Source organism: Rhodopila globiformis, assembly GCF_002937115.1.
GTDB lineage: Bacteria > Pseudomonadota > Alphaproteobacteria > Acetobacterales > Acetobacteraceae > Rhodopila > Rhodopila globiformis.
Genome location: NZ_NHRY01000239.1, coordinates 1 through 57278, shown reverse-complemented (window position 1 = coordinate 57278; position 57278 = coordinate 1). Strand labels below are relative to the sequence as shown.

The following is a 57278-nucleotide window of genomic DNA, read 5'->3' as shown; positions in this document are numbered from 1 at the left end:
GCCAATCGACTTCGACGGCCGCCGCCGCGCCGGCGTGCAGATCGCGGTGGAGTTCCGCGACCCCGACGGCCACCGGCTGGAAATCTACTGGGGAATCGACCAGATCGTCCCCGGCGAGCAGGCCCGCCCGGCGCACGAATGGAAAGGCGCGCAGAGCCTGGAGGCGGCGATCGCCGATCCGGTGCGCGGCCAGGACACGCGGTTGCAGGACCCGGCGCTGCTGCGGCACTGAAACCCTGTCGCTTTTCCACCGTTCGTGCTTTGCTCCGGCAGGGTCCGGCATGGTAACGGCAGCGGATGAGTTTCTGGGGTAAGATCATCGGCGGCACCGCGGGTTTTTTTGTCGGCGGTCCGTATGGCGCGGTCATCGGCGCCGCACTCGGGCATGCGGCCGACACCGGCTCGGTGTCCACGGGCGCCCGCCGCTCGTTCGACTTCACGTCGACGCTCAATCCGGCGCGCTTCGCCGGCATGCTGGGACGGCGGGATGAGGTCTTCGCCATCACCGTCACCGTGCTGGCCGCCAAGCTGTGCAAGGTCGACGGGCCGGTGACGCGGCTGGAAATCGACGCGTTCAAACGGCATTTCCGCATCCCGCCCGCCTCGGCGCGCGGCATCGGCCGGCTGTTCGACCAGGCCCGCGACAGCCCTGAATCGTTTGAGCCGTTCGCCGCCCAGCTCGGCGAGGCCTTCAACGACAACCACGTGATGCTGGAGCAGGTGCTGAGCTCGCTGTTCGCCATCGCCCGCGCCGACGGCCCGCTGAACATGCGGGAGCAGGAGTACCTGCGCCGCGTGCACCGCCGCTTCGGCCTGGACCAGCGGGCATGGGAACGCGCCGGCGGCGAGCGGGCGCAGCAGCAGCGCTCCGTCCCGGTCGAGGAGAACGACCCGTACCTGGAGCTCGGCGTGTCCCGCTCCGCCACCGGGGAGCAGCTGCGCGCGGCCTGGAAGCGCCTGATGCGGGAGAATCATCCCGATACGCTCGTCTCCCGCGGCGTACCGCCGGATTTCATCGCCCGCGCCAGTGAGAAGGTGGCGCGCATCAACGCCGCGTGGGACCGCATCAAGCGGGAACGCGGGCTGTGACCCGCACGCCGCCCCGGTTGCGGGCGGTTCCACCGCTGCGGGCCGTGCGGCCTGCCCTGCTGGCCACCGGCCTACCGATGGTCGACCTGCCGAGCCCGAACCACGACGAGCGGGCCGAGCCGGTCGACATGCTGATCCTGCACTACACCGGCATGGAGACCGCCCGGGCGGCGATCGACCGCCTGCGCGACCCGCAGGCGCAGGTCTCGGCGCACTACGTGGTGGACGAGGACGGCACCATCCTGCGCCTGGTGCCCGAACAGCGCCGCGCCTGGCACGCCGGTGTCTCCCACTGGCGCGGCAGCAGCGCGCTGAACGGCCGCTCCATCGGCATCGAGATCGTCAACCCCGGGCATGAGTTCGGCTACCGGGACTTTCCGGTGCTGCAGCTGGCCGCGGTGTGCGACCTGTGCCTGTCGATCCTGGCGCGCCATGCCATCCCGCAGCGCAACGTCGTCGGCCACAGCGATGTCGCCCCCGATCGCAAGCAGGATCCCGGCGAGCGGTTCGACTGGCGCGCGCTGGCCGAGAACGGCGTCGGCCTGTGGCCCGCGGACGCGATCGACCTGGGCACCACCGGCGCGATTCGCGACGCCGTGACGCTGCGTCCGGTGCGCGCCGCCCTGGCGGACATCGGCTACAAGGTGGCACCGGAGGGGGCGCTCGATCCCGCCCTGTCCAGCGTGCTGCGGGCATTCCAGCGGCACTGGCGGCCGGAAGCGGTTACCGGCCAGGCGGACGACGGCACCCTGGTGCGGCTGCTGGGGGTTCAGACGTTGGCACGAGACGGTTGACGCCGGGCGATCAGGCGCGTATTTCGCCGTCCTCCCGTTGGATGGCGGCGTAGCTCAGCGGTAGAGCAGGGGAATCATAATCCCTTGGTCGGTGGTTCAAATCCGCCCGCCGCTACCATCCCGGCCGGCAGATCGGATGCGTCTTCCCGTGGCCTCGGCCATGCCCGCTCGCCCCGGAGCCGCCCAGTCGTGACCGTCAGAGCCACCCTGCGCCAGAGGGCCGACTATACGCACAAATTCAACGCGCAGAGCGGCCGCCACGGTTGGCTGCGCCTTACGCCGGCCTACTCGGTCAGGATCGTCGAGGAACTGATCGCCCGGTGCGACCATCCCATGCGGATCCTCGACCCGTTCTGCGGCACGGCCACCACGGCGCTGAGCGCCGCCTGCCACGGGCACCAGGCCGTTACCACCGATATCAATCCGTTCCTGGTGTGGTTCGGCCGGGCGAAGACAGACCGATATACTGGCGCAACGATAGCCGCCACGCGCGACGCCTGCGGCCGGGCCCTGCGGCTCGTCGCCCGCGATGCGCTGCCGCCGGTGCCGGCGCCGCCGATCCACCGTATCGAGCGCTGGTGGAATCCGCAGGAACTCGATTTCCTGCAGCTGCTGAAGGCCGCGATCGATCACGTCACGGAGCCGCAGTCCCAGCCGCGGACTCTGCTGCTGGTCGCGTTCTGCCGCACCCTGATCGCGCTGTCGAATGCCGCGTTCAATCACCAGTCGATGTCGTTCAGCCCGCCCGCGGCGTCCGCGCCGGGCCGCGATCGGGGGCAGGTGTTTGCCGAGGCCGTCGCGCTGGTCCTGCACGGCGCCGGCGAAAACCCGCCCGGCGCGGCCGAGGTCATCCTGGCCGATGCCCGCGCGCCGCTGCCGTATGACGGCCTGTTCGACCGCGTCGTCACCTCGCCACCCTATGTCAACCGCATGTCGTACATCCGGGAGCTTCGGCCGTACATGTACTGGCTCGGCTTCCTCGCCAACGGGCACGATGCCGGCGCGCTGGACTGGAGCGCCATTGGCGGCACCTGGGGCACGGCGACGAGCCGCCTGGCGGCCTGGAAGCGTCCGGCGGAGGCGTTCGAGCACGCGGAACTCGGCCGGGTCCTCGATCTTGTCGCCGATGCCGGCAACCGGAATGGCGGTATCCTTGCCAACTATATCGCGAAGTATTTCGGCGACATGTGGGTTCATTTGCAGAACGTCACGACAATGCTGTCGCGTGACGCGGAGATCCATTACATCGTTGGGAATTCGACGTTCTATCGCGTCCTGCTTCCGGTGGAGCGGCTGTATGCCGCCATGCTGGAGCGGATCGGCTTCCGCTCGATCGCCTGCCGGCCGATGCGCAAGCGTAACTCGAAGGTGGAGTTGATTGAGTTCGATGTCAGTGCGGTATGGCCTGGGGGGCGTGGTTGAGAGCCTGTTTGACTGGTGATGGCCTGTTTGATTGTGGCCCTTCATTCAGAGGCGGCCGATGGTTTGAGCGTCGGCGGTGTGGACGGGCTGTGCCTGCGTTTCAGCTGATTGAGGGTCATTGACGGCGGGCGTGCGGGTGGATCGTCCTGACATGTAACCACAGAGGAAAGCTGAGGGCCGTGGAGGGCCACTGAGAAGTGCCTGTTATAGGGCACCCAGGAAACTCTGGCGTCTTCCCGCGACAGTTGGCGCGGCCTGCGCTGGCCTGAAGCGTTGGCCTGAAGAGTGACGAAACCGACGATGTTTCCCGGGAACGGTATCATGCCATCGATCGCGGCAGGCGGCGGCCTGATGGCCATGAACCTGGCGTCTTGGCGCTTTAGCGGTGGAATCAACCCCACCGGCCTCCGGTGTTGCGCACCCATCACCGCCGGGAGCGGCTGCGCGGTTCCTGTCAACGCCAAGACGCCAAGCCGCCAAGATACCGAGGCACCCGCCGCCGTACGGCCGGGTGACAGCCTCTCATACCAACCCGCATAAAGAATTACTCACCGACGTTGCCTTCCGACCCCGGATGAAGAGTGCTTGGTGGCCGCGGATGGGTGATTTCTTATGCGGGTTGGTATCATACGGCACCTGGGAAACTCTCGCCGTCTTCCCGCGATAGTTGGCGCGGCCTGCGTTGGCCTGAAGAGCGACGAAACCGACAATGCTTCCCGGGAACCGTATTACAGCGCGCCGGAAATGCCGCCCCCGTTGGATGGGGCAGAAGGCGCTTCGCCTTTGGCCCTGGCCATCATCGGCATGGGATGGAGACTGGGGCTGAAGCCGTGGTGGGCGGCGGCAGTGCCTCCCCGGAACCGTTCGTACCTGCGCATTCTTACTTGATTTTCAACACGGAGAACGCGGAGGACCACGAAGTGCCACGGAGACCCGACCTTGCTGGCGACCCGGGAATCGGCCCACCGCACCCCTGGGTTGGCGATCAAAGCGTTTCGCAGCGTCGGCGGGCGTGCCCGAAGCGATTTATGCCTTGCACCTGACGTACGGCCTGCGCCGCATCATTGGCTCACTCGGCCATACCGTTCGTGATTGGCTGACTCTTTCACACCCTTCGCGGCCCTCGGTGATCCTCCGTCGTTCTCCGTGTTGAAAATCGGTCGCCAATCCAGACTCTGCCGCTGCCTTGACCCACTCGGGACAAGACTGCCGCTCGTCGCAAGAGCTGACGGAATGAGGGCGGACTCCTCGTCGGCCGCCACTATGGCGCTGCGCGCGGAGCGCACGGCAAGCGGCACGGCCGGACGATGCGACGCTGGCCCTCGCCCCCCCCGCCGGACCGGTGAAGCCGCCTGCCACGACGCCACCATCCGCACCGGCCCGCACGGCGTCCCCTGCCCCCTGTGGCCCTCCATGACCCTCGGCTTCTTCTCTGTGCGAACGGAAATGCGCCGTCGACCACGCTGTCCCTGCCGCGGACGCACCATCCCGGACCGCCCCTTACGGCCGGCCGCCCGCGGCAAGCCAGGCATCCCGCACCCTCGCGAGCTCTTCCGCGCGCCGCGCGTCATTCACCTGGAGCAGAAGACGATGTGCCTCATCACGCGCCTGTTGCGCGGCCTCTGCATGGGCTTTGGCCGCCTGCTCCTCCATGTAGATGCCATTGCGAAGTTCGGACAGAAAGCGGACCGTCTCCACCGGATGGCGCCGCCGCATGTGGAACAGGCTGACGTTCGCTGCCATGCCATGAGGTTGCTTGTGCAACCACTCTTCAAGCCGCATCAGTTCGTCGATCCGATCACGCGCCGCCGCGTCGGCGAACGACGTTTGCGCCAGCATCTCTCGCAGAGCCCGCGTGCGGATATTCGAGTAGGTCACCACGGTGTGCCTTTCCTACGGTTGGAAGGGCGACCACCCTTCCCGGTTCGTTGCTCGGAAACGCCTGTTCCCTGCCGCATGTCCAAATGGATGCCACCTTGCCCGGGTCGGCAGGTTGGCGGCGTCCGGATCACCCGGATGCCTCTTCATGACGACGCCAATCTATATGCGGCGAGAACGACTGCCAAGTGCCATCCGGCGAACGATTGGTTTTGTGAACGGTCCGGGCGTTGATGGCAGCCGGCACGGCCCGAACTGCACTGGGACACGGATGGGCGGCCCGGGCCGCACAGGCTTCAAGGGAACGGCGGCCGTTGCCATGGCGTCATGGTGACCGCCATGACGACAGCGCAGTGGCGCCGCCTGTGCCGCCGTTTCAACGCCGATGTGGCCCGGCCCGGATGACGCCAGGAAGACTTCCGAAGCGCCCGCCGATCGGCGGTGCCGGTGCCTCCCGGCCGCCATAGGTCACGCCGATGGCGGCACCGCGTGGTCCTCGGGCGGCTGCGCAATTGCTCCGGCCGGCGGCACCGGGCGGAACGGCAGGTCCGCTGATCGGTCCATGGCCGGGCTTCCGCGCGCCTGATCGCAGCGGTGCCACGCCGACCCGCTTTGCGGCTCGTCGGCCTATATCCACTTGCAACAGGCACCGCGGCGAACGATACATCCGCCTATGAACGATACGAGTACAGCCGCCCCACGGCAGGAGCCTGCAGCCCCGGACTCCGGCCCGCGCTACGATTTCGCCGCAGCCGAACCGCGCTGGCAGGCCGCCTGGGACGAACGCGGCTGCTTCCGCGTCGCCGATGTCCCCGCCGACGGCAAGCCGAAATACTATGTGCTTGAGATGTTCCCCTACCCCTCCGGCAAGATCCACATGGGGCACGTGCGCAATTACACGCTGGGGGATGTCGTCGCCCGCTACAAGCGCGCCCGCGGCTTCTCGGTGATGCACCCCATGGGCTGGGACGCGTTCGGCCTGCCCGCCGAGAACGCCGCCCGCGAGCGCGGCGTCCATCCGGCCAAATGGACCTATGAGAACATCGCCAACATGCGCGCCGAGCTCAAGCGCATGGGCCTGTCGCTGGAATGGGAGCGCGAATTCGCCACCTGCCAGCCGGAATACTACCGCCACCAGCAGAAGCTGTTCCTGGACTTCCTCAAGGCCGGCCTGGTCGAACGCAAGGAAAGCTGGGTCAACTGGGACCCGATCGACGGCACCGTGCTGGCGAACGAACAGGTGATCGACGGCCGCGGCTGGCGCTCCGGCGCCCTGGTGGAGAAAAAGCTGCTCAGCCAGTGGTTCCTCAGCATCACCAAATATGCGCCGGACCTGCTGGAGGCGCTGGACAGTCTCGACCGCTGGCCCGAGCGCGTCCGCCTGATGCAGGCCAACTGGATCGGCCGCAGCGAGGGCGCCCGCCTGACCTTCAGCCTGGCCGACAGCCAGGAGACGGTGGAGGTCTACACCACCCGTCCCGACACGCTCTACGGCATGTCGTTCCTGGCTATCGCCCCGGAACACCCGCTCGCCGCCGCCGTTGCCAGCCGGAACCCGGATGCCGAGGCGTTCGTCGCCGATTGCCGCCGCCGCGGCACCTCGGAAGCGGTCATCGAGACCGGGGAAAAGCTCGGCTTCGACACCGGCCTGCGGGTGAAGCATCCGTTCATCGAGGGCGCCACCTATCCGGTGTGGATCGCCAACTTCGTGCTGATGGAATACGGCACCGGCGCCATCTTCGGCTGCCCGGGCCATGACCAGCGCGACATGGACTTCGCCCGCAAGTACGGCCTGTCCGTCACCCCGGTGGTGCTGCCGCCCGGCGCCGATGCGGCCAGTTTCACCCTGGGCAAAGAGGCCTATGTCGGCCCGGGGACGATCATCAACTCCGGCTTTATGAACGGCCTGGACGTCGATGCCGCCAAGCGCGCCGCGATCGGGAAGCTGGAACAGCTCGGCATCGGCCAGGGCGTGACCAACTGGCGCCTGCGCGACTGGGGCGTCTCGCGCCAGCGCTACTGGGGCTGCCCGATCCCGGTCATCCACTGCAAGTCCTGCGGCGTGGTCCCGGTGCCGGACGACCAGTTGCCGGTCCGCCTGCCCGACGACGTCACCTTCGACAAGCCCGGCAACCCGCTGGACCACCACCCGACCTGGAAGCACGTCGATTGCCCGACATGCGGCAAGCCGGCGCGGCGGGAAACCGACACCTTCGACACGTTCGTCGACAGCTCCTGGTATTTCGCCCGCTACTGCAGCCCGCACGCCGGCGTGCCGCTGGTCCGGGACGCCGTGGACCACTGGATGCCGGTGGACCAGTACATCGGCGGCATCGAGCACGCCATCCTGCACCTGCTGTATTCGCGCTTCTTCACCCGCGCGATGAAGGACACCGGGCACGTCTCGGTCGAGGAGCCGTTCGCCGGCCTGTTCACCCAGGGCATGGTGAACCACGAATCCTACAGGACCGAGGACGGCCACTGGCTCTACCCCGACGAGGTGGAGAAGCGCCCGGACGGCACCGCGGTCCGCCGCGGCACCGACCAGCCCGTCGTCGTCGGCCGCGTCGAGGCGATGAGCAAGTCGAAGCGCAACACCATCGACCCCGGCGCCATCATCGCCCGCTACGGCGCCGACACCGCCCGCTGGTTCATCCTGTCCGACAACCCGCCCGAGCGGGACATGGAGTGGACCGAGTCCGGCGCCGCCGGCGCATTCCGCTTCACCCAGCGCGTGTTCCGCCTGGCCGAGGCGCTCGACGGCCTGCCCGCCGAAACCCGCCCCGACAGCTTCGGCGCCGCCGGCCGCACGCTCCGCCGCGCCACCCACCGCTGCATCGCCGCGGTGACCGAGGCGCTGGACAGCTTCGCGTTCAACGTCGCCGTCGCCCGGCTGTACGAACTGGCCAACGCAATCACCGAGGCCGAACGTGCCGCGGCCGAACCCGGGCTGAACTGGGCGCGGCGCGAGGCGGTGGAAATGCTGGCCCGCCTCGGCAGCCCGATGATGCCGCATTTGGCCGAGGACGTGTACGCCCGCCTGTATCCGGTGGCCGACAAGCTGGTCGCGCAACTGCCCTGGCCGGAGGCCGATCCGGCGCTGCTGGTGGCGGAAAGCGTCACCATCGCGGTGCAGGTGATGGGCAAGCTGCGCGGCACCGTCGAGGTCGCGCCGAACGCGGCCGCCGAGGTGGTGTTCGCCGCGGCCGAGGCCGACGCCAACGTCGCCAAGGCGCTGGAGGGCAAGCGCATCGTCAAGCGCGTGCACGTGCCGAACCGCATCGTCAACTACGTACTCGCAGGGTAACCGCTATGGTAACCGCCATGCCTGGTCGCCGCTGGTTTTGCCTTGGTGCCGTTGCCGCCCTGGGTGGCTGCGGCTTCCAGCCGGTCTACATGCCGACGGCCTCGGGTAAGACCGGCGCGGCCGCACGTGGATTGCAAACCGTTTTCGTCAGCAACATCCCGGAGCGCCCCGGCCAGGAACTGCGGCAGGCGTTGCAGGAGCGCTTCGGCAGCGACTCGGGAATCCCTCCCCGCTACGACCTACGGGTCAGCTTCGGCATCGGCGGCGAAGGCATCGGCATCCTGTCCGACACCATCGCCACCCGGGTACGGCTGACCGGGAACGCGACCTGGACGTTGTTCGCCCACGATGCCGCGCGCACCAGGCTGGCGTCGGGATCGGCGCGCTCGATCGACGGCTTCAACATCATCGATGCGCAGTATTTCGCCGCGGACCTGGAAACGGAATCGGTGCAGAAGCGGATTGCCGAGAACATCGCCGATCAGATCGCGATGCAGCTTGGCATCTGGTTCCGCCGGCAGGCCGCGCAGCAGGCGGCCAAGGCGGGATGAAGCTGCCGCCCGCGCGGCTCCAGGCGTTCCTGCGCGATCCGGGGACCTGCCGGGTGGTCCTGCTGCACGGCGACGACGCCGGCATGATCCGGGAGCGGGCCGAGGCCCTGGTGCGGGCCATCGCCGGATCGCTGGACGATCCGTTCCGGGTCACGGAACTGGCGCGCGAGGATATCCGCCGCCTGCCGGATGAAGCGGCGGGCCTGTCGCTGATGGGCGGGCGGCGCGTGGTGCGGGTGCGCGATGCCTCCGACGCCGCGGCTGATCCGGTCGCCCTGCTGCTGAAGGGCAGTGCTCCGGCGCTGGTGGTGCTGGAAGCCGGCGCGTTGCCGACGCGCTCCAAGCTGCGCAGCCTGCTCGAGGCCGCGCCGGACGGGGCGAGCATCGGCTGCTATCCCGAGGAAGGCCGCGCGCTGGAGGAAACCATCCGCGCGACGCTGAAGGCGGCCGGCGCCGGCGTCACGCCCGATGCGCTGTCCTGGCTGTCGCAGCAGCTTGGCGCCGACCGGGTCTCGACCCGGGCGGAACTGGAGAAGCTGGCGCTGTATGTGGGACCGGGCAACACCGTCGATCTCGATGCCGCGCTGACCTGCGTGGGCGACCTGGCGGGGCTGTCGCTGGACGACGCGCTGTTCGCCGCGACCACCGGCGACGTCGCCACCACCGACCGGGCGCTGGAACTGGCGGTCGCGGAGGGCGCGGCGCCGGTGCAGGTGCTGCGCGCGGCGCTGCTGCATCTACAGAAGCTGCACCGGGCCCGGCTGGCGATGGAGGAGCAGGGCCTGACCGCGTCGGACGCGACGAAGGCCGTCCGTCCGCCGGTGTTCTACCAGAAGGTCGGAGCGTTCGGCCGCTCGTTGGGGCTGTGGTCCACGGCGAACCTGACCGCTGCGCTGGCGGCGGTAGCGGAGGCGGAACGCGGCTGCAAGCGCACGGGCTGGCCCGATGACGTCCTGTCGCGCAACGCCATTCTCACCCTCGCCCGCCGATCGGCTGTGGCGGCCCGGTCGATGCGGCGGTGAGGGGTCATGGGGCGGCTGGTCGCATTTTTGATCCGAAAATCGACAAAAGATACTTTTCTTTGTTTGCTCCGTGTGCAACAAGAATGCACTTCTCGATTTGGCTTGGGCGCGACTCCAGCGCACATCCGGAGATTGCAATGTATTACAAGAGATCGAGCGACCAGACCAGCCAGGAACCGGCCGTCGCCGTGCCGCCACCGCCGCTCGGCATGGCGGACCAGGCCTTTTTCCAGTCGGTGATGACCGAGGTCGCGCCTGGATGGACCGTGGAGTTGCAGGGTTTCTGCGCGGATGAGGCGAACCTGATCCTGCTGCCGGACGGGGGCGAGGATCTGAATGGCCCAAGCTTCGTGGTCAACCGGGAAGGCTATGGCTTCCGTCTGGACCAGGTGCACTGGGACGAAATAACCGAGATCGGGATCTATGCGTCGCTGCGGGACGTCCTCGACGTCATTTGCCGCCAACCGGCGTTTTGCGCCGGCACCGCTCGCCCGGAGTCCGTGACGATCCACTGATCCATCCGGTTCTCGCGCACTGTCCCCACGAATCAGGTGCGGCGCAGGCGTGTGACCGGAGCGGCGGGGCATGCCGCGGTTGCGGCGGGAGCGGAGCCGTCGCGGTGCTATAGCCGGCGCAGAAAGATCCAGCATCCTCCGCCCGCGGCAGACTGCACCCGCACATCCAGTTCCCTGTCCGGATCGTTGAAGTCCCCGACGAAGCTGAAGGTGATGTCGAGCGTCCCCGCCGCCAGAGCCTTGTCGATCCGCCCGCGGAACTGGGCGTTGTCCATGCACGGGGCAATCTCGGTGAAGAACGACCGCGCGACCGTCGGCTGGTCGTAGCCGGACAACCGGCGCTCCGTTTCGCTGTAAAATGTGACCCGCCCTTCCCGGTCCAGCCGGATGGCCCCATACGGAAGCGCATCCACGACGGCGGGCGGCAGCGTCTCGACGATCGATGCGAGAGCGGGGTCGTGGAAATCAGGAGCCTTCGCTTCCATTGGGCCTTTTCTCCTGCTCGCTGAACAGCACGACGCCGATCAAATGGGTGATGCGTCCGTTCATGCCGGCGAGAGGCAGGATCAGGCGCTCGAAGGTTATCGGAGCGCCGTCGCCGAAATTGTAGTTCGCGTATTCATAGCTGGGCGTCAAAGTCCGGGCACATCTGCGATAGGCGCCTTCCAGCGACCCGACATAGTCGTTGCCTGGATGCGCGCCAGTCGGCAGGCCGGCAAGCCCGCGGCCGAGCCGCTGTTCGAGCGCGGAGCCGATCCGGGTATAGCGAAAACGGGGCGGCTGCAGGTCCGGATTTTCGACGGCGACGGTGAACATGTGTGGATCATCCAGTGCGCCCTGCCATTGGACGTCGGCAAGGCACGGCGGCCTGTTGCCGCGCCTGGCCGCCTTCCAGAACAGGTACGCCATCAGCAGCCTATGGCTCCGCAGCCGGGAAACCAGCCGGTGATCATCGGCGTTGTCGTTGCCCTCCGGGCCTGCCTGCCGCATCGGCGCTGTTGACGGTCTGGCACCGCCGGAGAACAGCAGCGCCAGAACAGCCAGCCACGACAGCACAAGGCAAAGCAAAATCAACGCCATCTTGTCTTCTGCACCACTGGCGGCAACGCTGCCCGGTTCTTTGGCGGAGAACCCCTCGGATCATAAGCTATCGGGAAACAGTCGTCTGCACTCTGCGCGCCGGTATGTCCCGCTCGGTTGGGAGCGGTCAACCGGGCGATCCTTGCGGAACGGAATTGCGGGCCGGCGACCATGGCGGTGCTGGCCGGCGCGGGCGTGGTGTTGGAGGATGGAGTCAGCATGCGGGGACGGATGCGATCGCTCATGCGGCCAGCCTGGCAGGTCCGGGCCTCACCGGCGGTGTCGTGTGCGCGTGAACTCTGGCCGCCGTGTGGCGTTCAGGCACGACCGGCATCCGCGCCGGATGAAAGGGATTGCCATGACCCGCGAGCGTTCGGATCGCGACCAGGACAAGAACCTGGAAGATACTTTCCCGGCCAGTGATCCGCCGGCCAATTCCGGCGTGACCGGAGCCGAGCCGCCGGCTCCGTTGCAGCAGAAGGACGGCGACAGGCCGACCGGCATGCCAACTTCTGATCGTCATGGCGCTGAGACGGCGCATCACGCCGAGCAGGAGCCGACGACGACGGACGAGGCGGATCGGTAAAGAACCCAGCGCCCGGCATTTCCTTGATGCATCGTCCTGGTTTCCTGGCGAATGTTTCCGAGGCCCGGGATCCGTGGATGCAAAGCTGGCCTTCAAGCTCGGATCCATCGTGAGGCGGCTCCTGGCGCGGCCGAAGCGACATACCATGTCGCCTCGGTAAGCACGAACATCGCCCGATGCCGCCAGGACAGGTCGGTCTTGGCGGCTTCAGCGGTCAGGTCCAGTGTGCGCCTTCTTCGGACGTGAACAGGCATGCCCTGCTCCGGTGGACACAGGTACTGGTCTGGAGGAGAAGACAGCGCATATCCGGGACGCTATCGACATGCGTGCAAACTGATAAGATTGCGGCATGTCAACGGCTGCCGGCGAGACTCTCCGCTACTACGACCAGAACGCAGATGTGTTTGTCGCCGGCACGGTCGGCGTCGACATGACGCCGCTGCACGACCGGTTCCTTGCCTGGGTTCCCCATGGTGGCCTGGTGCTGGATGCCGGGTGTGGCTCCGGACGGGATGCGAAAGCCTTCATAGGCCGCGGCTATCGCGTCCAGGCGTTCGATGCCTCGACTGAACTCGCCGCGCGGGCGTCCGCGTTGATCGGCCAGGCCGTCGCGGTGCTGCGCTTCGAGGACTTCCACCGGCCGCCGATGTTCGACGGCATCTGGGCTTGCGCCAGTCTGCTGCACCTGCCCGAGGTGGCGATTCCGGATTGCCTTGCGCGATTGTGGGCGGCGCTGAAGCCGGCCGGAGCGTTCTATCTCAGTTTCAAGCTCGGCGACGGCGAAAGGATCAAGGACGGCCGCCATTTCACCGATGCCACCGAGGAACGGCTGCGCACCTGGCTCCAGGCTCTCCCGGATATTGCCGCCATCGCGTGCTGGACGACCCAGGATGCGCGGCCGGATCGGCAGGAGGCCTGGCTCAACGCCATCATCCGGCGCAATCCGGCTGCGGCCGACAAAGTGGTCACCGGCGAACAGGCCAACCCGTTCCGGCCGCAGCTTTCCGCCGCCATGGCGCAGGCCGGCGAGATCGACTTCGCGGTTGCCTTCATCAAGACCACCGGGCTCCGCTTGCTGATCGACGATCTCCACGCAGCCCTCGGCCACGATGAGCAGCGCACGCGGCCGCCGGCGCGATTGCGCGTGCTGACCAGCGATTATCTCGATGTCACCGACCCGGATGCCTTGCGCCTGCTGCTCCTTCTGCAAGAGAAGGGCGCGCATGTTCGCGTCTTCGAGGCTGGGACCGGCAGCTTCCACCTGAAGGCTTACCTGTTTGCCGGGATCGACGAGCAAGGCGAATGGCGCGGCACGGCGTTCATCGGCTCCAGCAATATCAGCCGCATGGCGCTGACCGATGGATTGGAGTGGAATTACCGCATCGAATATCCGGGTGACCCTGGCTTCCTGGAGGCGCGTGCCCGCTTCGAGGACCTGTTCCATGATCGCCGGACCTGCCTGCTCACCGATGCCTGGATCGAAGCCTATGAGCGCCGTCGCGTACCGCCGGCGCGCGCCATCGCCCCCGGAACGAATGAGCTTGACCCACCGCCCGAGCCTTCCCCCATCCAGGCAGACGCGCTCAACGCTCTCGCGGCGACCCGTGCGCAGGGCTACCGGCGCGGCCTGGTCGTGCTGGCCACGGGCCTCGGCAAGACGTGGCTGGCCGCCTTCGACGCCGAGCAGATCGCCGCACGGCGCGTGCTGTTCATCGCGCACCGGGAGGAAATCCTGCATCAGGCGGCGGCGACGTTCCTGCGCATCCGCCCGCACAGCCGCGTCGGCTTCTACACCGGCAAGCTGCGGGACGGGGAAGTCGACGTGCTGTGCGCTTCAGTGCAGACGCTTGGGCGGAACCGGCATCTCGAACGCTTTCCGCCGCAGCATTTCGACTACATCGTCGTCGATGAATTCCACCACGCTGCCGCGCCGACTTACCGGCGCGTGCTGGCTCACTTCGCGCCGCATTTCCTCATCGGCCTGACCGCGACGCCGGATCGCACCGACCAGTCGGACATCCTCTCCCTGTGCGACGACAATCTCGTCTTCACCCGTACCCTGTTCGAAGGCGTCACCGCTGGGTTGCTGGCGCCGTTCCACTATTACGGCATCTGGGACGAGACGGTGGATTACCGCGAAATCCCCTGGCGCAGCGGACGGTTCGATCCGGAGCAGTTGACCAACAAGCTCGCCACGCTGGCACGTGCCCGGCACGCCCTCGCGCAGTGGCGGGACCATCGGCAGACGCGCACGCTGGCGTTCTGCGTCTCGGTCAGGCACGCCGAGTTCATGGCCGATCAGTTCCGCCGGCAGGGGGTGAGCGCCGAGGCGGTCTATGCCGGCTCCACGCTCGGGCGAAGCGAGGCGCTGGACCAGCTTTCGGCGGGGCGGCTGGCGGTGATCTTCTCGGTCGACCTGTTCAATGAAGGCGTCGACCTGCCGGCGATCGACACCGTGCTGATGCTGCGGCCGACCGAGTCGAAAATACTCTTCCTGCAACAGCTCGGCCGCGGCCTGCGTCGGGCCGAGGGCAAGGAACGGCTGGTGGTGCTCGACTTCATCGGCAACCATCACAGTTTCCTGCACAAGCCGCAGGCGTTGGCGCAGGCCGGCGACACCTATCGCCAGCTCGCCGCCTTCGCGCGCCGAGTGGAGGAGGGGCGGCTGGAGCTGCCGCCGGGCTGTTTCATCAACTTCGATCTGCGGCTGATCGACTTCCTCAAGGTGTTGGATTCCGATGGCACCAGGTCGGACTACGAGGCACTGAAGGCGGTGCTCGGCCGGCGGCCGACGCTGACGGAGTTCTACCGCTCCGGCGCCAACATGCCACGGATGCAGCAGCAATACGGTCACTGGTTCGCGCTGGTCGCCGAAATGGGAGACCTGTCCGGCGACGAGGCGGAGACTGCACGGGCACACGCCACGTTCCTGACCGAGCTGGAGAAGACCCGACTGGTGAAGTCGTTCAAGATGGTGCTGCTCGAAGCGTTCCAGGAACTCGACGGCTGGCGCACTGCGCCAAGGCTTGCCGACCTGGCACAACGCTCCTGGGAGGTGTTGCAGCGGCGGCGGCCTCTGCTCGGCGATCTCTCCGACGACTTCGCCACCAGCGAAGAGGACGGCGCGTCGTCGCAATGGCAGCGCTACTGGCGCGGCAATCCGGTCAACGCCTGGATTGGCGGCTTCGTGGACGGCACCGCGCCGCGCTTCTTCAGGTTGGAGGAGGACCGCTTCGTACCGGCCTTCGCCGTCCCTGCCGAGACCGCCGATACACTCGCCAGTCTGGTGCAGGAAATCGCCGACTACCGTCTCGCCACCTACGAAGCCCGCCAGCCGAAAGCGGCAGCGTCGGCCGAAATCATTCCGCTGTATCGCAACCGCCCGAACCGGGTGGAGCTTGCCTATTTCCCAAATCTCCCCATCGCCTGCGGGCACTTCAAGACCGGCTATGCCGACGCGGAGGAGCATCGCACTCTTGGCCCCGGCTACGGCAACCTGGACCCGGCGCGGCATTTCATTGCGCGGGCGTCGGGCAATTCGATGAACGGCGGCAAGACGCCAATCCGAGACGGCGACTATCTGCTGCTGGAGCTGGTCAGTTCCACGAGTGCCGGGTCGATCACAGGCAAAATCATGGCGGTCGAGCGGCAGGACGTGACCGGTGACAGCCAGTATCTGCTGCGGGTGGTCACCAAGACCCGCGACGGACGCTACATCCTGAAGGCCAACAATCCCGACTACGCCGATCTGGAAGCGACCGGAGAGATGCGCACCTTCGCCCGCTTCCGTGCGATCGTCGATCCGCTCGACCTCGCGGTGGGGCAGGCGTTCATGCGCGAGGACATCCCGCCGCTGTTCGGGGAAACATTCAACCCTGGCAGTTGGAATTCAGGCCACGTGGTATTGCGGGCGCCGAAGGCGCATGTCCTGCTGGTGACGTTGAACAAGCAAGGGAAGGCGGAGGCGCATCGCTATGTCGATCATTGGATCGACGAGACGACGTTCCACTGGCAGAGCCAGAATGCCACAACGCCGACGAGCAGCCGGGGGCGGGAAATCATCGGCCATGAGAAGCTCGGCATCACGCTGCATCTGTTCGTGCGCGATGGCAAGCTGGAAGGCGGCAAGGCCGCACCGTTCGTCTATCACGGCAGAGTGCGCTATCTCCGGCATGAGGGGCAGGCGCCGATGAGTGTCACCTTCGAGGTCTTTTGAAGCCATCTTTGCATGGAAGGTGTTGGTGCGTCACAGTGCGCCACTCGGGGGCACCACAGGAAGCGCGCCGGCAGTCCGGCGCCGCCCGGTCAGCACCGCCGAGGCTGCGGCGCGAACTCCTTCATCTTGGCGTCCATGACGAAGTCCCCGAAATCCATCTTCATGTCATCGGCGACCCCGTTCTCCCAGTAGCGCATGGTGACCTCATAGGTTGGCGTCACGCTGCCGGGCTTGCGGTCGAAGAACGACAGGTGCACCCGGGTGCTGGGAAGGGCCGACAGCGCCGGCCATTTCGTCTGCATCGGCGGCTTCCAGTCCAGGATCACGATGAAGCTGTCCTCCGCGCCGTTCTCGTCCGTGCCGTCGAACAGCGGCACGCTGAGAAAGTGCTTCTTCTCGCGCGCCGCGGCAATGATGGCGGCGGTATGGGCCATCGGGAACAGGGTGCCGGCCGGCAGCGGGATGGTGGTCTCATGCGGCGTGGTGTAGTGCGCCTCGCCGGTGCCACCGGTCCTGTGCAACGACGCCTCCCCGTCGGTCTGGCTGGTGACCGCGGTGTCGGTGGTCTGGCGCATGTGATAGCGGAACCTCAGGCCATCCTTGGATTCCCAGGTGGTGTAGTCCGACGCCATCTCGATGTCCTGGCCGTCGGCATTGGTGACGGTCATGCGCAGCCGCTGCCGCACCGCCCAGCCGTCGCAGGCGTCGGTCACCTCGTAGCCCATGGTGCCGCGCGCGGCGACGACATCCGTGCTCTTGGCGGTGGCGAGCGTCAGCGTGTACAGCGCCCGATGCCCGATCAGCCCGCTGGTGGTTGAAGGGGCCGCAGGCGGCGGGGAATTGGCGGCAACAGCAGGCTGAACCAGCCATCCCGACATCAGAAGCAGCGCTACGAGCGCGGCGTGAAAACGCATGAAGGACTCCGCAGAACGAGGGTCGCCGCGTTCGAAGTTTAAACATTAAGGATGGCGCGTCCACCGCGCCATTGCTCAACGGCAAGTTTGCCCGCGCCTCAGCTACCCGTGACCTTCGGCTTGGCGGGCGCCAGGTCGAGCTTCAGCGACAGTTCCTTCAGCCGCGCGGGCGGGATCTCGGCCGGCGCGCCCATCAGCAGGTCCTCGCCTTGCTGGTTGAGCGGGAACAGGATGACCTCGCGGATGTTCGGCTCGTCGGCCAGCAGCATCACCATGCGGTCGATGCCGGGGGCCGAGCCGCCATGCGGCGGAGCGCCGTAGCGGAAGGCGTTCAGCATGCCGCCGAACCGGGCTTCCACGTCGGCGGCGGTGTAGCCGGCGATCTCGAAGGCGCGGATCATGATGTCGGGCCGGTGGTTGCGGATGGCGCCCGAGGACAGCTCGATGCCGTTGCAGACGATGTCGTACTGGTAGGCCTTGATGGTCAGCGGGTCCTGGGTGTTCAGCGCCTCCAGCTCGCCCTGCGGCATGCTGAACGGGTTGTGGCTGAAGTCGATCAGGCCGGTTTCCTCGTTCAGTTCATACATCGGGAAGTCGGTGACCCAGCAGAAGCGGAACGTGCCGGTTTCCATCAGCCCGAGTTCCTCGGCCAGCCGCGTGCGCACCGTGCCGGCGAACTTCGGCGCGACGTCCTTCTTGCCGCCGGCGAAGAACACGGCATCGCCCGCCTTCAGGCCGCACGCCACCCGGATCGCCTCGGCCCGGTCCGGCTCCAGGTTGCGGGCGATCGGCCCCTTGGGGCCTTCGGCGTCATAGACGATGTAGCCCAGGCCGCCCTGGCCCTCGGCCTTGGCCCAGTCGTTCAGCTTGTCGAAGAAGCTGCGCGGCTGCGACCCGGCGCCGGGAGCGGGAATGGCGCGGATCACCCCGCCCGAGGCGGCGATGCGGGCGAACAGGCCGAAGCCGGAGCCGGCATACTGCTCGGTGACGTCGGCGATGCGGATCGGGTTGCGCAGGTCGGGCTTGTCGGAGCCGTATTCCAGCATCGCCTGCTCATACGGGATGCGCGGGAAGGGCGGCCTGGTCACCGTCCTACCCTCGGCGAACTCCTCGAACACGCCGGCGATCACCGGCTCGATGGTGGCGAACACGTCTTCCTGGGTAACGTAGCTCATCTCGAAATCGAGCTGGTAGAACTCGCCGGGCGAGCGGTCGGCGCGCGAGGCCTCGTCGCGGAAGCAGGGGGCGATCTGGAAATAGCGATCGAAGCCGGCGACCATCAGCAACTGCTTGAACTGCTGTGGCGCCTGCGGCAGGGCGTAGAACTTGCCCGGATGCAGCCGCGCCGGCACCAGGAAGTCGCGCGCGCCCTCGGGCGAGGATGCCGTTAGGATCGGCGTCTGGTACTCCAGGAAGCCCTGCTCGATCATCCGCCGGCGGATCGAGGTGATGACGTTGGATCGCAGCACCATGTTGCGGTGCAGCTTCTCGCGCCGCAGGTCGATGAAGCGGTATTTCAGGCGGATGTCCTCGGGGAACTTCTCGTCGCCGGAGACCTGCATCGGCAGCACCTCGGCGGTGGACTGCACCGCCAGGTCCGCGACCCGCAGCTCGATCTCGCCGGTTGGCAGCTTGGGGTTGACGGTGCCGGGCTCGCGCAGCACCACCTGGCCGGTGACGGTGATGACGCTTTCCGGCCGCACCGCGTCGGCGGCAGTGAAGGCCGGGGAGCCGGCGGCGAACACGCACTGGGTGATGCCGTAGTGGTCGCGCAGGTCGATGAACAGCAGGCCGCCATGGTCGCGCTTGGCGTGCACCCAGCCCGAGAGGCGGGCCTGCTGGCTGGCGTCGGCGGCGCGCAGGGCGCCACAGGTATGGGTGCGATAGGCGTGCATGTGCTTTCCGTGTCCTGGCTGCTCGTCAGGGGCGGCACACAAGCCTTGTGGGGTTGGCCAAGTCAAGCGGTTGTCACCTGTATGCCTGAGTGATGACCTCATTGATCGCGGCGATGACACGGCCAGCGTGATCGTCGGCTGCGAGGGAGGCGACGACCGGGTCAAGGGTGGAAATCGGCGTGGTGAATATCAGCAGCGGATTGAATCCCAACGGCTCGCCCTCGATGATGAATTTCGGTGCCGGGTGGATCGGTGTCACCCCGGTCGGGCAACCGCTTCAAAGGAACGACAACCGGGTCCCGGCGGAATAATGACGGCGCGGCTGAACATTCACCGCGGAATAATGACGGCGCGGCTGAACATTCACCAGATCAAAGGAATGACCGACCAATTTAGGCCCAAACCGTGCCCAATATTGGATCCGTGGCTATGTCGGCTCGCTACCAGAAAATGCGATTCTGCGGCACTTTGAGTCCGAACCTGCCAGACTGCGGTTCCAAACTGGATGCGGTTTAGAAGTCAGTCCGAAATCCGCCGCTTGATACGTTGATGATGCGCACTATCTGACGCTGGCCAGACAGGAGGCAGTATGAAAAATGTAAAGGATTATGACGCCGGCCTTACGACCGGGTGCCTCAACCCTGCGACAGGACGGATGTGCTATGGCGGCGCTGCGCGCAATCTACGCACCTTCCAGGCCGGTGGCTTGGCAAGTATCAAAGAGGATGAGAGGGCGGTCGGCGTCATCATCGGGCTCGAACTAGCAAAGCCCATGTTGGCGCAATACCAGAACCAACTTGCCCAAGCGACGATCGCACTACAACACGCACTACAACAACAACATGAACTACAACAATTGCTTGCACGCATTCCGATCGTGGCACAATCGTCGTCTACGAAATTCGAATAGCACCGATTCCGCTCACGGGTGCTCGCGAAATCGGCTTTAGGCCTCTGTTTTCGCGAGCATCTTCACCCGCTCGCGTGCTTAGACGTGAACGGCTGAAGACGGCCTAAACCTTATCCGCTTTGAAGCCCGTTGTGATCGCCGCCTATAGTCGGGAAATGCGCCCGTCACACGGCACCTTGGCTCCGGCTGTCGAGAGTGCGGTCTTCAAACTGAAGGCAGTGTAGTTTGGTTTGGGCGTCGACTTGGCCATCACACGGGCATATAGTCCTCTCCGGGCAACCCATGCTTAGCAACGTAGTCATTCGTAGCGGCAATCGCCGAGTCGGGTGCGTCCAACGGATGGGCTTCGAACCAGAGAGCATCCGCGCATAGGTCAAGTTCACCAGGCCATTCCAGGCTGCGTCCATGATCGCCGACACGGACCCGCGCGAAAAATGTCGGATCGCGGAGTGCTCGAAAGACGCCCTTGTCTGAGAGGTGCTGCAGGTTGTGCGTCGTCGTCTCGCCATTAGCCCAGGTCAGGAAAACACGACGCACGGATGGCTCGGGCACGGCGGATACGATGATATTCTCCAGTACCTGGGGCATTTCTAAATCCCTTGCGGTTCCTCGTTATTCTGGCACCTGATCCAGTTGAGCGCCAATGCGTCCCGATGGTCCCGAGCCCAGGCCAGGATATGGCTCAGTTTAGCCTGAGGTAGGGAACCTCGGACTACGCTCAGGTTGCCGATCGCCACCAGCGCCTCATCACCGCCCAATCTTGCATGAAAATGCGGCGGATTGTGGTCATTGTAAAACATCATGATCCTGACCCCGTCCACGATGGCAATTGTCGGCATGAATCGCGCTTCCGTGGCCGCAGCCGTTTCCAAGACGACAATATCATGGGCAATGGCGATCCGTAACAACTTCTCCGCTTGCATTCCGCGCCGCGACCCCCAAAGATTCTCCCATGCTCGGCTCCGACTCCGGTTTCGCGGCTCGCGTCAAGGCTGTCCTCGGCCCGACGAACACCGGCAAGACGCATCTCGCCATCGAGCGGATGCTGGCCCACGCCTCTGGAATCATCGGCTTCCCGCTGCGCCTGCTGGCGCGCGAAAACTACGACCGCATGGTGGCCAGGAAGGGTGCCCGCCACGTCGCCCTGATCACCGGCGAGGAAAAGATCATCCCGCCCGACGCGCGCTGGTTCTCCTGCACCGTCGAGGCGATGCCGCTCGACCGCCGCGCCGAATTCGTCGCCGTTGACGAAATACAACTGTGCGCCGACCCCGATCGCGGACACGTGTTCACCGACCGCCTGCTGCATGCCCGCGGCATGGTGGAGACCATGTTCCTCGGCGCCGAGACCATCGCCCCGCTGCTCCGCCGCCTGGTGCCCTCGGCGCAGATCGAAACCCGCCCGCGGCTGTCGCAACTGACCTACGCCGGTCCGGCCAAGCTGGTGCGCCTGCCGCCGCGCACCGCCGTCGTCGCCTTCAGTGCCGCCGAGATCTACGCCCTCGCCGAGCTGATCCGCCGCCGCAAGGGCGGCTGCGCCGTCGTCATGGGCCGCCTGTCACCGCGCACCCGCAACGCCCAGGTGGCACTGTACCAGGAGCGCGAGGTCGATTTCCTGGTCGCCACCGACGCCATCGGCATGGGCCTGAACATGAACGTGGACCATGTCGCCTTCGCCGGCCTGGGCAAGTTCGACGGCCACCGCCCCCGCCGCCTCTCCCCCGCCGAGATCGGCCAGATCGCCGGCCGCGCCGGCCGCGGCATGAAGGACGGCACCTTCGGCACCACCACCGAATGCCCGCCGATCCCGGACGACGTCGTCAACGCCGTCGAGAACCATAGCTTCGACGCCCTGGACCTGCTGTGCTGGCGCAACAGCGACCTGGACTTTTCCTCGCTGGAAGGCTTGCTCGACAGCCTGAACGCGCCGCCGCCGGGGGCCGGCTTGGTGCGCGGCAACGAGGCCTCGGACCTGGAGACGCTGACCACGCTGTCCCGCGACCCGGACATCCGCAAGCTGGCGCACGGCCGGCGGCGGATGCGGCTGCTGTGGGATGCCTGCCAGATCCCGGATTTCCGCAAGCTGGCCGACGACACCCATGCCCGGCTGTGTGCCCGGGTGTTCAACCACGTCGCCACCGACACCGTGCTGCCGACCGACTGGCTCGCGGGGCAGATCGCCGCGCTCGACCGCACCGAAGGCGACATCGATACGCTGATGCAGCGCCTCGCCGGCGTGCGCGTCTGGTCCTACATCGCCGCCCGCGCCGACTGGGTGAAGGACACCGCGCACTGGCAGGCGAAGGCGCGCGAGGTCGAGGACAAGCTGTCCGACGCCCTGCACGAAAGCCTGACCAGCCGCTTCGTCGATCGCCGCTCAGCCCACCTGCTGCGGCGGCTGGAGGCGGGCGAGGGCGACAGCCTGCTATCCGCCGTCACCCGCCGCGGCGAAGTCGTGGTGGAGGGCCACAACGTCGGCCATATCGAGGGGTTCACGTTCATCCCCGACCCCGAGGCCGTGGGCGACGAAAAGAAGCTTGTCCTTCGGGCCGCCCGCCGTGCCCTGCGTGCCGAGATGCCGCGCCGGGTCACGCTGCTGGAGGCCGAGCCCGAGTCGGTCTTCGCGCTGACCGCGGATCATCGGATCACCTGGAGCGATGCGCCGATTGCCCGCCTGGTCCGCGGCGCCACGCCGATCCGGCCGCGGGTGCAGGTGCTGGACAGCGAGTTCCTCGACGGCGCCGAGCGCGAGCGGATCCGGAAGCGGCTGCAAGCCTGGCTGGACGCCGAGATCCAGGCTGACCTGGCGCCGCTGTTCGCCGCCGAGGCGATGGCGCAGGAACATCCGGCGCTGCGCGGGCCGCTGCACCGGCTGATGGAATCGCTCGGCACGATTCCCGGTCCGGACGCGGAGACGCTGGCGGCGACGATCCGGCCGCAGTTGCGGGCACTGGGCGTGCGCTCCGGTCGTTTTGCCCTGTTCATGCCTGCCATGATGAAACCGCGGGCCGCGGCGATGCGGGCGCGGCTGTGGGCGCTGCAGCATGGCGTGGCGGTGCCGGATCTGCCGTCGTCGGCGCTGGTCTCGATTCCGGCGGACCAGGCTGCCTGGCCGCCCGGCTTTGCCGCCGCCCTGGGCTGGGTGGAGGCCGGGCCGATCCTGATACGGCTTGATATCGCGGAGAGAATTGCCGGCGAACTGGGTTACCGCTCGCGCCGCGTGCCGGCGGCGCTGCCGTCGGGACTGGCCTCCCGGCTTGCAATCAAGGCGGACCTGCTGCCCGCGGTGCTGCGTCACCTCGGGTTCCGGGTGCTGCCGGCTGTTGGCCTGGCGCCGGACCAGCAGGGACCGGTGGCGCCGCCCATGCTGACTCCGCTGCGCCGCCGTCCGGCGGCTCCGGCGCGATCGGCGCCGCCGCGAAACCCCAGCGGGCCGTTTGCCGCGCTGGCTGCCTTGCGACGATGATGACCCGGGGATTCAGGGAGGTTTCCGATCACCGACATCGAGGACCGTGACTGGCAGAGGCTGGACAAGTGGCTGTGGTGCGCCCGCGTCATGCGTGCTCGCAGCGATTGCGCCGCGCTGGTGGCGCAGGGCTCCGTCCGCATCAACCGCCAGCCGACCAGCAAGCCGCACGCCCGGCTGCGGGTGGGGGATGTCCTGACGATTCCGGTGCATGGCGCCGTGCGGGTGCTGCGCGTCGTGGCTTTGGCCGAGCGGCGTGGACCGGCCACACAGGCCAGGCTTTTGTACGCAGATGTCAGCGATGTGTTAGCAACATCTTGCACCACGACTGATTCGTCGGCATACGGCGGGGCCTGAACCGGCCTGTGCCGCCAATTTCCCATACCAGGGGTTTGCCAAATGACCTATGTGGTCACCGAGAATTGTATTCGCTGCAAGTACATGGACTGCGTCGAGGTCTGCCCCGTCGATTGCTTTTATGTTGGCGCGAACATGCTGGTCATCCACCCGGATGAATGCATCGACTGTGGCGTGTGTGAGCCGGAGTGCCCCGCCGAAGCGATCGTGCCGGACAGCGACGACCGGGCCGCGCCGTGGATGGAGCGCAATCGCACCTATGCCGGGGAATGGCCGAACATCACTCGCAAGGGCACGCCGCCGGACGACGCCGACGAGTGGAAGGACAAGCCCAACAAGGTCGAGCTGTTCTCCGCGGACCCCGGTGAGCCCTGACGGCAACGCTTAAGCACGCCTGAACGTTGAAAGCCCGCGCGTCGGCGGCTTTGCCGCTGACGCGCTGCCATTTTTATGGTATATAGTGTCTGTCGGTTACGCACGAGTCGTCCGACAAGGCAATGGCGTCGCATGAAGCGGTGGGTCAGGCTGTGCCTGATCGAGTTTTCTGGCGGCCGTCCGGTCTGACCGAGGCGGTCCAAAGCTGTTCCGTCGCCCCGACACAATCGCAGCTAGGGCTTGAGAGACAGGAAGTAGAATGGGTGAGCAGCAGGTAGTGGAAGACGTTTCGAATCCGGTGGCAGAACGGCCGGCAGCCGAGGCGCCGGCGACCAATCCAGAGCCCCGCGTGGCGCCGCGCCCGCTGCACAACGGACCGAACCTCACGCCGCGTGCCATCGCCAAAGCCGAAGTGTTCGCCGAGGGCGACCATGTCGTCTATCCCACCCACGGCGTCGGCCGGGTGGAGCGGATCGCGACCGAGGAGATCGCCGGCCACAAGCTGGAACTGATCCACATCACTTTCGAGGAAAACCGCATGACCTTGCGGGTGCCGGTCGCCAAGGCCCGCACCGCCGGCTTGCGCAAGCTGGCCAGCCGCAAGCAGTTCGACGAGGCGCTGGGCGTGCTGAAAGGCAAGGCCCGGGTCAAGCGCACCATGTGGTCCCGCCGGGCGCAGGAATACGAGGCGAAGATCAACTCCGGCGATCCGCTGGCCATTGCCGAGGTGGTGCGCGACCTGCACCGCAATTCCGGCCAGCCCGACCAGAGTTTCTCCGAGCGGCAGATCTATGAATCCGCCATGGATCGCCTCGCCGCCGAACTGGCCGCGCTGGACAAGACTGACAAGGTGACGGCAATCAACAAGCTGACGGACTTCCTCAAGACCGTCTGACGGCGATAGGCTGGAAGGGGAAGAGGACAACCGGAGCGGAGTCGTCCCTTGAACGACTGGAGCAGAGTTGTCGCTCTATCGTCATGGCCGGGCGTGTCCCGGCCATCCACCCTCCAACTGTCGAAGCGCAGATGGCCGGGACACGCCCTATCGCGTATACACATCTCTGAAACGACCTTCGGTTATCTAAAAAAGTATTTTGTTATCAGTGGGTTGGCCAAAAATTTCTGTATATACAAAAATTTGTAATAGGGGCAAAACCCCGGGCACGCATGTGCAGCATACGCTCGAAACTGGAACGACAGGCACGGAATTCCGCCATTTTTTGGCATCCAACTGCGGAACGATATGGACAATCACCAAATTCGCCCGGGGTTTTGCCCCTATTACAAAAATTTTCCCTAACCCATTGATAACAAGGGATATCGCCTAATCGTTTCAGAGATCTGTGCATCCCGTAGGGACACGCCCGGCCATGACGAGGGGTAACGGACCTGGGGCCAAATCCTTCTCCGTCCACCACCTTGTCCTTATAGGGATAGGGCATGTCCCGGCCATGACGGAGGGCGACAGGCCACGTCCTTAAACGGCCGCCGCCATCCGTCCCGCCGGAGCCCCGGTCGCGGCGGCCACGACCCCATACACCCCCCGTTCCGCCGGCAGCGGCGCAAAGCGCGTCGTCAGCCCGAGCACCGTCTCCGCGCCGCCCAGGTAAAGCAGTCCGTCCGCGGGCATGACGCCGGCAATGCCGCCCAGCACCCGCGACTTCGTCGGCTGGTCAAAATAAATCAGCACGTTGCGGCAGAACACCACGTCGAAGCGCCCAAGCGAGCGCGGGTCCGACAGCAGGTTGAATTCGCGGAACTGCGCCATCGACCGGATTGAGTCATTGATGCGCCAGGACGAGTCCTCCTTGCGGAAATAGCGCATCAGCATCTGCACTGGCAGCCCGCGCTGCACTTCGAATTGCGAATACAGGCCCTCGCGCGCCCGGATCAGTTGATCGCGGGCGATGTCGGTCCCGATGATTTCCACCTTGCGGTCGCCAAGGACGGCACGGGACTCGGCGATGATCATTGCGAGCGAGTATGCCTCCTGCCCCGACGACGACGCCGCCGACCAGATGCGGATCGTACTGCCGGGCGGGCGAGCGGCGACCAGCCGAGGCAGGGCGTGGGTGCGGAAATGCACGAACGGCTTGTCGTCACGGAAGAAGAAGCTCTCGTTCGTGGTCATCGCCTCGACCACGTCACGCGCCATCCGGTCATTCGCCGGCTGCCGCAGCTTTTCCGCCAATTGGTTCAGGTCATTCAGCTTTTCCCGCTTGAGCAGATTCCCCAGGCGGGTTTCCAGCAGGTAGATCTTGTCCGTCCCGATCACCAGGCCGGACTGGGTCTTCAGCAGCGTAGCGAAGGTCTCGAACGCCGCGGGGGACAGGCTGGCGCTCATGCCCGCCCGCCTTTCAGCATCTCCAGCAGCCGAGGCGCGATCTTCGGCAGCGGCAGCACGGCGTGGCACAGGCCGGCCTGGGCGATGGCGCCCGGCATGCCCCAGACCACGCTGCTGGCCTCGTCCTGAGCGACCGCCGCGCCGCCGGCCTCCACCACCCGCTTCGTACCCTCCAGCCCGTCACGGCCCATGCCGGTCAGCATCGCCACCAGGACCCGGCCCTCGCACGCCGCGGCAGCGCTGCGCAGCATCGGATCGACCGACGGGCGGCAGAAATTCTCCGGCGGGTCCTCCGACAACCGCGCGCGCAAAGCCGATCGGCTGCCTTCGACCAGAAGGTGCTTGTCGCCGGGAGCCAGGTAGATGCGGCCGGCCAGCAGCGACTCGCCGTCGCGCGCCTCCGCGCAGGGCATCACGCCAATGCGCGTCAGGTGCTCGGCCAGGATCGGCGTGAAGGTGGCGGGCATGTGCTGCGTCATCACTACCGGCACGCTCAGCGCGCGGCCGAGCCCCTGCACCAAGGTGAACAGCGCCTGCGGCCCGCCGGTGGAACTGCCGACTGCCAGCAGGCGGGCCGGGAAAGCCGGCGCCGTGCGCAGGGCCAGCGGTGTCTTCGGCGCGCTGGGCAGGCTGGCGCGGCGACGCTGGCGAGCCAGGCCCTTGACCTTTTCCAGCAATTCCCGCCGGAAGCTGTCGTCGCTGGCCGTGCCGATGGTGGAAGGCTTCGGGATGTAGTCGGCCGCGCCGAGCCGCAGGGCGCGCAGGGCGATGTCCGCGCCCCGCGTCGTCAGGGTCGAGGCCATGATGACCCGCACCCCGGCATCCGCGCGCAGCAGCAGCGGCAGGGCCGTCATGCCGTCCATCACCGGCATCTCGATGTCCAGCACCACCACGTCGACATGCGCATCGCGGATCGCGTTGACCGCTTCCTGCCCGTTGGCGACCTTGGCAACCACCTCGATCTCGGGATCGGCCTCCAGGATGCGGGCCAGGGCGCCGCGAATGACCGTGGAGTCGTCGCACAGCATCACCCGCGCCTTGCCCGCGGGCTGCGCCGCTGTGGCGGGACTGGCCGGGAGCACCGTCCGCGCGGCCGGACGGGCCGTCGCCGCCGGCGTGTGTGCCGGGCTCGTCGGCCCAGGCGGCCGCGCCGGACTCGCTGATCCGGGCGGCTGCGCCGGCCTCGCTGATCCGGGCGGCTGCGCCGGCCTCGCTGATCCGGGCGGCTGCGCCGGCCTCGCTGATCCGGGCGGCTGCGCCGCTGGGGGCAGGCGGGAGAACGGGGTCACAGCAGGCCGACCTGGGCGAACTTGCTGGTCAGGATGTCCTCGTCGAACGGCTTCATGATGTATTCCTGGGCGCCGTTCGCGATTGCCGCCTCGATGTGGGCCATGTCGTTCTCGGTGGTGCAGAACACCACCGGCGGGTTGTCGTGGCCGAACTCCGCGCGCAGCGACTTCAGGAAGGTCAGGCCGTCCATCACCGGCATGTTCCAGTCCAGCAGCACGCAGTCGGGTAGGCTGGCGCGGCAGGACTCCAGCGCCTGCTGCCCGTCGGCGGCCTCGCTCACGGCGAAGCCGTTGGCTTCCAGGATGCGGCGCGCGACTTTCCGGACGACGCGGCTGTCGTCGACGACAAGGCAGGTGCGAGGCATCGGCTTCTACCCCTTTTCCCCCAGCGCCAGCAGCCTGGAGACGTCCAGCATCACCAGCAGCCGGCCATCCAGGCGGAAGATGCCGGTGCTGAACGCGGCCCAGTTCTTTGCCAGCGTCGGCGGGTTCCGCTCGAACAGGCTGGCCTCCAGGCTCATGACTTCCGCAACCTGGTCCACCAGCAGGGCATAGAGCTCGCCGCCCTGCTCGGCGACGACCGACATGCGCGGCTGTTCGGCCGGGGCGGGCGGCAGGTGCAGCCGGCGGCGCAGGTCGATGGCGGTGACGATGCGGCCGCGCAGGTTCAGGCTGCCGGCGATCTCCGGCGGCGCCAGCGGGATGCGGGTGATGGTCTGCTCGCCCAGGATGTCGCGCACCGCCAGCACGGGCACGCCGCAAAGCTGGTCCGCCACGGTCAGGGTGACGAGGACCTGTTCCTCTCCCGTCGCCTGGCCTGTGCTGTCGGGCCGATCCAGAATCTGTGTGGTCATGGTGGGGTCTCCGGTCGGTCAGGCTGGGACGAGTTGCGCCAGATTGGCGCGCAGGCTGGCGGCCACCGCGTCGCGCTCGAACTTGGCCACGTAGTCGGTGAAGCCGGCGTCGCGCCCGGCCTCGACATGCTGGTCATCGGCATGCGCGGTCAGGGCGATCATCGGCAGGTCGGCCCAGGCGCCCCCGGCGCGGACGGCGCGGGCGAAGGCCAGCCCGTCCATCCCCGGCATCTCGATATCGGAGATGATGGCGTCGAACCGGGTGCCGGCGTCGCGCAGCCGCAGCGCCTCGGCGGCGCTGCCGACGGCAGTGACGCGGAACCCGGCCGCGCCCAGCGTCGGCACCATCAACTGGCGGAAGAAGTCGCTGTCGTCGACCATCAGCACGTGCTTCTGGCCAATCGTCGCGCCGCGGCGCGGCACGTTGCGGAACCAGTCCTCCCACGCCAGGGTCAGCCAGTAGCCGGTGTCCAGTACGTCCGTCGCCTGGCCGCCGATGACGGCGCTGCCCAGCAGGCCGGGCCGAGCGCCGGCCAGCTCGATGTCGAGCCTGTCCTCCACCACGTCGATGATCTCGTCCACCATCAGGCCCATGATTCGCTCGCCGTCGGCGAACACCAGCAGCGGCTGGGTGGGCCGGTCCTGCGCGCCGCTGCCGTCGATGGCGATCAGCGGCATCAGCTTGCCGCGGTACTGCGTGACCGGCGAGCCGCAGGACAGCTCGATCGATTCGCGCGGGATGTCCTCCAGCCGCGCCACCAGACCGAGCGGCACCGCCATGCGCTGCGACCCGCCGGCGTGGAACAGCAGCATCGCGGTCTTGTCGGCGGAGCTTTGCGTATCGACCCGCGCCGACTGCATCAGCCGGCTTTCCGAGCCGGCGCCGACGCCGGTGCCGCGGGCGATGCCGTTCGGATCCAGGATCATGATCACCGACCCATCCCCCAGGATGGTGTTCCCGCTGAACATCGTCACGTTGCGCAGGATCGGCGCCACCGGCTTGACGACGATTTCCTCGGTGTCGAACACCCGGTCGACGATGATGCCCATCAGGTACTGGCCGACCTGGGCGACGACAATGTGAGCGGCGGTGTCGTCGGTCTGCGCGGCGCCGAGCTCCAGCAGCTCGGTCAGGCTGACCAGCGGCAGCAGGCGGTTGCGCAGGCGCAGCACCGGCGTGTCGTTGATCCGCTCGATCACGCTTTCGCCATCAGCGGCGGCGCCGTCGCGCCGGGCGCGGACCAGTTCGACGACGCTGATCTGCGGGATGGCGAACCGCTCCCTGGACGCCTCGACAATCAGGGCGGAGACGATGGCCAGCGTCAGCGGGATCTTGACGGTGAACATCGTGCCCTGGCCGGGCGTGCTCTTCAGGTCGATGGTGCCGCCGATTTTCTCGATGTTGGTCTTCACCACGTCCATGCCGACGCCGCGGCCTGAGACGGCGGTGACGGTGGTGGCGGTGGAGAAGCCGGGGCGGAAGATGAAGCGCTGGACCTGGCCCTCTGTCATCGCCGCCAGTTCCGCCTCGGTCGCCAGGCCGTTGGCCAATGCCTTGGCGCGGATGCGATCCACCGACAGGCCGCGGCCGTCGTCGGAGATCTCCAGGATGATGTGGCCGCCTTCGTGGAAGGCGTTCAGCACGATGGCGCCGCTTTCGGGCTTGCCGGCGGCGCGGCGCTCGGCCGGGGTTTCCAGCCCATGATCGCCGCTGTTGCGCACCATGTGCGTCAGTGGGTCCTTGATCATCTCCAGCACCTGGCGGTCGAGCTCGGTGTCGGCGCCCAGCATCGTCAGCTGAATCTTCTTGCCCATTTCGTGCGACAGGTCGCGCACCAGGCGGGGCAGCTTGTTCCAGGCGTTGCCGATGGGCTGCATGCGGGTCTTCATCACCCCTTCCTGCAGGTCGGAGGTGATGTGCGACAGGCGCTGCAGGGGCACGGTGAAGGGGCTGTTTTCCTGGGTGCGGGCAAGCTGGAGCAGCTGGTTGCGGGTCAGCACCAGCTCGCTGACCAGGGTCATCAGGTCTTCCAGGACGTCGACGGTGACACGGATGGTCTGCGCTGCCTGGGGCGCGCTCGCCGGTGCCGTGCCGGAAGCTGCCGAGGGTGCGTCCGGCGTTTCAGCCGGCGGTGGGGACAGGGGTTCGGCAGCCGGTGCCGGGGTCCCGGCCATCGGTGCTGCGGGAGGCGGTGCGGACGGGGCTGGTTCGCGCGCGGCCGGCGGAGCGGCAGCAGGAGCGGGTTTGGACGGGATGACTGCGGCTTCGGATGGCCTCGCGGCAGCCGGCGCGGCCGGCTTCGCGGGCGGCGGTTCGCTGGCGGCCGTCGCGTTCAGGGCGTTGATCAGCTCGCTGTCGTCGCCCGGCGGTTCCGCGCCGGTCGCTGCCAGCGCGGCCACGATCGCCTTGATCCGGTCGATCGCCGCCAGCACCAGGCTGACGATGGCGGGGGTGACCGCCAGGGTCCGGTCGCGCAGCTTGCCCAGCACGTTCTCGCCGGCATGGGCGACACGCTCCAGCCGCGGCAGGCCGAGGAAGCCGCAGGTGCCCTTGATGGTGTGCACCAGGCGGAAGATGCCCGATAGGGTTTCGGCGTCGTCCGGCGTGCGCTCCAGGGTGACCAGGGCGATGTCGAGCTCGGCCAGGCTTTCATTCGTCTCGGTGAGGAAATCGGCAAGCAGATCGTCCACGGTAGCCCCCTTGCAGTCCCGTCGGCCGGGTGGGAGCCAATCCTTGGCAGCACTTCGCAAACAAAAGGTAAATGCGGACGAAAAAATTCGCTCCGGCGCGATTTCCCCGCCCGCCCCTGGCCCGTCACCACGGCTTCATTGCGGCCAAGGGGTTGAACACGGGGTGGTGTTGGCGCACCTGGAAAGGACAGCCTATAACAGGAACCAAGCGGCGACAGTCCGCCTTGGAGGGAGCCTGCAAGCCATATGATCGATCCTTTCGGCCGCGCGATCACCTACCTTCGGGTATCGGTGACCGACCGCTGCGATCTCCGTTGCGTCTATTGCATGTCGGAGGACATGCACTTCCTGCCCAAGCGCGACCTGCTGACGCTGGAGGAACTGGATCGCCTATGCGCGGCCTTCATCCGCCTGGGCACGACGAAGATCCGCATCACCGGCGGCGAGCCGCTGGTGCGGCGCGACGTGATGCAACTGTTCGGCAAGCTGGGGCAACGGCTCGGGAACGGGCTGAAGGAACTGACGGTCACCACCAACGGCACGCAACTGGCCAAACATGCCGGGACGCTGGTGGCCGCCGGCGTGAAGCGGATCAACGTCTCGCTGGATACGCTCGATCCGGTGCGCTTTGGGCAGATCACCCGCTGGGGGCAGATCGAGCAGACGCTGGACGGCATCTTTGCCGCCAAGGCGGCAGGGCTGGCGGTGAAGATCAACGCCGTGGCGATGAAGGGCGTGAACGAGGAAGAGTTCGACGCCCTGGTCGCCTGGTGCGGCGAGCACGGCTTCGACCTGTGCCTGATCGAGACCATGCCGATGGGCGAGATCACCGGCGACCGGACCGAGCAGTACCTGCCGCTGTCCGTGGTCCGTGCCCGCCTGCGCCGGACCTGGACGCTGGAGGATACCGACTACAAGACCGGCGGTCCGGCGCGCTACTTCAACGTCCGGGAAACCGGGCGGCGGGTCGGCTTCATCACGCCGATGACGCACAATTTCTGCGAAAGCTGCAACCGGGTGCGGCTGACCTGTACGGGTACATTATATATGTGTCTCGGGCAGGAGGATTCCGCCGATTTCCGCTCGCTTCTGCGGGCCGGGGTAACGGATGAGCGGCTCGAGGACGCGATCCGCGAGGCGATTTCCCGCAAGCCGAAGGGTCATGACTTCATCATCGACCGGCGGCACGACAAGCCGGCGGTAGCGCGGCACATGAGCGTGACGGGGGGATAACGGGTTCAATGTGCTATGGCCGGCCTTTGGTCGCCCCCCGAGGCTTTTCCGCACACAGATCAACATTGTTCCCAAGCCATGAGAGCGGCTGGTGGTTCCGATCGTCAGGCTTGCAACGCTCTGGGTGATTATCCATAATTTACGTACTTTTTGGAGGCTCCCATGATCAGCGTACTCCAATGATCAGCGTTACGGGCGAGCAGCTGCAAAAGGCCAGCGGTTATGTCCGCTCCGAGGCCCGCCGGGCACCCGTGGAGGTCACCTATCACGGCCGGCCGGAGCTGATCGTTCTCTCGGTCGAAGATTATGCCTTGCTGCGGCAGAACCGAAAACTCGCCATGCAGCGCTCGGACATGCCAGTCGCAAAGATCGAGCGGATCGCCAACAACCGGATGGACGCCGCGTATAGCGATCTCGACGCACTCATGGACGACTGATGGATGCCGCTGCCGGACCCCAAGCTTGGTCTGGTGGTCCATTATGGTTTCGTCTGGGCAGGTTTGGGGCGCGGTCGGCCGCCTGACGCCGGCAAGGATCGGCCTTGCCTGATCGTGGATCTGGAGCGGGTCGAGGAACCGGAATTGCCAGGCCGCAGCATCGTTCGCGTGACGTATTTGCCGATCTCTCATGTTACGCCGGGGAGGGATGAGCAGGGTATTGCCATCCCGCCGCGGGTAGCGCAGCACCTCGGACTGACGACGCAACAGTCTTATATTTATACGTCCTACGCGGTAGAGGACGACTGGCCGTTCGATTTGGCTCGTGTGCCCGGGGCGAACGACAGGTTCGACTATGGGTTTGTGCCACCCCGGCTGTTCGCAGCGGTTGCGGCGGATTTCAGGCATTATCTGGCGGTACATCCTGACGCCTCTTACAGGCGGTAAGACGCTTATGGTTTTCAGTTCGATCCACCACATGCCATTTCCGACAGGTGTTAGATACATTGTGGTTTTTCGTATTGGACGATTCCTGATCCGGCCTGCCTAGTAACGGATGCGCCAGTGCACCGTCCGGTTTCATGGGAAACCGGTTGCGGCGCTGCGCAGGCACGTGCGCCTTTGATAAACCCAGGGGGGCTCCTTCGGCAGAAAGCGGTGCCGCGGATGCGCCCGTCCCGGTTGGGGTCGTCTCCGTTTCGGGCTGGATTCCAGGATGCATGAGGTCCGGGTGTCAGCCGGGATGCATCACCTGATTCACGCATAACAGAAATGATTCTCGCTCCTGCCAGCGGCATCGAGGCCATTTCCCACCACGATGGTTGCCTGTACAGCGCTGCTTGACCCACGCCTGCACATACCGTGGCGTAACCTCGCCCCTGATACCTTGCCTCCCTGTCATCCTCCTCTATACCGTCACGAACGCGCCATATGCGCATTTCAGCGGCCACCCGCCTCGCCTGAGACCGGGGCGTCGCGGTATGCAGGTGCAAGCTACGCAACGCTGACGAAGGCAGGACACCGACCTTGACGCACGAGCCCACCTGGAAACACCGCGCCGCAGCCGCCCTGTCCGGCACCGGGGTGCACGCATCCCGCCCCGTCCACGCCAACCAGACCGCGCCCGCCCTGGTGGTGGAGGCCGTCCGCCGCCATGAAGGCCGCTTCTCCGCCGATGGCGCCTTCATGGTGCAGACCGGCGTCCACACCGGCCGCTCGGTGCAGGACAAGTTCGTCGTCGATGAGCCGTCCGTTACCAACGAAATCTGGTGGGGCAAGGTCAACCAGTCCATGCCGGTGGAGCGCTTCAACGCGCTGAAGGGCCGCGTCCAGGCCTATCTGCAAGGCCAGGAGCTGTTCATCCAGGACCTGTATGCCGGTGCCGATCCGGCGCATCGCGTGCGGGTCCGGATGGTGACGACGCAGGCCTGGAATGCGCTGTTCGCCCGCAACATCTTCATCCGCCCGAAGGCCTCGGAGCTGAAGGACTTCGAGCCGGACTACGTCATCCTGCACGCGCCGCTGTTCCAGACCGATCCCGCGGTGGACGGCGTGCGCTCCACCACCACCATCGCCTTGTCGTTCGAGCAGAAGCTGCTGATCATCGCCGGCAGCGAGTATGCCGGCGAGGTGAAGAAGTCGATCTTCACGGTGATGAACTGGCTGCTGCCGCCGAAGGGCGTGATGCCGATGCACTGCAGCGCCAACATCGGCAAGGACGGCGACGTCGCGCTGTTCTTCGGCCTGTCGGGCACCGGCAAGACCACCCTGTCCTCCGACCCCGAGCGCAAGCTGATTGGCGATGACGAGCATGGCTGGGGCGACACCGGCACCTTCAACGTCGAAGGCGGCTGCTATGCCAAGGTCATCAACCTGTCGCGCGAGGCTGAGCCCGAGATCTGGGCGGCGTCGCACCGCTTCGGCGCGGTGCTGGAGAACGTCATCGGCGACGATGAAGGCAACCTCGACCTGGCCGACGCCTCGCTGACCGAGAACACGCGGTCCTGCTATCCGGTCGAGTTCATCCCCAACGTCGACCTGTCCGGCCGCGGCGGGCAGCCGAAGAACGTGTTCATGCTGACCTGCGACGCGTTCGGCGTGCTGCCGCCGATTTCCCGGCTGACCCCGGCGCAGGCGATGTACCACTTCCTGTCCGGCTACACCGCGCAGGTCGCCGGCACCGAGAAGGGCCTCGGCGCCGAGCCGAAGGCGGCGTTCAGCACCTGCTTCGCGCATCCGTTCCTGCCGCGCCCGCCCGAGGTCTATGGCCGGATGTTCGCCGATCTGATCGCCCGGCACGATGCCACCTGCTGGCTGGTCAACACCGGCTGGAGCGGCGGCCAGTACGGCGTCGGCAAGCGCATGAGCATCAGGCATACGCGGGCCTTGCTGCGCGGCGCCCTGGACGGCTCGCTGGCGCAGATGGAGTTCCACAAGGAACCGTATTTCGGCCTGTCGATCCCCGCGCACGTGCCGGGCATTCCGGACGAGGTGCTGGACCCGCGCCTGGCCTGGGCCGACAAAGCCGCCTACGATCGGATGGCGGCACAACTGGTGGAACGCTTCGAGGCCAATTTCGCCAGCTTCGAAGCCGGCGTCGACGACGACGTCAAAGCTGTGGCAATCCGCAAGGCAGCCTGATACCAGCATCCGGTCCGGGGATCGGAGCAACCTGATCGGTCCGGACCGTTTTCATGCCTGCACCGGGAGCCCATCCAGATGGTCAGCGAAGAATTTGCTCCGGCTCCTGACCAGGCGCCGGCGGTTGCCAACTCGATCAAGGCGCCGCCGGCACCGCCCGCGCCGATAGAAGAAACGGCTCACCGATTGCGCCTGCTGCCGCTGTCGCTGCTGGCGCTGGTCGTCGGCATCGTCACCGGTTTCGGCGCCGTCGTGTTCCGCGACCTGATCGGCCTGATCCACAACCTGTTCTTCCTGCGCCATTTCTCGTTCGCCTACGACTCCAGCCTTTTCACGCCAACCAATCCCTGGGGGCCGGCAATCATCCTGGTGCCGGTCATCGGCGGCATCGGCGTCACCTGGATCGTCTCCAACTTCGCGCCGGAGGCCAAGGGGCACGGCGTGCCCGAGGTGATGGACGCGATCTACTATCAGCGAGGCATCATCCGGCCGGTGGTGGCGGTGGTGAAATCCATCGCCTCCGCCCTGGCCATCGGCACCGGCGCCGCGGTCGGGCGCGAGGGGCCGATCATCCAGATCGGCTCCGCGCTCGGCTCGACGCTGGGGCAGATCATCCACATGCGGCCGGGCCAGCGCATCACCCTGGTGGCGGCTGGCGCGGGGGCGGGCATCGCGGCGACGTTCAACACGCCCATCGGCGGCGTGCTGTTCGCCACCGAACTGATGCTGCCGGAGATCAGCGTCAACACCTTTCTGCCGGTGGCGGTGGCGACCGGCACGGCGACCTTCATCGGGCGCCTGTTCTTCGGCAGCCAGCCGGCGTTCAACGTGCCGGCCAACCTGGTGCCGCTGCCGAACGACATCAGCACGGTGGCGATCCTGGCGCTGTACGCCGTCCTGGGCGTGATCACCGGGGTAGCTGCCGCGGCGTTCGTCCGCGTCCTGCACTGGCTGGAGGACGGCTTCGACCTAATACCCGGCCGCTATGTCCGCCACATCCTGGGCATGATGCTGGTCGGCCTCATGATCTACACGCTCTGGGTTATGGGCGGGCACTACTATGTCGAGGGCGTCGGCTACGCCACGATCCAGGCGATCCTGTACAACCATCTCACCGTCGCCTGGTTCCTGCTGATCCTGTTCGTCTGCAAGCTGCTGGCGACGACGATCAGCCTGGGCTCCGGCTCGTCGGGCGGGATCTTCTCGCCTTCGCTGTTCATGGGCGCGGCGCTGGGGTCCGCCTTCGCGGCCGGCATCCAGGCGATTTTCCCCGGGATACCGCTCAGCCCCCCGGCCTTCGCCATGGTCGGCATGGGTGCGATGGTAGGCAGCGGCACCGGCGCGGCGATGACCGCGGTGACGATGATCTTCGAGATGACGCGCGACTACGACATCGTGCTGCCGATGATCCTGGCGGTGGCGCTGGCGCTGGGCGTGCGGCGGATGCTGACGGTCGAGAACATCTACACCATGAAGCTGGCGCGGCGCGGCCATCCGATCCCCAAGGCGCTGCACGCCAACATGTTCCTGGTGCGCAGTGCCGCCGAGATCATGGAAAGCGACGTGGTGGTGCTGGACGAGACGACGCCGTTCGCCACCTTCCTGCGGCTCGCCGCGGCGCAGGGCGGCCTACGGCACGTCGTCGTCACCCGGGACGGTGGCGTCATCGGCGCCCTGCGGGTGAACACCGACCTTCGCCGCACGCTGGGCGCCGTGGCCGAGGACGTGCGGCTGGGCGACCTGGTGCAGCCGGGCTTCGTGATTGTGCGGGAGCACGAGGTGGCGTTCGACGTGATCCGGACGATCTGGGACCGTGGCGCCACCATGGCGATCGTCGTTGGCAGCGAAAACGGAACCGACCGCGTCCTTGGCGTTGTCACCAAAGAGCATGTTGCGGATACTGTTGCCCGCAGCGTGCAGATATACCCCGGCTGACCTTGTTGCGACCGCCAAGGGAGACCATGCCATGCCCGTAAACCTCCCCGCGCCGCAATGGCCCGCCGCGCTGGTGGAGCAAGGCCCGCCCGAGGATCCCGCGATCCTGCTGGGTGGCGCGGCGGTCATCGGCCAGGCGCCGCACCGGATCCTGGCGATGCGGATCAACCCGCGCACCCTGTCGGTCGACTACCGGCCGGATGTGGACCCGGACGCCTATGGCGACTACCAGCTGGAGGAGATGCTGGACGAGCTGACCTTCATGGACGACATCGACAAATCGGTGCTGGTGCCGATGGGCGGCGGCGCCTACGTGCTGTGGATGATGCCCGACAGCGATGCGGGGGCGCGCTGACGCCGGGGGCCTGGGATCGTGGTGGATGGTGCCAGGATCGTCCATACTTGTTCATCCTGCCGTGATTCTTACCACGGAGGAAGACGAAGGACTACGAAGGGCCACGAAGACCGGGCCTTGCCGGCCTATCGGGGCCTGACCAGCCGCATGATTGTGCGAGCGACTGCGGCGCATCATACCATAAGCCCTTGCCTGCTTGAGTCCGCCCCTGCAACGTGCCGGAAACACGGCCTGCGCTGCTTCATTGCCGGACTCGTTCACACCTTTCGTGGCCCTTGATGATCCTCCGTCGTCCTCCGTGTTGAAGATCGACAGGCGATCCAGGCTCCGCCGCCGTCTTCGACCCGCCCGGGACAGGTGTGCCGCTTGCCGCCCATGCACGCCCCATCGGCGACCCTGTTGGACCGGGGCGGAACGCCCTTGCCTTTCGGCCTGCCGAGATCCGCAAGGACGGGGGGAATGGTGGCGGAAACTCCGGCGGGGGTCCTACCCTGGCTGAGCGTTCCCAGCCGAAAGAAGCACTCTATGCGGCGGCCACTACGTCGGTCTTGCTGAAGTCGTTGCCTTTGAACAGAAGCGGCAGCCCGCGTGACTGTGCCAGCGCATAAGACGCGCAGTCGCCCATGTTGAGCCCGGCCGGGTGCCGTCCTTTGCCGAAGCGCAGGAAGGCATCCCGGGCGATCCCGGTGAGCAGCCGATCCTGCGCCACCACGTCGATGCCGGCGCGGGCGATCAACTGATCCAGTCCCAGCCAGGATGTGTCGTCACCGTCCCGTCCCGCCAGGACCATGGATGCTTCCATGACGCTGACCGACAGGACAAGGCAGGAACCGGAGCGGACAATAATCCGCAGGAAATCATCGGCCTCCGGCTCGCGCCGCAGGATCGCGATCAGGGCGGACGTGTCGGCGACGATCACGCCGGCAGGCCGTCCTCGTTATACAGATCCGCTTCGGTCATGACGGCTTGCCCCTTCAGCCGGGCGGCGCTGCGCTGGCTGATGGCCTGAAGGTCGCGAAGCAATACCTCCTGTGCGGACCCCTCGGTCCGGCGCCGGACGCCGTGCGGAATGAACTCCGCGCCGGCCTCTTCCAGCACACGACGGACTGTGTCCACGGTCGCCGGTGCCACGCGCGGTTCGCCGTCCGGCGTCTCGATACGCCGGATGGTCGCGAGCGATACCTCGGCGCGGCGTGCAAGCTCGGCCTGGTCAAGATGCAGAAGCGACCTGGCGGCACGAAACTGTCCCTGGGTGGTCATGATGCGTGACATATATCACGTTGAGTGAAACCATTCAATCCCTGTGTAGCCTCCAGAGTCGTTGCCGGGCCGTCAAACCGGCAACCTTGGGACCCGCCGCGGATTTTACACCGTACGGCGTTGCTCTAAGCTCCCGGTGTCCAAGAAAGGAAACCGTCCATGACACAGACCGAGCCGGTCACCGGCCCGGAGTTCCTGGCGCGCAGCCTGGCCGCGAACGGCACGACCCATGTCTTCTTCATCGACGCGATCCTGCGCCGCACCCTGATCGAGCTGGGCACGCTCGGCGTCCAGCGCATCCTGGCGCACAGCGAGAAGGCCGCTGCCTACATGGCCGACGGCTATGCCCGGATCGCCGGACGGCCGGGCATCTGCTTCGCCCAGTCCGTCGGCGCGGCGAACCTGGCGTCCGGATTGCAGGATGCCTACCTGGCCCGCTCGCCGGTGATCGCGATGACCGGGCACAAGCCGCCGTCGATGCAGCACCGCAATGCCTATCAGGAGATCGCGCACGCGCCGCTGTTCGCGCCGGTGACGAAGCTCTCTACCCGGGTGGACCAGGCGGCGGACCTGCCGCGGCTGATGCGCCTGGCCTGGCGGGAGGCGATGACCGGCACGCCGCGCCCGGCGCACCTGGACCTGAACGGATTGCAGGCCGAGGTCATCGACACCGGCCTGGTGAACGAGGCGCCGGGCGTCGACCCGGCGTTCCAGCTGACCCTGCCGCCGCACCGGCCGGTGGCCGCCTCCGGCGAGATCGAGCGCGCGGCCCGGCGCATCCTGGCGGCGCGCCGGGTAGTGATCGTCGCCGGCGAGGGCGCGACGGCCTCGGGCGCCGATCCCATGCTGCTGGCGCTGGCGGAACTGCTGGCGGCGCCGATTGCCACGTCGCTGGGCGGGCGCGGGCTGGTGCCGACGCGGCATCGCCTGTCCATCGGCTGCGCCGGCAGCTATGCGGCGCCGCCGGCGAACCAGATCGTGCACGAGGCGGAGCTGGTGGTGTTCGTCGGCTGCGACACCGGGGACCAGGTCACCCACACTTGGCGCATCCCGGCGCTGCCTACGCCCTGCGTGCAGATCGAGCTGGACCCGGCGGAAATCGGCCGGTCCTACCCGGACACGCTGGGCGTGGTGGGCGATCCGAAGGCGACGCTGGCGGCGCTGATCACGGCGCTGGGCCGCCCGGTGCGCGACACCGCCTATGCCGACCGGGCGGCGGGGATCGTGGCGGCATGGCGGGAGGGCATGGCCTCGGCCCTGGCCAGCAATGCCACGCCCATCTGGCCCGATCGGCTGTGCGACGAGATCACCCGGGCGCTGCCGCGCGACGGCATCCTGGTCGCCGACACTGGCTACTCCGGCATCTGGAGCAGCACGCTGGTGGAGCTGAACGGCGAGGGACAGACCTATCTGCGCGCCGCCGGCTCGCTGGGCTGGGCGTTTCCCGCGGCGCTGGGGGCGAAATGCGCGGCGCCGCGGCGGAAGGTGATCTGCTGGTCCGGCGACGGCGCGCTGTACTACCACCTGACGGAGCTGGAGACCGCCCGCCGCCGCGGCATCGCCGCCGTGCTGGTGGTCAACAACAACTCCGGCTTCGGGCAGAGCTGGCCGAGCCTGAAGCGGCAGCAGGGCAACCGGCCGGGCGATGCGGCCGAACTGGTGCGTTTCGGACCGACCAACTTTGCTGATGTGGCGAAGGTGTTCGGGCTGCGCGGCATCCGGGTGGAGGACCCGTCGCAGCTTGGCGCGGCGCTGCGCGATGCGCTGGCGTCGGATGAAACCGTGGTGGTGGATGTCGCGACCGACATCGACCGCCTGGCTCCAGTTCCCTGGCTGCCGGAGGGCGCATAATGACGGAGGTCGCGGTTGTCGGCGCGGGCCTGATGGGCCACGCGCTGGCTTTGGTCTTCGCGCTGGGCGGGCACCAGGTCCGCCTGACCGACAACAATCCGGAGACCCTGGCGCGGGCGCCGGACCTGATGGCCACCGCGCTCGCCACCCTGGCCGAGGCCGGGGAAGTGGACGCCAGCTGGAACCGCCAGAAACTGTCCGCCGCGGTGCGCTGCCTGCCGTCGCTGGAAGAGACGGTGAAGGACGCCGCGCTGGTGATCGAGGCGGTGGTGGAGCGGCCGGATGTGAAGCGCTCGGTGTACGAGCAGCTTCAGCCGCTGATGGCGCCGGATGCCATCCTGGCCAGCAACACCTCGAACCTGGACATCTTCCCGCTGGTGCCGGAGGCGCTGCAGGAGCGCACCATCATCGCCCACTGGTACACGCCGCCCTACCTGTGCGACCTGGTGGACCTCTGTCCCGGCCCGCGCACCAAGCCGGGCATGCTCGAGACCGTGCGCGACATGGTGAAGGCGATGGGCAAGGCGCCGGTGGTGTTCCGGCAGATGGTGCAGGGCTACGTCGCCAACCGGCTGCAGGCGGCAATGCAGCTGGAGGTGTACCGGCTGCTGGACGAAGGGCTGGTGACGGCGAAGGACATCGACGACTCGGTGCTGCACGGCCTGGCGCTGCGCATCCCGATCCTGGGGATCATGGCCAAGGCCGACTTCACCGGGCTGCTGCTGATGCAGCAGGGATTGAAGAACCGCAGCTACACCCCGCCCGAGCCGCGCGGCGAGAGCGAGACGCTGGACAAGCTGATCGCCGAGGGCCGCACCGGCGTGATGGCCGGGAAGGGCTACTTCGACTGGGGCGACCGCTCGCCGGAGGACCTGTTCCGCGAGCGCGACCGCAAGCTGCTGGCGCTGAAACAGGCATTGCGGGCCATCGGCCCGATGGAGGGGACATGATCCGCTACGATTTGACCGGCAAGACCGCCCTGGTGACCGGCGGCGCCTCCGGCATCGGCTTCGCCACCGCGAAGATGCTGGCGGGCTTCGGGGCCACGGTGGCGGTGAATTTCCTGGCGGACGATCCGCGCGGGCCGGAGGCGGTGGAGACGCTGGCCGCTACGGGGGCCAGGGCGATCGCGGCCCCCGGCAGTGTCGGCGAGGCCGGCGCCGCCGAAGCGATGGTGCAAAAGGCGGTGGCTGATCTGGGACGGCTGGATCTGCTGGTCAACAACGCCGGCACGCCGGGCACGCGGCACCGGATCGCGCCGCCACAGCTCGACCTGATCACCGAGGACCTGTGGTCGCTGCTGCTGGAAGTGAACCTTCTGGGCGTGTTCCGCTGCGCCAAGGCCGCGGCGCCGGCTTTGAAGGCGGCGGGGGGCGCGATCGTCAACACCGCCTCGATCGCCGGGCTGGGGCGGGCCGGCAGCAGCCTGGCCTACAGCGCGACCAAGGCGGGCGTGGTCAGCCTGACGCAGAACCTGGCGCGGGCGCTGGCGCCCGAGGTGCGGGTGAACGCGATCGCCCCGGGTGCGGTGGACAGTTCGTGGATGGTGGAATGGACCGACGAGGAACGCCAGCAGTCGATCGACCGCGCACTGCTGAAGCGCCGCTGCCAGCCGGAGGACCTGGCCGAGGTGATCCTGTTTCTGGGCTTCGGTGCGGCAATGGTGACGGGCCAGACGGTGACGGTCGACGGTGGGCTGACGCTGTAGGGCGGCGTTCGCTGCTTCGGCGCAGGATTGCCGGCGAGCGATACGCATGGGTTGAGAAACAAAAGGGCATTGTCCAGGCGGCGGGCGCGTGGACAATGCCCAGGACGGTCGAGTAACGGACCTGGGAGCGATATCCCTGGTCCGCAGTGTTTTCAGAACGTCAGCACGACGTCGCCGCCAAAGGTGAAGTTATTGGCAGTGCCCTTGGTGTAGGCCGGTGGGTTCTGGTTGTACGGGTTGTTCGAGGTGAAGGCGTGATCCCACCGCACTTCCGGCCGCAGCAACAGGCCAGTGACCGGCGCCGGGACCGCAGGCTTGTAGGTCACGCCAAGGGTCAGGGCACCATAGGTCGAACTGCCACCCGGCGGCGCGGTGCCAGCCGGCGGCGCGTAATACACGGTGGTCGGCAGCCCTTGCTGGGCCATGATGTAATTGCTGTTGCCGGGGAACGAGGCAACGAAGAAGTTGTTGTCGTCCCGGAAGACTTCGGCTCTGGCATTCAGGGTTACCGTGTCGCTTAACGTGTAAGAACCGTACTGCGCTACGCCAAACGCGTTCACCGGCTTATTATCGAAGCCGTAAGCGTCACGGACCCAGTCCAATTCGGTCGTCAGCGTCAGGGCGTCACTGGCCTTATAGGTAACGACGATGTCGTTATACGCGCGATACTGTCCGTCGGCGTTGAAGCCTAGTGGCGACAGCACCCGGGTCGCCTGCTCCGGACCCAGGTGGGTCAGCCCCAGGATCGTCAGGTTGCCACCCATCAGGTTGTTCAGCCCGAAGCCGAAAATGCCGCCAATGGCGCTGTTGTTCTCGCCCAGCGGGCCGAACGTCGTGTTGGTGCCGGTGTCAAGGCCCGCGTAGAAATCCACCATCGGCGTCAGGTGCGCCGTCGTCAGCACGCCGGTGTGCTTGAACGGCAGGCCGAACTGGAAGATGTAGGAGTGCGAATAGAACGGGTTGAGCGACGGATCGATCACCTCATAGCCAATCGGCGTCGGATACTGGCCGGCCTTGATGTCGATGCCGCCTGCGGTCACGAACGGCAGGTGCGCCAGGACATTCGCCTCGACGACGTCAAGCTGGTAGCGCGCGTTCGGATCGACCCGGTTCAGCTCGCCCAGGAACTGCGTATAGCGTGCGTCCGAGCCGTACATGAACTGCAGCTTGAAGCCCCACTGGATGTCCGGGTTCTTCGGGTCCAGCGGCTTGTTCGCGGTCAGCAGCAACTGGTTCATCTGCACCTGGTTGGCATGGTCGGTGAACAGCTGCCCCCAGTTCAGCCCGGTGCTTGGCCGGAACGGATTGAAGATCACGCCCGCGTCCAACTGCGCCGACAGATGGATCCCGTCGATCCAGTATCCGGGCGGTACGGCCTCAGGCGCCGCTGCGGCCGGCGTCGTTTCGGCCTGCGTCGTTGCGGACGGGGCGGTCGTGGTCGGCGTTGTCGTGGTCGGCGTTGTCGTGGTCTGCGCGGACGCCGTCGCGGCAGCCAATATCGTTGCGGTCGCGGCGAGGCATGTGCTCTGCCACAGTCTCATGCGTATCATCTGTTGCTTTCCATCCTCTGGGCGGGCGGTCCCGCTATGTCCTGCTGTCTCTTAAGGACATTCCGTTGCAAAAAAGGTGTCTATCCTGCAACACTATTGTAAAAAAGGCGCCCCACTGGGGTGGGACGCCTGTACTATACAGTAGCTTAGAAGATCTGCTCGCCGTGGAGAACGATATCCAGGCCTTCGCGCTCTTCCTCGCTGGTCACACGCAGGCCGACCAACGCTTTCGTTATCATCAGGATGATCAGCGTCACCACGCCGCTATAGACTAGTGTCGAGACGACGCCGATGGCCTGGATCTTCAGCTGCGCCAGGCTACCGGGGCTGCCGTCCGGGCTCGCGTCGGTGGCCGACAGCGGGCCGTAGGAGAACACGCCGGTCAGCAGCGCGCCGACGATGCCGCCCACGCCGTGCACGCCGAAGGCATCCAGGCTGTCGTCGTAGCCCAGCAGGTGCTTGAGCCAGGTCGCCGCCCAGAAGCATACCACGCCCGCCGCGACGCCGATGACGATCGCCCCGCCCGGCAGCACGAAGCCCGAGGCCGGGGTGATGGCGACCAGGCCGGCCACCGCGCCCGAGATCGCGCCCAGGACGGACGGCTTGCCCTTGGTGATCCACTCGGCGAACATCCAGCCCAGCGCCGCCGCCGCCGTGGCGATCTGCGTCACCGCCATCGCCATGCCCGCACGGCCGTTGGCGGCCACCGCGGAGCCGGCGTTGAAGCCGAACCAGCCCACCCACAGCAGGGAGGCGCCGATGACCGCGAGCGACAGGTTGTACGGCGCCATGTTGTCGCTGCCGTAGCCGACGCGCTTGCCCAGCACCAGGGCGCACATCAGGCCGGCGATACCGGCGTTGATGTGCACGACCGTGCCGCCGGCGAAGTCGAGCACGCCCATCTGGTTGGCCCAGCCGGACGGCGCCCACACCCAGTGCGCAATCGGCGAGTACACCAGGATCGTCCACAGCGTCATGAAGATGCACAGGGCGGAGAACTTCATGCGATCAGCGAACGCGCCGGCGATCAGCGCCGGGGTGATGATCGCGAAGGTCATCTGGAACATCATGTAGACGGTCTCGGGGATCGTCGTCGCCATGTCCGAGACGCCCGGGATGCCCGAGGCCAGCACGAACGCCTGGGTGTCGTTGCCCTTGACGATGTGACCGGCGATGCCGTTCAGCAGCACGCGCGAGAAGTCACCCATGTATTCGTTGCCGGTGGTGAACGCGATGCTGTAGCCGACAACGGTCCAGGCCAGCGTAACGATGCAGCAGATCACGAACGACTGCATCATGGTCGCGAGGACGTTCTTTTTCCGCACCATGCCGGCGTAGAAAAGAGCCAGTCCCGGGACGGTCATCATCAGCACCAGCGCCGTGCTGGCCAGCATCCACGCGGTGTCGCCGGAGTCGAGCTTGGGCGGGGCGGCAACCGCCGCTGCGGCCGCGGCGGCGGCTGGCGCGGCGGCATTGTCGGCGAAAGCCGGTAGCGCGAGCAACAGAGCGGGCAGCAGCACGCTCAGTCCCCACAGATTGAGGGGCTTCTTCATAGTCCTGTGTTCCCTATGCTTCCTGGTCAGAGTGCTTCGCCATCGACTTCACCGGTGCGGATGCGCATGGCTCGTTCGATATCGAGAACAAAGATCTTGCCGTCGCCGATTTTGCCGGTATGCGCGGCCTTGGTGATTGCTTCGATGACCTGATCAGCCAGATCGGATGGCACGACGACCTCGATCTTGATCTTGGGCAGGAAGCTGACGTGGTACTCGGCGCCACGATAGATTTCCGTCTGGCCTTTCTGGCGGCCAAAGCCTTTTACTTCCGACACGGTCAGGCCCTGCACGCCGAGCGGCGTCAAGGCCTCCCGGACGTCGTCAAGCTTGAAGGGCTTGATAATGGCCATGATGAGTTTCATCGCGCCCGGTCCTTCGGTCTCATGGTGTTGCTGGGGTAGGCATGCATTCTTGCAATCCTGTCTCGCCGTTGCGCCGCGCCGCTACGATGAGCAACGGTCACAGACGTGACGCAGGGAGAATCAACAATCGTGCCAAGTGCCCGGGCGCAATCAAAGCGCCGGATTCAGGCCGCGCGGGCCGTTGTGTCTGGAAACTTTGCACAATTTAGCGGCATTTGCCTTGTCCTGCCCCAGTCACCGCGCACCAGAAACAAATTTTGCCCGATCGTCGTAGGTCCGGCGGTCTTGGGCGATGGCCGTTACAGCAGACCGCAGGCAGGTACGGGCAGAATGGCAGTGTTCCTCACGGATCCGCTGGGACCCCTGTCCTCCACGCATGTCCTGACCGCCGAATCGGCTTTGCGCCGCCGGTGACGGATGGCCGGGGGCCTGCGCGACATCGGCGTCTTTCTGACGAAGCCAAGGTGAAAGCGTGGACCGTGGCGGGCCGGGTTGCAGGGGATAGGACGACGGGCCTGTTGTCATCCCGTCATGGAAGAGCGTGTCCCCGTCTGGCGTTGGAATCGCGTCCTGGCAATACAATCGTTGCTACGTCATTATGGACGGGCGTATCCGGGCCATGAGGATACAGCAACCGGCGCCGGACCACATCGATGCGGCCCCTGTCGGCTGGAATTGCGTCATGCTGGCCGGAAGCGGCGACTTGGCACGGTCATCGCCCCAACCCACCGCGACCGCAGGTCGCACCAAAGACTTCTCTGCGAGCTCTGCGCTCCGCTCGGCGATCTCTGCGTTGTAAAAATGCGGTGACGCAGCAAAGAGCGGCGCTGCCGGTGAGTCGCCCAACCCGAAACGCCGGTGGCGCCCCGGCCACCGCGTTGAAACGCAGAGTTCGCCGAGCGGAGCGCAGAGTCCGCAGAGCAGGGATTCGGGCGGCCTGCTCCTCAATGGCGCCACAGCAGACCGGTTGAGACAGGGCGACGGCGCCCTCCATCGCTATGGCCCGGCGTGTCCGGGTCACCTGTCGCGGCACACGTACCGGAATAGGTGACCCGGACACGCCGGACAATGACGGAATAGCAAAAACCGTGCCGCTGCCCCGCTATTTCAACGCCAACGCAGCCTGTGCCCGCCGCTTCCCTTCCGTCGCAATAAAAACCCCGCCGTTCATCACGGCGGGGTTCGTTACTTGACGGTCCGCAGATCAGACCGAGTAGTACATCTCGAACTCAACCGGGTGCGGGGTATGCTCGAAACGATACACCTCATTCCACTTCAGCTCGATGTAGCTCTCGATCTGGTCCTTGCTGAACACGCCGCCTTCCAGCAGGAACTCGTAGTCTGCGGCCAGCGCGCCCAGCGCCTCGCGCAGGCTGCCGCACACCGTCGGGATGCCCTTCAGCTCTTCCGGCGGCAGGTCGTACAGGTCCTTGTCCATCGGGTCGCCCGGATGGATCTTGTTCTTGATCCCGTCCAGCGCCGCCATGGTCAGCGCCGAGAACGCCAGGTACGGGTTCGCGGCCGGATCGGGGAAGCGCACTTCGACGCGCTTGGCCTTCGGGTTGGTGGTGTAGGGGATACGGCAGGAAGCCGAACGGTTGCGGGCGGAGTAGGCCAGCAGCACCGGCGCCTCGAACCCCGGGATCAGCCGCTTGTAGCTGTTGGTCGCGGGGTTGGTGAACGCATTGCACGCCTTGGCATGCTTGATGATGCCGCCGATGGCATACAGGCAGGTGTCCGACAGGTCGGCGTAGCCATTGCCGGCGAACAGCGGCTTGCCGTCCTTCCAGATCGACAGGTGGGTGTGCATGCCCGAGCCGTTGTCGCCATAGATCGGCTTCGGCATGAACGTTGCCGTCTTGCCGTAGCTGTGCGCGACGTTATGCACCACATACTTGTAGATCTGCATCTGGTCGGCCATCGTCACCAGCGGGCCGAACTTGTTGCCAAGCTCGTGCTGCGACTGCGCCACTTCGTGGTGGTGCTTCTCAATGACCAGGCCCATCTCGCCCATGGTGGACAGCATCTCGGCGCGCAGGTCGCTGTCGCCGTCGACCGGCGGGACCGGGAAGTAGCCGCCCTTCACCGCCGGACGGTGGCCCATGTTGCCTTCCGGATAGTCCTTCATCGAGGAACCGGGACCTTCGACGCTGTCAACCTGGTGGGTGGCGTAGTTGCCGCCAGTGCCGAACTTGACGCTGTCGAAGATGAAGAACTCAGCTTCCGGGCCGACGTACACGGTGTCGCCGATGCCGCTCGACTTGACATACTCGGCGCACAGCTTGGCGGTGGCCCGCGGGTCGCGCGTGTAGTACTGGCCGGTGGACGGCTCGACGATGTCGCAGAACACGATCAGGCTCGGCTTGGCCGCGAATGGGTCCATCACCGCGGTGTCCGGGTCCGGCATCAGGATCATGTCGCTTTCGTTGATCGCCTTCCAGCCGGCGATCGACGAGCCGTCGAACATGATGCCTTCGCGAAAGGCTTCCTCGGTCATGGTCGAGACGTGCTGCGCGGTGTGCTGCCACTTGCCGCGGGGGTCGGTGAACCGCAGGTCCACGTATTCCACGGAATTGTCGCTGAGCATCTTGAGCACTTTGCTCACGTCGCCGCTTCCGCCTTCAATTGGCTTCTTCGCCATCCTGTAATCCCCGTTACCAAACAAGACGCCGTGGAGCGCCGCCCGCCATCGGGCGGGACGGGGCACGGCAGGTCAAAGCGCCGCACCACGCGGCGCCCTATGACGCGGCCCTCTGTAGTCGTTTCCGCCGAGGACCGGAAGCGGGTGTGGAAGGTACCGTGTCTGGAACCGCTCGCCGCGTCCCGTCAGTCGTCGCGCGCGGCGGCGAAGCCGGGGAGGCCGGATGTCAGATCGCGTCCTCCCCACGTTCGCCGGTGCGGATCCGGATCACTTCCTCGACCGAGGAGATGAAGATCTTGCCGTCGCCGATACGGCCGGTGCGGGCGGCGTTGACGATTGCCTCCACCGCGCGTTCCACGATGCTGTCCTCGCAGATGACCTCGAGCTTCACCTTGGGCAGGAAATCGACGACGTATTCGGCGCCGCGATACAGCTCGGTATGGCCCTTCTGCCGACCGAAGCCCTTGGCTTCGACCACGGTAATGCCTTGCAGGCCAACCTCGTGAAGTGCTTCCTTCACCTCATCGAGCTTGAACGGCTTGATGACTGCTTCGATCTTTTTCATGTATCCCAAGCCCGGTGTGCCCGGGCCTCCCACAATGTTCACACTGCCCGTGTCGCCTTATCAGATGTCAGCCGCATGAACAGCGCCTTAGGTTTGCACGCGGCGTGCCAAGCAGCAACGACGTATCCCACGGTCTAACCGAGCGTAACAGGAATTCCAAGGACCAGGGGGATTTTGATCAAAGCGGCCCGCAGAGGGGCATTTCCGCACACGCCGGTACGACACCCGACCGAATGTCGCTTATTTGCGCGGCTGAAACAGATGCAGTCAGCCCGGTTTTTGGGCAGAATCTGTGGCAAAACTATACGCTGTCCGAACCCTTCATGACCTTTCCAAGCCGATTTCCAGGCGGTAATCCCTCTTGTCACAGGCGACAGTCAGAACGGAGCGTGACCTGATGCGCGGCGCGAACAGCTATCTGGGGTCCATCGGCACCACCATCTTTACGGTGATGTCGGCGCTCGCCGTCGAGCACCGCTCGATCAACCTGGGCCAGGGCTTCCCGGACACCGAGGGGCCGCGGGATATCGTGCAGGCGGCGGCCGATGCCCTGATGGACGGCCGCAACCAGTATCCGCCGATGCCCGGCCTGCCGGAGCTGCGCCAAGCCGTCGCCGCGGCCAACCGCCGGTTCTACGGCCTGGACGTCGATTGGGCGAGAGAGGTCACCGTCACCTCCGGCGCCACCGAGGCGATCACCGCCTGCCTGATGGCGGTGATCGACCCGGGCGACGAGGTCGTGCTGATCGAGCCGCTGTACGATACCTATGTGCCTGTCGTGCGCATGCTGGGGGCCATCCCGCGCATCGTCCGGCTGACCCCGCCGCACTGGGACCTGCCGCGCGACCAGTTGGCGGCGGCGTTCGGGCCGAAGACCAAGGCGATCCTGTTCAACTCCCCCATGAACCCGTGCGGCAAGGTGTTCACCATGGAGGAGCTCGCGTTCATCGCCGGGCTGGTGGCGCAGTGGGACAGCTATGCGATCTGCGACGAGGTGTATGAGCACCTGGTGTTCGACGGCGCCCGCCATATCCCGCTGATGACCCTGCCGGGCCTGCGCGAGCGGACGATGCGCATCGGCTCGGCCGGCAAGACATTCTCATTGACCGGATGGAAAGTCGGCTACGTCACGGCCGGGGCGGCGCTGACGCCGCTGGTGCAGAAGGCGCACCAGAACCTGACCTTCACCACCGCGCCGAATCTGCAACGGGCGGTGGCGGCCGGGCTGAGCAGGGACGATGCCTATTTCGCGTCCCTCGCGACCAGTCTGCAGGCACGGCGGGACCAGCTGGCGGCCGGTCTGGCCAAGGTCGGGCTCTCGGTGCTGCCGACGGCGGGGACGTATTTCATCACCACCGATTTCGCGCCGCTCGGCTTCGACGGCGACGATGTCGTGTTCTGCCGCCACATCACCGAGGCTGCGGGCGTCACGGCGATCCCGGTCTCAGCGTTCTATGACGAGCCGGGCGCGCCGCGGCATTATGCCCGGTTCGCGTTCTGCAAGCGGCCGGAGATCCTGGAAGAGGCGATCGCGCGGCTGAAGCGGCACTTCGGCGGTTAGAACCCGAGCCTGGATAGAGCCGGTCCGCTTTGGCCGGTCCTGCATGCCGGCGCCATTCTGTGCGAACCGGGAGACTGCCCGTGAGCGTGGGGGTCATCCCATTCTTAGCGGCTTACAGCAGACCGCAGGTCGGTTGAGACGAGAGGACGGCGCTCCTTCATCGTCATGGCGGGCGCAGGCCTCATTGGCGTTAAAATAGGGCTGGCTGTTGCCTCCTCGTCATGGCGAAACATGCGCCCGGGCGTTTCCGCGCAGGATGGAAACGCCCGGGCCGCCGGCGTGGTGTTACTGCTGCAGGCTTTGCAGATAGGCGATGACGTTGGCCCGGTCCTGCGCGTCAGGCAGGCCCTTGAAATACATCTTGACGCCGTGGATCTCGCTGCGGGGATTGGACAGGTAGGCGTCCAGCGCCGCGGGCGTCCAGACCTAGTGCAGGTTCTTCATCGCCTCGGAGTAATTGTAGTCCTGCACGACGGCCGACGGGCGGCCGACGACGTGGTACAGGCTGGGGCCGATCTTGTTCACACCAATGTCTGTGGAGTGGCAATTGGTGCAGGTCCGGTTGAAAATCGCCTTCCCGGCCTCGACGTCCGCGGCGCGCGCGGCCAGCGGTAAGGAGACGACAGCCAATGTGAGCAAAGCAGAAACGAAACGCATGGTACAGTTCCGGGTAATGACGAAGCTATCAAGCACGCCAGCCGGGCGTGCCGCTTTGATCTGGCGCAACAATGCGGCAGCCATGCCGTTCCCGCAGGGATCGCCGGCTCCCTGACGCCGGATAGTCCGGGGCAGATCCTGCTTCCGCGGGGTCCGGTGACGCCGCGGCCCCGGCCCGCGCTGCATTTGGCGCAGGGTTGAATAACCCGTTGTGGCCGTCTGCGGCTACGATGCGCCGGGAGGGAAATGCATGGCCTTGCGTGTCCGGTTGGTCCTGTGGCTCGGCGGCGTGCTGGCGGTTACGCTCGGCCTGGGCTGCGCCCTGGCGTGGTGGCACGCCGATGCCTCGGTGCGGACCGAGATGCAGGCGGCCATCGCCGCCGGCCGGCAGTCGGCAGCCAACAACATCGGCGAAATCATCGGCGCAGCGGGACAGCTGCGCGAGCTGCGCCACCTGGTGACGACCTTCGACGGCAACCGCCATATGCGGGCGGTGCTGGCGGACGCCAATGGCACGATGATCGCCACCTCCCACCTGCAACCGCCCGGCCAGCCGGTGCCGGCTTGGTTCCGCCGGCTGATCGACCCCGCCCTGCCCCCGGCAATCCTGGCCGTCCCGCCCAGTCCGGGCTGGGAGAGCGGCGGCACCTTGACCCTGGCGACCGACGCGGCCAACGAAACCGGCGAGGTGTGGGGCCAGGCCAATGACACGCTGCGCATGCTGGCCGTGTTCTTCGGCCTGACGGTGCTGCTGATTCTGTGGACGCTCGGCCGCGCCCTGGCGCCGCTGACGCGCCTGTCCGCCGCGCTCGGACGCATCGGCGCCGGCGACTACGCCGCCCGCCTGGACGTGGCCGGCCCGCCCGAGCTCGCCCGGCTGGCGAACGGCTTCAACCGCATGGCCGAGCAGCTCGGCCAGGCCGAGGCGCAGAACGCCATGCTGCGCGAGCAGGTGCTGACGTTGCAGGAGGAAGAGCGCGCCGAGCTCGCCCGCGACCTGCACGACGACATCGGACCGCTGCTGTTCGCCGCCGCGATCGACGCCGCCGGCATCCCGGCGCTGCTGGCCGACGGCCAGGCCGCCGAGGCGGCGGAACGGGCCGAGGCGATCCGCGAGTCGATCGCGTCGATGCAGCGCCAGGTCCGCGGCATCCTGGGGCGGCTGCGCCCGCTCGGCTCCGGCTCGGTCGGCCTGGCGGACGCGATCGGCAACGTCGTCGCGTTCTGGCGCGGCCGGCATCCCGGGATCGCGTTTTCCCTGGACGTGGCGCCGGAGGATGCGGCGCTGGATGAAGCCGTGCGCGCAACCGTATGCCGGGTGGTGCAGGAGAGCGTCCTCAACGCCGTCCGCCACGGCGCGCCGACGCAGGTGGCGGTCCGCGTGTTCCGCGACCGGAGGGACATTGTCGTGCGGGTTGACGACGACGGCGCCGGCCCGGGCGCCGGCGGCCTGACCCCGGGCTTCGGCCTGGTCGGCATGCAGGAGCGTGTGCGGGCCCAGGCCGGCACGCTGGCGGTGGCGCCGCGGCTCGGTGGCCGCGGCCTGGCGGTGACGGCGCGGCTGCCGTGCGAGGTGCCGGCATGAAGGTGCTGCTGGTCGATGACCATGCCATCGTGCGCAGCGGCCTGCGGCGCCTGCTGGGCGGACAGCCGCAGTGGCGGATTGCCGAAGCCGCCACCGGCCGGGATGCGCTGGCCCTGGTCCAGGACGAGCGGCCGGACCTTGTGGTGCTGGACCTCAACCTGCCGGGACTGGGCGGGTTCGAGTTGCTGCGGCGCATCCTGCGCGAGCACCCGCCGGCCCGGGTCCTGGTGCTCAGCATGCATCTGCAGGCAAGTTTTGCCGCCCGCGCCATCCAGGCCGGCGCCTGCGGCTACATGAGCAAGAACGCCGCGCCGGCCGAGTTGCTGAAGGCGCTGCGGGTGGTGGCCGAGGGCGGCCGCTACATCGAGGCCGAGATCGCGCAGGCGGTGGCGTTGCAGACCGCGGCGGCGCCCGACCCGGCGAACCGGCTGACCGAGCGCGACCTGGAGATCGTGCGGCTGCTCGGCGCCGGCCGCTCGCTGCACGAGATCGCCGCGGCGCTGGGGCTGGGCTACAAGACGGTGGCCAATGCGTGCACGCAGATCAAGGCCAAGCTCGGCGTCGGCCGGACGGCGGACCTGATCCGCCTGGGCGCCGCGGCGGGGGAGTCCAGGCCGCTGCCGTGAGGCTGCCGGCGCGGGTTTTGGTGGCCATGACGGAGAGGCCACGGTCCCGGCCTTGTCTCTCTCAGCCGCGCCCATGCGGAGGAGCCCTATTATAACCATATCACTGCTGTCCGGTCAATCTGTGAATAGATTCAATTGGTTATTTTCCATAGCGGCATCGAAACCGCAGGCGCCAGGCAAAAACGCAGATTGGATCGGTAGCTTTTCGAATACTGACACCGAAACCACCTGCAACATTGTGTAGAGCGAGGGCTCCAGGTTCAGCCGTTTGCGCACAATGGCCACGAGCACGTAGACCGACACGGCGATCCAGATCTGCGTCTTCACGGCGTTTTCCGAGGTGCCATAGAAGCGCTTGATCCGCAGGTGCTGCTTGATCCACTTGAAGAATAGATCAACTTGCCAACGAGCCTTGTAGAGGTCGCACACGGTCGCCGCCGGCAAGCTCGTCTGGTTGGTCAGAAACACCAGTGTCTTGCCCGTTTCCGGATCCTTGAAGCGGATACGGCGGAGGTGGATGGGACACTCGTGCCGGGTGCGGGCGCCATCCAGCGCGATCGTCTGGTCGGCGATAATCCCCGCGTCCCGATCGGCCGGTGCCGAGTACACCCGGTGCGCCCGGAGGTTGGACTTGGCACGCGTGACGAAGAACGCACCGGCCTGGTGCAACGCATGGAGCCGGGCAAAATCGACATAGGCGCGGTCCATGACATAGATCGCACCAGCCTCCGGCACCAGCCTGTCGAGCACCCGGACATCGTGCATCTTGCCATTGGAAACATGGATGAAACTGGGACTGTTGCCACGCAGATCGAGCCGCGTGTGCATCTTCACCGCCGCCTTGCTCGTTCGGAAATGCGCCCAGGGGAAGACCGACAGGCAGAGGTCAATCGTGGTCGAGTCCAACGCATAAACCGCTTCCTTGAGGTCAACGCCGAGGCTGTCGCCCGCATACAGGCGCCGCGCCTGGGCAATCAGCCGGTGGGCGAAGTCGGCATACATCCGCCAGTCGCGTATCTCGTTCGCATCCGCAAGCGTCGAGCGGTGAACCGGTTGGCGGAAACCGATGTGGTAGAGCTTGTGCGCCTGGGCCGACAAGCAGGCTTCAATGTCACGCAGGCTTTCCCGATAGGTCAACTGCGCAAAGGCCATCGCCCTGAACTGCTCGGTGCAAGGTAACACACGCGCCGCGCGGTCGCCGTCATAACGGCTGACGATCCGTGCAAACGTGCTCCACGGCAGGAAATCCATCAATTGCGCGAACAGTGTCTTGCCGGTGTTCATGGCCCGTTCGTCCCCGGTTCAGCGCCGGAGAAGGCCGCACAAAACTCAAATCGATACCACCGATTCGGGCCAAAAAAGCAAACGCTATCCGCCAGTTATCGAAGATCCAAGATCAGCGAACCGGACAGCAGTGCATATGATTAGGAAAGCCCAACGTCCGGCCGCGCGCTATGCACTTATGGCAAATCGTCGTTCCACACGCAGTCGGGCGATAGCCGGCGCATCGCCGCTACAGTTGCCCCGGTGGAAGACAGGACGCCAGGAAGCTTCCGCTGGGCTGTATCAGATGCGGGGACTGCAACGATCAAATCGCAGTCGGACCGGGCGCGGAAGCTTTGCCTACAGCAGACCGCAGGTCGGTTGGGACAGGGCGACGGCGCACCCGCATCGTCATGGCCCGGCTCGTCCGGGCCACCTGTCGCGGCAGACGTGCTGGAATAGGTGGCCCGGACAAGCCGGGCCATGACGATGAGGACAGGCCACCTGTGCGTCCCAACCGACCTGCGGTCTGCTGTAGCCGGGCAGATTATCGTTTTGAATTCAACTCGCCAACAAAGACCTGGCGGAACGCGCCGCTCCGGCTTCCGTCAACCCGTGCCCGCCGGCCCCTTCCAGACCCCCCGCTCCTGCATCAACCGGACCTGCCGATCAATCACCTCCCGCTTGTAATCCGCGTGCCGCCCCGGAACCCTCTCCGCATACAAATTCTTCGGATAAATCGCCTGCTCATAAATGATCTGCGCCGTCTCCGCCCGGATGTCCTTCACCCAGTTGGTCACCTGCGCGCTCTGCCGATGGTGCCGCAGCGCCTCGATGTTCACCACCCCGGACACGAACGTCGATCCATTCGTATCCCGCTGCTTCCCCACGATCCCCCCGCGGTAATCCACGATCATCGACTGCCCGCCCCCGGCATCGATCGGCGTCTCGCTGTCCGGGTACAGGTGGTAGCCGCCGATATTCGGCGCCACGACGTAGAAATTGTTCTCCAGCGCCCGCGCCCGGTTCGTTATCTCGAAGAAATCGTTCTCGGTGAACGGCGCCGGCAGCGAGGCCCGGTATACTACCTCTGCCCCGTTCAGCGCCAGCCCCCGCCCGTTCTCGGGATAGCTGCCCTCCATCGCCATCATGATCCCCAGGCGCCCGATCGCGGTGTCCACCACCGGCCAGAACGCCTGCAGCGTCCGCCCGTACTTCGCCACCCACCAGTCGAACACGTCGTGCGGCGACACCGACCGCTCGCACGGCAGCAGCGCCGAGACCTTGTAGTGCTTCAGGATCACGGCCCCGTCCGGATCGATGACAAACCCCACGTTGAAGAACCGGTCCGGCCAGTCCTCATGCCGCGCCTTGGCCTGCGCCATGATGAACACGCCCCACTGCCGCGCCAGCCGCCCCAGCCGATCGGTCTCCGGCCCGGGGATGTCGATGGCGCAGTCCCGCGCGAAGTCCGCGTGGTCGGCGTCCAGCACCTCGTCGTTGAAGCCCTGCAGCGCTCCCTCGGGGATGGCGACCAGGCGCACCGGGATATCCAGGTTGGACAGCCAGAACGCCGCCTTGGTCAGGCTTTCCAGGTGTTCCAGGTTCCTGTCCATGTCCGCCCGGCGGCGGATGCCCCAGAAGGTCGGGATCAGCCCGACGGCGTTGTATGGTTCAATCATGCGTTTCCCCCTCGGTTTACCCAGAGCCGCAACCGCCAATCGGCCGCCGTCCCGGGTTCCGTGCGCACGATCTTCCGTTTCAATGTGTCCCGGCAACATGAATTGCGCGTGACCAACGATGCCGCTGCTTAATGTGGCGCCGGTGGATATGTGGCGTTCAGCGCCGAATGCGGCTGCCAGGGCCGGTTGGTGGCCTTTGAACGCCACATAACCAAACGGCTATAACGCGTGCAGGAAGTCCATCAGCGCGGGCTGA

At 66.5% G+C, this 57278-nt stretch carries 50 protein-coding genes and 1 tRNA gene (1 of these 51 running past the window's edge); 28 read left to right on the top strand and 23 right to left on the bottom strand.

The window, feature by feature from the left end:
* The 5 genes from CCS01_RS24045 to CCS01_RS24025 form a co-directional block, all read left to right on the top strand.
* Positions 1 to 232: the 3' end of a VOC family protein gene (locus CCS01_RS24045; protein ID WP_104521298.1), read on the top strand. Its footprint begins 308 nt before the window's first position; the window shows 232 of its 540 coding nt (coding positions 309-540); the start codon falls outside the window, past its left edge; the stop codon is at positions 230 to 232.
* A 65-nt stretch (positions 233 to 297) separates the two neighbouring features.
* On the top strand, positions 298 to 1089 hold the full coding sequence (locus CCS01_RS24040; RefSeq protein WP_104521297.1) for a TerB family tellurite resistance protein: 792 nt from the start codon (positions 298 to 300) through the stop codon (positions 1087 to 1089).
* Between the two features lie 77 nt (positions 1090 to 1166).
* A complete protein-coding gene (locus tag CCS01_RS24035; RefSeq protein WP_104521314.1) occupies positions 1167 to 1883 on the top strand; it encodes an N-acetylmuramoyl-L-alanine amidase in 717 nt (238 codons plus the stop codon).
* Positions 1884 to 1926: 43 nt separating this feature from the next.
* Positions 1927 to 2001: transfer RNA gene (locus tag CCS01_RS24030), tRNA-Met, on the top strand.
* 71 nt (positions 2002 to 2072) lie between these two features.
* Entirely contained in the window at positions 2073 to 3305 is a 1233-nt protein-coding gene (locus CCS01_RS24025; protein WP_204848414.1) for a TRM11 family methyltransferase, read from the top strand.
* A 1500-nt stretch (positions 3306 to 4805) separates the two neighbouring features.
* Here CCS01_RS24025 and CCS01_RS24020 read toward each other — a convergent pair.
* Positions 4806 to 5186 carry a hypothetical protein gene (locus CCS01_RS24020; protein ID WP_104521296.1) on the bottom strand — a complete coding sequence of 127 codons (381 nt, stop codon included), beginning with the start codon at positions 5184 to 5186 and terminating at the stop codon, positions 4806 to 4808.
* A 670-nt stretch (positions 5187 to 5856) separates the two neighbouring features.
* Here CCS01_RS24020 and leuS point away from each other — a divergent pair.
* The 4 genes from leuS to CCS01_RS24000 all read left to right on the top strand — a co-directional run bounded on the left by leuS (position 5857) and on the right by CCS01_RS24000 (position 10578).
* The gene (leuS, locus tag CCS01_RS24015) at positions 5857 to 8490 is read left to right on the top strand and encodes a leucine--tRNA ligase (protein WP_104521295.1); all 2634 of its coding nucleotides are present in this window, start codon (positions 5857 to 5859) and stop codon (positions 8488 to 8490) included.
* A 17-nt stretch (positions 8491 to 8507) separates the two neighbouring features.
* The gene (gene lptE, locus CCS01_RS24010) at positions 8508 to 9041 is read left to right on the top strand and encodes an LPS assembly lipoprotein LptE (protein ID WP_158258570.1); all 534 of its coding nucleotides are present in this window, start codon (positions 8508 to 8510) and stop codon (positions 9039 to 9041) included.
* Positions 9038 to 10063: a DNA polymerase III subunit delta gene (gene holA, locus CCS01_RS24005; protein WP_104521293.1), complete on the top strand. Its 1026-nt coding sequence runs from the start codon at positions 9038 to 9040 to the stop codon at positions 10061 to 10063. Before lptE ends, holA begins: the two co-directional genes overlap by 4 nt.
* A 137-nt stretch (positions 10064 to 10200) precedes the next feature.
* Positions 10201 to 10578 (top strand): hypothetical protein, encoded by a 378-nt coding sequence (locus tag CCS01_RS24000; protein ID WP_104521292.1) that lies wholly within the window; start codon positions 10201 to 10203, stop codon positions 10576 to 10578.
* A 107-nt stretch (positions 10579 to 10685) separates the two neighbouring features.
* Here CCS01_RS24000 and CCS01_RS23995 read toward each other — a convergent pair whose 3' ends face one another.
* Both CCS01_RS23995 and CCS01_RS23990 read right to left on the bottom strand, forming a co-directional pair.
* On the bottom strand, positions 10686 to 11063 hold the full coding sequence (locus CCS01_RS23995) for a PAS domain-containing protein (protein WP_104521291.1): 378 nt from the start codon (positions 11061 to 11063) through the stop codon (positions 10686 to 10688).
* On the bottom strand, positions 11044 to 11487 hold the full coding sequence (locus CCS01_RS23990; protein WP_146101933.1) for a PAS domain-containing protein: 444 nt from the start codon (positions 11485 to 11487) through the stop codon (positions 11044 to 11046). Before CCS01_RS23990 ends, CCS01_RS23995 begins: the two co-directional genes overlap by 20 nt.
* A gap of 529 nt (positions 11488 to 12016) precedes the next feature.
* Here CCS01_RS23990 and CCS01_RS23985 point away from each other — a divergent pair.
* Both CCS01_RS23985 and CCS01_RS23980 read left to right on the top strand, forming a co-directional pair.
* Entirely contained in the window at positions 12017 to 12244 is a 228-nt protein-coding gene (locus tag CCS01_RS23985; protein ID WP_170114665.1) for a hypothetical protein, read from the top strand.
* Positions 12245 to 12593: 349 nt separating this feature from the next.
* Positions 12594 to 16460: a DUF3427 domain-containing protein gene (locus tag CCS01_RS23980; RefSeq protein WP_104521288.1), complete on the top strand. Its 3867-nt coding sequence runs from the start codon at positions 12594 to 12596 to the stop codon at positions 16458 to 16460.
* An 89-nt stretch (positions 16461 to 16549) separates the two neighbouring features.
* On the opposite strand, the gene CCS01_RS23975 is transcribed toward CCS01_RS23980, so the two are convergent.
* The 3 genes from CCS01_RS23975 to CCS01_RS23965 all read right to left on the bottom strand — a co-directional run bounded on the left by CCS01_RS23975 (position 16550) and on the right by CCS01_RS23965 (position 19528).
* The gene (locus CCS01_RS23975) at positions 16550 to 17374 is read right to left on the bottom strand and encodes a cell envelope integrity EipB family protein (protein WP_104521287.1); all 825 of its coding nucleotides are present in this window, start codon (positions 17372 to 17374) and stop codon (positions 16550 to 16552) included.
* 98 nt (positions 17375 to 17472) lie between these two features.
* Complete coding sequence (aspS, locus tag CCS01_RS23970; protein ID WP_104521286.1) at positions 17473 to 19269, bottom strand: aspartate--tRNA ligase; 1797 nt, start codon at positions 19267 to 19269, stop codon at positions 17473 to 17475.
* A 73-nt stretch (positions 19270 to 19342) separates the two neighbouring features.
* Positions 19343 to 19528, bottom strand: a complete 186-nt coding sequence (locus CCS01_RS23965) for a hypothetical protein (RefSeq protein WP_104521285.1) — start codon at positions 19526 to 19528, stop codon at positions 19343 to 19345.
* A 330-nt stretch (positions 19529 to 19858) separates the two neighbouring features.
* Here CCS01_RS23965 and CCS01_RS33140 point away from each other — a divergent pair, with 330 nt between their 5' ends.
* Entirely contained in the window at positions 19859 to 20179 is a 321-nt protein-coding gene (locus CCS01_RS33140; protein WP_146101931.1) for a hypothetical protein, read from the top strand.
* 249 nt (positions 20180 to 20428) lie between these two features.
* Here the strand turns inward: CCS01_RS33140 and CCS01_RS23960 are convergent, their stop codons facing one another.
* Together CCS01_RS23960 and CCS01_RS23955 are read right to left on the bottom strand one after the other, a co-directional pair.
* A complete protein-coding gene (locus CCS01_RS23960; RefSeq protein WP_104521284.1) occupies positions 20429 to 20767 on the bottom strand; it encodes a DUF2442 domain-containing protein in 339 nt (112 codons plus the stop codon).
* Positions 20768 to 20769: 2 nt separating this feature from the next.
* The gene (locus CCS01_RS23955; protein WP_204848413.1) at positions 20770 to 21102 is read right to left on the bottom strand and encodes a DUF4160 domain-containing protein; all 333 of its coding nucleotides are present in this window, start codon (positions 21100 to 21102) and stop codon (positions 20770 to 20772) included.
* 29 nt (positions 21103 to 21131) lie between these two features.
* Between CCS01_RS23955 and CCS01_RS23950 the strand changes: the two genes are divergently transcribed.
* From CCS01_RS23950 to CCS01_RS23935, 4 genes are all read left to right on the top strand, one after another.
* Positions 21132 to 23645, top strand: a complete 2514-nt coding sequence (locus tag CCS01_RS23950) for a helicase-related protein (protein WP_104521283.1) — start codon at positions 21132 to 21134, stop codon at positions 23643 to 23645.
* Between the two features lie 90 nt (positions 23646 to 23735).
* Complete coding sequence (locus tag CCS01_RS23945; protein ID WP_104521282.1) at positions 23736 to 24002, top strand: heat-shock protein; 267 nt, start codon at positions 23736 to 23738, stop codon at positions 24000 to 24002.
* 42 nt (positions 24003 to 24044) lie between these two features.
* A complete protein-coding gene (gene fdxA / locus CCS01_RS23940; RefSeq protein ID WP_104521281.1) occupies positions 24045 to 24377 on the top strand; it encodes a ferredoxin FdxA in 333 nt (110 codons plus the stop codon).
* A 259-nt stretch (positions 24378 to 24636) separates the two neighbouring features.
* On the top strand, positions 24637 to 25272 hold the full coding sequence (locus tag CCS01_RS23935; RefSeq protein ID WP_104521280.1) for a CarD family transcriptional regulator: 636 nt from the start codon (positions 24637 to 24639) through the stop codon (positions 25270 to 25272).
* Positions 25273 to 25854: 582 nt separating this feature from the next.
* Here CCS01_RS23935 and CCS01_RS23930 read toward each other — a convergent pair.
* The 5 genes from CCS01_RS23930 to CCS01_RS23910 form a co-directional block, all read right to left on the bottom strand.
* Positions 25855 to 26721 carry a CheR family methyltransferase gene (locus tag CCS01_RS23930; RefSeq protein WP_239992371.1) on the bottom strand — a complete coding sequence of 289 codons (867 nt, stop codon included), beginning with the start codon at positions 26719 to 26721 and terminating at the stop codon, positions 25855 to 25857.
* A complete protein-coding gene (locus CCS01_RS23925) occupies positions 26718 to 27803 on the bottom strand; it encodes a chemotaxis response regulator protein-glutamate methylesterase (protein WP_338050002.1) in 1086 nt (361 codons plus the stop codon). The genes CCS01_RS23930 and CCS01_RS23925 overlap by 4 nt, the downstream gene beginning before the upstream one ends.
* 203 nt (positions 27804 to 28006) lie before the next feature.
* Positions 28007 to 28375, bottom strand: coding sequence for a response regulator (locus tag CCS01_RS23920; protein WP_104521278.1), 369 nt, complete (start codon positions 28373 to 28375; stop codon positions 28007 to 28009).
* Positions 28376 to 28381: 6 nt separating this feature from the next.
* Positions 28382 to 28864 carry a chemotaxis protein CheW gene (locus tag CCS01_RS23915; RefSeq protein WP_104521277.1) on the bottom strand — a complete coding sequence of 161 codons (483 nt, stop codon included), beginning with the start codon at positions 28862 to 28864 and terminating at the stop codon, positions 28382 to 28384.
* A gap of 18 nt (positions 28865 to 28882) precedes the next feature.
* Entirely contained in the window at positions 28883 to 31555 is a 2673-nt protein-coding gene (locus tag CCS01_RS23910) for a hybrid sensor histidine kinase/response regulator (RefSeq protein ID WP_104521276.1), read from the bottom strand.
* 246 nt (positions 31556 to 31801) lie between these two features.
* On the opposite strand from CCS01_RS23910, the gene moaA reads away from it, so the two are divergent.
* The 6 genes from moaA to CCS01_RS23880 all read left to right on the top strand — a co-directional run bounded on the left by moaA (position 31802) and on the right by CCS01_RS23880 (position 38155).
* On the top strand, positions 31802 to 32788 hold the full coding sequence (moaA, locus tag CCS01_RS23905) for a GTP 3',8-cyclase MoaA (protein WP_104521275.1): 987 nt from the start codon (positions 31802 to 31804) through the stop codon (positions 32786 to 32788).
* A gap of 179 nt (positions 32789 to 32967) precedes the next feature.
* Positions 32968 to 33225, top strand: coding sequence for a type II toxin-antitoxin system prevent-host-death family antitoxin (locus tag CCS01_RS23900; protein ID WP_104521274.1), 258 nt, complete (start codon positions 32968 to 32970; stop codon positions 33223 to 33225).
* 3 nt (positions 33226 to 33228) lie between these two features.
* The gene (locus CCS01_RS23895) at positions 33229 to 33672 is read left to right on the top strand and encodes a growth inhibitor PemK (protein ID WP_104521273.1); all 444 of its coding nucleotides are present in this window, start codon (positions 33229 to 33231) and stop codon (positions 33670 to 33672) included.
* A 579-nt stretch (positions 33673 to 34251) separates the two neighbouring features.
* Entirely contained in the window at positions 34252 to 35865 is a 1614-nt protein-coding gene (locus CCS01_RS23890) for a phosphoenolpyruvate carboxykinase (RefSeq protein ID WP_104521272.1), read from the top strand.
* A 78-nt stretch (positions 35866 to 35943) separates the two neighbouring features.
* Positions 35944 to 37800 carry a chloride channel protein gene (locus CCS01_RS23885; protein WP_104521271.1) on the top strand — a complete coding sequence of 619 codons (1857 nt, stop codon included), beginning with the start codon at positions 35944 to 35946 and terminating at the stop codon, positions 37798 to 37800.
* Positions 37801 to 37831: 31 nt separating this feature from the next.
* On the top strand, positions 37832 to 38155 hold the full coding sequence (locus CCS01_RS23880) for a hypothetical protein (RefSeq protein WP_104521270.1): 324 nt from the start codon (positions 37832 to 37834) through the stop codon (positions 38153 to 38155).
* 523 nt (positions 38156 to 38678) lie between these two features.
* Here CCS01_RS23880 and CCS01_RS23875 read toward each other — a convergent pair.
* Both CCS01_RS23875 and CCS01_RS23870 read right to left on the bottom strand, forming a co-directional pair.
* Positions 38679 to 39074, bottom strand: coding sequence for a type II toxin-antitoxin system VapC family toxin (locus CCS01_RS23875; RefSeq protein ID WP_104521269.1), 396 nt, complete (start codon positions 39072 to 39074; stop codon positions 38679 to 38681).
* Positions 39071 to 39415 carry a helix-turn-helix domain-containing protein gene (locus CCS01_RS23870; protein ID WP_104521310.1) on the bottom strand — a complete coding sequence of 115 codons (345 nt, stop codon included), beginning with the start codon at positions 39413 to 39415 and terminating at the stop codon, positions 39071 to 39073. Before CCS01_RS23870 ends, CCS01_RS23875 begins: the two co-directional genes overlap by 4 nt.
* Positions 39416 to 39574: 159 nt before the next feature.
* Between CCS01_RS23870 and CCS01_RS23865 the strand changes: the two genes are divergently transcribed.
* From CCS01_RS23865 to CCS01_RS23855, 3 genes are read left to right on the top strand one after another with little or no spacing between them, the layout of a single operon-like run.
* A complete protein-coding gene (locus tag CCS01_RS23865) occupies positions 39575 to 41266 on the top strand; it encodes a thiamine pyrophosphate-binding protein (protein WP_104521268.1) in 1692 nt (563 codons plus the stop codon).
* Positions 41266 to 42216, top strand: coding sequence for a 3-hydroxyacyl-CoA dehydrogenase family protein (locus CCS01_RS23860; RefSeq protein WP_104521267.1), 951 nt, complete (start codon positions 41266 to 41268; stop codon positions 42214 to 42216). Before CCS01_RS23865 ends, CCS01_RS23860 begins: the two co-directional genes overlap by 1 nt.
* A complete protein-coding gene (locus CCS01_RS23855) occupies positions 42213 to 42974 on the top strand; it encodes an SDR family NAD(P)-dependent oxidoreductase (RefSeq protein ID WP_104521266.1) in 762 nt (253 codons plus the stop codon). The genes CCS01_RS23860 and CCS01_RS23855 overlap by 4 nt, the downstream gene beginning before the upstream one ends.
* Before the next feature lie 152 nt (positions 42975 to 43126).
* Here CCS01_RS23855 and CCS01_RS23850 read toward each other — a convergent pair whose 3' ends face one another.
* From CCS01_RS23850 to CCS01_RS23830, 5 genes are all read right to left on the bottom strand, one after another.
* The gene (locus CCS01_RS23850) at positions 43127 to 44524 is read right to left on the bottom strand and encodes an outer membrane beta-barrel protein (protein WP_104521265.1); all 1398 of its coding nucleotides are present in this window, start codon (positions 44522 to 44524) and stop codon (positions 43127 to 43129) included.
* A 146-nt stretch (positions 44525 to 44670) separates the two neighbouring features.
* The gene (locus CCS01_RS23845) at positions 44671 to 46077 is read right to left on the bottom strand and encodes an ammonium transporter (protein WP_104521264.1); all 1407 of its coding nucleotides are present in this window, start codon (positions 46075 to 46077) and stop codon (positions 44671 to 44673) included.
* A 26-nt stretch (positions 46078 to 46103) separates the two neighbouring features.
* The gene (locus CCS01_RS23840) at positions 46104 to 46442 is read right to left on the bottom strand and encodes a P-II family nitrogen regulator (RefSeq protein ID WP_104521263.1); all 339 of its coding nucleotides are present in this window, start codon (positions 46440 to 46442) and stop codon (positions 46104 to 46106) included.
* 1204 nt (positions 46443 to 47646) lie between these two features.
* Positions 47647 to 49029, bottom strand: a complete 1383-nt coding sequence (gene glnA / locus CCS01_RS23835; protein ID WP_408887506.1) for a type I glutamate--ammonia ligase — start codon at positions 49027 to 49029, stop codon at positions 47647 to 47649.
* A 280-nt stretch (positions 49030 to 49309) separates the two neighbouring features.
* Positions 49310 to 49648, bottom strand: a complete 339-nt coding sequence (locus CCS01_RS23830) for a P-II family nitrogen regulator (protein ID WP_104521261.1) — start codon at positions 49646 to 49648, stop codon at positions 49310 to 49312.
* 397 nt (positions 49649 to 50045) lie between these two features.
* Here CCS01_RS23830 and CCS01_RS23825 point away from each other — a divergent pair, with 397 nt between their 5' ends.
* The gene (locus CCS01_RS23825; protein ID WP_104521260.1) at positions 50046 to 51209 is read left to right on the top strand and encodes an aminotransferase; all 1164 of its coding nucleotides are present in this window, start codon (positions 50046 to 50048) and stop codon (positions 51207 to 51209) included.
* Between the two features lie 426 nt (positions 51210 to 51635).
* Here the strand turns inward: CCS01_RS23825 and CCS01_RS34805 are convergent, their stop codons facing one another.
* Positions 51636 to 51950: a c-type cytochrome gene (locus CCS01_RS34805; RefSeq protein ID WP_204848412.1), complete on the bottom strand. Its 315-nt coding sequence runs from the start codon at positions 51948 to 51950 to the stop codon at positions 51636 to 51638.
* 166 nt (positions 51951 to 52116) lie between these two features.
* Between CCS01_RS34805 and CCS01_RS23815 the strand changes: the two genes are divergently transcribed.
* Positions 52117 to 53451 (top strand): HAMP domain-containing protein, encoded by a 1335-nt coding sequence (locus CCS01_RS23815; RefSeq protein WP_104521259.1) that lies wholly within the window; start codon positions 52117 to 52119, stop codon positions 53449 to 53451.
* Entirely contained in the window at positions 53448 to 54077 is a 630-nt protein-coding gene (locus tag CCS01_RS23810) for a response regulator (RefSeq protein ID WP_104521258.1), read from the top strand. The genes CCS01_RS23815 and CCS01_RS23810 overlap by 4 nt, the downstream gene beginning before the upstream one ends.
* A 114-nt stretch (positions 54078 to 54191) precedes the next feature.
* On the opposite strand, the gene CCS01_RS23805 is transcribed toward CCS01_RS23810, so the two are convergent.
* On the bottom strand, positions 54192 to 55361 hold the full coding sequence (locus CCS01_RS23805; RefSeq protein WP_104521257.1) for an IS4 family transposase: 1170 nt from the start codon (positions 55359 to 55361) through the stop codon (positions 54192 to 54194).
* 587 nt (positions 55362 to 55948) lie between these two features.
* On the bottom strand, positions 55949 to 57022 hold the full coding sequence (locus CCS01_RS23800; RefSeq protein ID WP_104521256.1) for a nitrilase-related carbon-nitrogen hydrolase: 1074 nt from the start codon (positions 57020 to 57022) through the stop codon (positions 55949 to 55951).
* Positions 57023 to 57278 lie beyond the last annotated feature (256 nt).

Excerpts from the sequence above, each read along its gene's own strand:
- leuS (WP_104521295.1), top strand. The coding sequence starts at position 5,857 with ATGAACGATACGAGTACAGCCGCCCCACGGCAGGAGCCTGCAGCCCCG.
- CCS01_RS23935 (WP_104521280.1), top strand. The coding sequence starts at position 24,637 with ATGGGTGAGCAGCAGGTAGTGGAAGACGTTTCGAATCCGGTGGCAGAA.
- CCS01_RS23830 (WP_104521261.1), bottom strand. The coding sequence starts at position 49,648 with ATGAAAAAGATCGAAGCAGTCATCAAGCCGTTCAAGCTCGATGAGGTG.
- CCS01_RS23990 (WP_146101933.1), bottom strand. The coding sequence starts at position 11,487 with ATGGCGTACCTGTTCTGGAAGGCGGCCAGGCGCGGCAACAGGCCGCCG.
- CCS01_RS23805 (WP_104521257.1), bottom strand. The coding sequence starts at position 55,361 with ATGAACACCGGCAAGACACTGTTCGCGCAATTGATGGATTTCCTGCCG.
- CCS01_RS24035 (WP_104521314.1), top strand. The coding sequence starts at position 1,167 with ATGGTCGACCTGCCGAGCCCGAACCACGACGAGCGGGCCGAGCCGGTC.
- holA (WP_104521293.1), top strand. The coding sequence starts at position 9,038 with ATGAAGCTGCCGCCCGCGCGGCTCCAGGCGTTCCTGCGCGATCCGGGG.
- CCS01_RS24000 (WP_104521292.1), top strand. The coding sequence starts at position 10,201 with ATGTATTACAAGAGATCGAGCGACCAGACCAGCCAGGAACCGGCCGTC.
- CCS01_RS23885 (WP_104521271.1), top strand. The coding sequence starts at position 35,944 with ATGGTCAGCGAAGAATTTGCTCCGGCTCCTGACCAGGCGCCGGCGGTT.
- CCS01_RS23865 (WP_104521268.1), top strand. The coding sequence starts at position 39,575 with ATGACACAGACCGAGCCGGTCACCGGCCCGGAGTTCCTGGCGCGCAGC.
- CCS01_RS23840 (WP_104521263.1), bottom strand. The coding sequence starts at position 46,442 with ATGAAACTCATCATGGCCATTATCAAGCCCTTCAAGCTTGACGACGTC.
- CCS01_RS23810 (WP_104521258.1), top strand. The coding sequence starts at position 53,448 with ATGAAGGTGCTGCTGGTCGATGACCATGCCATCGTGCGCAGCGGCCTG.
- CCS01_RS23995 (WP_104521291.1), bottom strand. The coding sequence starts at position 11,063 with ATGGAAGCGAAGGCTCCTGATTTCCACGACCCCGCTCTCGCATCGATC.
- CCS01_RS23915 (WP_104521277.1), bottom strand. The coding sequence starts at position 28,864 with ATGACCACACAGATTCTGGATCGGCCCGACAGCACAGGCCAGGCGACG.
- CCS01_RS23860 (WP_104521267.1), top strand. The coding sequence starts at position 41,266 with ATGACGGAGGTCGCGGTTGTCGGCGCGGGCCTGATGGGCCACGCGCTG.
- CCS01_RS23945 (WP_104521282.1), top strand. The coding sequence starts at position 23,736 with ATGCGTGCTCGCAGCGATTGCGCCGCGCTGGTGGCGCAGGGCTCCGTC.
- CCS01_RS23850 (WP_104521265.1), bottom strand. The coding sequence starts at position 44,524 with ATGATACGCATGAGACTGTGGCAGAGCACATGCCTCGCCGCGACCGCA.
- CCS01_RS23930 (WP_239992371.1), bottom strand. The coding sequence starts at position 26,721 with ATGAGCGCCAGCCTGTCCCCCGCGGCGTTCGAGACCTTCGCTACGCTG.
- fdxA (WP_104521281.1), top strand. The coding sequence starts at position 24,045 with ATGACCTATGTGGTCACCGAGAATTGTATTCGCTGCAAGTACATGGAC.
- CCS01_RS23815 (WP_104521259.1), top strand. The coding sequence starts at position 52,117 with ATGGCCTTGCGTGTCCGGTTGGTCCTGTGGCTCGGCGGCGTGCTGGCG.
- glnA (WP_408887506.1), bottom strand. The coding sequence starts at position 49,029 with ATGCTCAGCGACAATTCCGTGGAATACGTGGACCTGCGGTTCACCGAC.
- CCS01_RS23980 (WP_104521288.1), top strand. The coding sequence starts at position 12,594 with ATGTCAACGGCTGCCGGCGAGACTCTCCGCTACTACGACCAGAACGCA.
- CCS01_RS23855 (WP_104521266.1), top strand. The coding sequence starts at position 42,213 with ATGATCCGCTACGATTTGACCGGCAAGACCGCCCTGGTGACCGGCGGC.
- CCS01_RS23900 (WP_104521274.1), top strand. The coding sequence starts at position 32,968 with ATGATCAGCGTTACGGGCGAGCAGCTGCAAAAGGCCAGCGGTTATGTC.
- CCS01_RS23960 (WP_104521284.1), bottom strand. The coding sequence starts at position 20,767 with ATGCCCCAGGTACTGGAGAATATCATCGTATCCGCCGTGCCCGAGCCA.
- aspS (WP_104521286.1), bottom strand. The coding sequence starts at position 19,269 with ATGCACGCCTATCGCACCCATACCTGTGGCGCCCTGCGCGCCGCCGAC.
- CCS01_RS23845 (WP_104521264.1), bottom strand. The coding sequence starts at position 46,077 with ATGAAGAAGCCCCTCAATCTGTGGGGACTGAGCGTGCTGCTGCCCGCT.
- CCS01_RS23920 (WP_104521278.1), bottom strand. The coding sequence starts at position 28,375 with ATGCCTCGCACCTGCCTTGTCGTCGACGACAGCCGCGTCGTCCGGAAA.
- CCS01_RS23880 (WP_104521270.1), top strand. The coding sequence starts at position 37,832 with ATGCCCGTAAACCTCCCCGCGCCGCAATGGCCCGCCGCGCTGGTGGAG.
- CCS01_RS23955 (WP_204848413.1), bottom strand. The coding sequence starts at position 21,102 with ATGCAAGCGGAGAAGTTGTTACGGATCGCCATTGCCCATGATATTGTC.
- CCS01_RS34805 (WP_204848412.1), bottom strand. The coding sequence starts at position 51,950 with ATGGCTGCCGCATTGTTGCGCCAGATCAAAGCGGCACGCCCGGCTGGC.
- CCS01_RS23800 (WP_104521256.1), bottom strand. The coding sequence starts at position 57,022 with ATGATTGAACCATACAACGCCGTCGGGCTGATCCCGACCTTCTGGGGC.
- CCS01_RS23825 (WP_104521260.1), top strand. The coding sequence starts at position 50,046 with ATGCGCGGCGCGAACAGCTATCTGGGGTCCATCGGCACCACCATCTTT.
- CCS01_RS33140 (WP_146101931.1), top strand. The coding sequence starts at position 19,859 with ATGAAAAATGTAAAGGATTATGACGCCGGCCTTACGACCGGGTGCCTC.
- CCS01_RS23950 (WP_104521283.1), top strand. The coding sequence starts at position 21,132 with ATGCTCGGCTCCGACTCCGGTTTCGCGGCTCGCGTCAAGGCTGTCCTC.
- moaA (WP_104521275.1), top strand. The coding sequence starts at position 31,802 with ATGATCGATCCTTTCGGCCGCGCGATCACCTACCTTCGGGTATCGGTG.
- CCS01_RS24040 (WP_104521297.1), top strand. The coding sequence starts at position 298 with ATGAGTTTCTGGGGTAAGATCATCGGCGGCACCGCGGGTTTTTTTGTC.
- CCS01_RS23985 (WP_170114665.1), top strand. The coding sequence starts at position 12,017 with ATGACCCGCGAGCGTTCGGATCGCGACCAGGACAAGAACCTGGAAGAT.
- CCS01_RS23975 (WP_104521287.1), bottom strand. The coding sequence starts at position 17,374 with ATGCGTTTTCACGCCGCGCTCGTAGCGCTGCTTCTGATGTCGGGATGG.
- lptE (WP_158258570.1), top strand. The coding sequence starts at position 8,508 with ATGCCTGGTCGCCGCTGGTTTTGCCTTGGTGCCGTTGCCGCCCTGGGT.
- CCS01_RS23895 (WP_104521273.1), top strand. The coding sequence starts at position 33,229 with ATGCCGCTGCCGGACCCCAAGCTTGGTCTGGTGGTCCATTATGGTTTC.
- CCS01_RS23870 (WP_104521310.1), bottom strand. The coding sequence starts at position 39,415 with ATGACCACCCAGGGACAGTTTCGTGCCGCCAGGTCGCTTCTGCATCTT.